This window comes from Paenibacillus sp. FSL L8-0470 (assembly GCF_038008625.1).
GTDB lineage: Bacteria > Bacillota > Bacilli > Paenibacillales > Paenibacillaceae > Paenibacillus_AQ.
This window is the reverse complement of sequence record NZ_JBBOZM010000001.1, coordinates 4710028-4767482: the sequence shown is the minus strand read 5'-3', so window position 1 is coordinate 4767482 and position 57455 is coordinate 4710028. Positions and strand designations below refer to the sequence as shown.

The following is a 57455-nucleotide window of genomic DNA, read 5'->3' as shown; positions in this document are numbered from 1 at the left end:
ACAAGGAAAATATCGACGAGAATGAAATTCTTGAAACGCTGGAGCCTATTCTTCATCGCTTTGCCAAAGAACGCGCGGCGGGCGAACACTTCGGAGATTTTGTCATCCGCAGCGGCTATGTGAAGGCCGTCACCTCGGGGCTTAATTTCCATGACTGATTAACAAAGGAACCTGTTCTCCAATGCAATACGGAGGATGGGTTCCTTTTGTTTTGTGGGGGAAATGAGGATTGTACTAGAGAATTTCTACCCGCGATTCGCGGTTAATCTCATAATCGAAGAATGAATTTGGATTTTCGGCGGTTTTCTTACATAATATAAAGAGTACCCATAACATATCCAAGAGCCATTATAGTGAGTAATGCGTTCTGTACAGAAGAGGCGAATGTGATGATCATCATGAAATCGATGGAAGAGATCGAAAAAATGCGTGCAGCAGGCAAGATTCTTGCTGAATGCCACCGGCAAATTGCCGGAATGCTGAAACCCGGAATTACGACCTGGGAAATTGACCAGTTTGCCGAGAAGTTCATTCTTTCCCAAGGGGCAACACCTGAGCAAAAAGGGTATCATGGATATCCTTACGCAACCTGCGCATCCGTGAACGATGTAATCTGCCATGGCTTTCCCAAACATGAGCCGCTTAAAGACGGTGACATTGTAACGATTGATATGGTCGTGAACCTTAACGGCTGGTTGGCCGACTCTGCCTGGTCCTACGGGATAGGCAACATCAGCGATCAGGCAGCGAAGCTGCTGGAAACGACCAAGGAGTCACTGTTCAAGGGCATAGAGCAGGCAGTTGCAGGCAACCGGATTGGCGATGTCGCCCATGCCATTCAGGTATATGCCGAGTCGAACGGTTTCTCAGTCGTCCGTGATTTTATCGGGCACGGCATCGGCTCTGAAATGCATGAAGCCCCGGAGGTGCCTCACTACGGACCTGCAGGCAAAGGGCCGCGTCTTAAGGAAGGCATGGTGTTCACCATTGAGCCGATGCTAAATACCGGAAGCTACCGGACAAAGGTAGATGCGGACGGGTGGACAGCCCGGACGATTGACGGCGGCTTGTCGGCGCAATATGAGCACACCCTGGCGATAACTCCGCAGGGAACAATTATTTTGACGGAGCTGTAATCTTAAGTATTTGAATCGTAGCTTGGTTGGAAATACTGCCGGTAAACCCGGTCAGCCGCTCATGTATGTCATGGCGCTGACCGGGTTTATTTTTTTTGGTTATTTGTCTTAATGTGTCGGAATTCACGGTTTTATGGGGAGGGAATGAATATAATGGTAACTCAAGGCTAAAGGGGAATAGAGGATCAGAAATGGCAACAGACAAACATTGCAAGAATCAGCATGGCGCACCCAGCCCTGAGCAGTGTATGGAGCACTATGGCTGTATTTATGAGAATAACCATTTAATAACCTTAATGGTTGATCCGGATGACGGAAGCATCGTTGATGCGAACAGGGCAGCCTGCGATTTCTATGGCTACCGCCTCCGTGATTTCAGAAAACTTCATATCTCGGACTTGAATGCAGAGGGTGAGGCGGGGGATCGGGACTTTGTGGATAAGGCGGTGCCCGGCGGAGAATATCTGGGAAACCAGGTATTTATGGATAGACATCAGTTAGCCGGAGGCCAGATCATAGTGGTGGAGATTCATACGGGGATCATGACGATGTTAGGAAAGACATGTGTCTACACCGTTATTCATGACATCAGCGAGCGGGTCCGCTCCGAACAAAGACTCCGGGAAAGCGAAGAACGTTACAGGGATCTGGTTGATCTCTGTCCTGAAGCCATTCTGGTTTACAGCGGGGGAACGATTCTGTTTGCAAATCAGCAGACCGAGAAGATGTTCGGCAGGAAAAAGAAGGAACTGATTGGTAGGGGCATCGATGATTTTTTTTACGAGGAGCCGCTTAGCAGCACGGAGTATAAAAAACTAAAAACCAAAGGTTCCATGAAGGACCGGTTTCGGATCGAGCAGCGTTTTATCCGGCATGACAAACATATTTTTGATCTGGAGATCTCGGGCGTACCGATTGTATATGAAGAAGAAGTAGCTCTGCAATTGGTATTAAGGGATATTACGGAGAACAAGAAGGAACTTGAACGGGCGGTCAAGCTTCAAGAGCACCGCCATGCTGTTGCTTTTCCTCTGGAGAATAGGGCAGTGCTGGACAAGATCTACGTTCCTGCTACAACACTCAGCGGCGACTTCTTCATCTTTCACAAAATTGATGATGAACAGGTCATCGGAATCATCGGTGACGTCACCGGCAAAGGCATTTCGGCCGCATTAAGCATCTCCGCGCTGCGTGTACTGTTCCTGGACAGTCTGCTCACTTCAATAGAGCCGGTTCAGGTTCTGAAGGATTTGAATCTGAAAGCGGGACAATATCTGGGAGAGGATTATATTGCCGGCTGCTGCTTTCATCTCGATTTCGCCGCCAGAGTGCTTAAGGCAGCAGGGGCCGGGATCAATGAATTCATCTATGTGCCGAAAGCGCAGCCCGGCCAGCAAATAACAGTCAAAGGAGCTCCGCTGGGCATGTTTAGCGACAGTGAATTTGAGCAGCAGGCTGTTGCATTTGGATCGGGTGACCGTTTCTGCTTCTATAGTGACGGTATGGAGCTTTTGTTTGAAGAAGCGGAGTTAGGCCGTGATTACGAATATTTGCACGATAAGGTTGCGGGCGTTTGTCTGCAGGACGACTGCACCTGGCTGAGCCTGAATATCCAGTGAGACAAGGGGTGAATTATGAACGCTGTACATAAGGAAGTGCTGCTTCACGGACTGGAACATACACAGGGAATTATTGACGGAATTATCGAAGAGCTTGATTTGGAAGCCTATGCTTTTGATATCCGTCTGATTCTGGTTGAGGCTATTACGAATGCGTATTATCACGGAAATCTCAGCGATTGCACGAAGCCGATCTATATCCGGTATTTGCTTAGAGATGAGCTGCTTAAGCTTCAGGTCGAAGACTCCGGAGACGGCGGCCGGGATCTCGTTATTCCGCAGGATATCAGTAGTGACGAGCTGCTGGATGACGGAGGAAGAGGGCTGTACTTAATCCGCTGCTTCTCGGATAGTGTGGAGATGATCCGAAATACGATGTACATCAGCAAGAATGTATGTCCTAATTGACAGGCTTTCTTCTGAGGACTGTTTTCTGAGAATAGAAAAGGGGAGAATTCGGTGAAGTTAAGTTTAAAGGTTAGAATCAGCATTTTTTTGTTCCTCATCATTAGCGTGCCGTTGTTTGTTTCCGGTATCATCTCTTACAAACTGGCGGCAAATGCACTGCAAACGACAATTGAAGAGGAATTAAGAACAACAACAAGTTCAGCCGCCAAGTCTGTTGAGAGCGAGCTTGAAGCGGTAGGCAATTATCTTGAAATCGCCAGCCAAAACAGCACATTGGCCGATTTCGCTGCAAGTCCAGCCTCGGAGGGAGAAAGAAAGGCGTCTTTCAGTTATCTTTCCGGTATCCAGCAAGACAACGCCAAGCTGCTTGAATCGCTGATCGTTGCCGATGTGAACGGCAAGGCGCTGCTTACCAGCAGTTCAGAAGCTCCGGAGCTGGATGTGCAGGACCGGGAGTATTTTCAGCAGGCGCTTCAGGGGAAAGAGGCGATAAGCGGTGTCCTTACCTCCAGGGAAACCAATCAGCATATTGTCGCGATTGCCCATCCGCTGCGTCAGAATGATGTTATTAAGGGCGTATTGATTGGGACAATCGTCTTTGACAGCATTTCCGCGCCCGTAGCCGAAGTGAAAATTGGCGAGAGCGGATACGGATATATGATCGACCTTACAGGCCTTGTGGTCTATCATCCTGATAAAGGCAAGATTCTTACAGAAAATCTGGACGGCAACAGCAATAAGGAATTAAATGCGCTTGTACAGATTATGAAAAGCGGCAAAGCTTCCCATGGCTTTTATACTTATGAAGGTGTCTATAAATATGTGTCCTTTCAGCCTGTAGGGAACTGGGTTGTGGCGACCACTGCGAATTACGGGGAATACATGGCGTCTGCAACAGAGATCCGAAATACGACACTGATTGTTGTGATTGCCTTTATTCTGGTAGCTCTTCTTGCAGGGTATTTCTTTACCACCCGGAATATCATCAGTCCAATCAAGAAGCTGGAGAAGGCTATGGCTCAGGCTGGTGATGGCGATTTGACAGTACATACGGCCATCAAATCAGGGGATGAGCTGCAGTCGCTCAGTGATTCCTTTAATACAATGATTGACAAGCAGGAAGCCATTATAGAGAAAGTAAGGGCGGGTTCGGAGGTTCTAACCTCCATGTCGGAAGAAATGGCGGCTTCTTCTGAGGAAATCAGCGCGTCGATTGAAGAAATCAGCTCCAGCACTCAGGAAATTGCCGCCGGTGCGGAGAATAACAACCATTCCGTAGTGAATGCCTCGCAGGTTCTGGTGCAGCTTTCCAGTCTGGTGCAGCTGGCTCAGAGCAAGGCGGCAGCGACCTCCCTGAATGCGGACAGCACCAACCGGGCTGCACAGGATGGCAGAATCAAGGTCATTAATACGGTTGAGGCGATGGATACGATCAACAGCAGTACCAAGGAGACAGAAGAGCAGCTGCAGACTGTGAGCGAGCTGTCCGGCAAAGTTTCCACTATTATCGGAACCATTAATGCCATCGCCAAGCAGACCAATTTATTGGCGCTGAATGCCGCCATCGAAGCTGCAAAAGCGGGAGAACACGGGCGCGGCTTCAACGTGGTGGCCGGAGAGGTGCGGAAGCTGTCGGATGAAACGCACAGGCAGGCAAACGAAATCTCATCGCTGGTACATGATATGGTCTCCCGGATTGCGCAAGCTGTGAACTCGATGCGGGGCGCCTCGGAAGCCGTGGAGGGCGGAGTGAGAATCGTTAATGAAACGGATCATGCATTTATCCATATCATTGAATCGGTGGAGATGATTAACGATAGTGTGCGGGAAATCCTGGAGATTACCAAAGACGAGGTTGCCACCTCCGATCAGATCATCAAGCTCATTGACTCAATGGGCACGATCTCTGAATTGGCGGCAATGAACAGCGAAAGTGTATCCAGTGCAACCGAGGAACAAGCGGCGACAGTCAACAATTTCGTCTCTTCCGCCCAGGAGGTCAGCGCCATGGCCAATGAGCTGGAATTCCTCGTTGAGAAATTTATAATTAGGGGGAAATGACATGAGCGAGATTATTATTGTAATGCCGGAGATGTTTTCCGTAGAAGAAGCAAGCAAGTTTAGAGAAGATATCCGCAGTTATATCAGCACTGGGTATTCAAGCTTTCTGCTTGACTTCGGCGGCTGCCGGTTCATCGACAGCACCGGGCTTGGGGTGATTGTCAGCTCTTATAAGAAATGCGTGGAGAATGGCGGCACGATCAGACTGCAATCCTTGAATTCAAATGTGTTGAAGATCTTTGAACTAACAAGACTTACCAATGTGTTTGAGATATTATAAGTAAAAATACAACCAAGGCCTCCCACCGCTTTCTGCGGGGGAGGCCTTGGTTGTATTCGCGAATTAATCAGTTATATTCCGGGTGTAATATTCAATGATATCCTTGCGGCGGATAATACCGAGGAAGACTCCGGCGCCATCGACGACAGGCACAAAGTTCTGGTCTGCGGCGAGTGTAAGCATATCCTCCATCTGGGCGTGAATTTCCACGCTTTCATTATGCACATGTCTCTGGATCTCGCTTACGGTAACCTCGCGCATATTCTCAAAGCCGAGATCCGCTGTGTTCTTCAGCTTCCATAGCAAGTCGCCCTCTGATAAGGTTCCAACATATTTGCCTTCATCGTCAATGATGGGTATCGCAGAATAATAATGCTGTTCCAGCTGCTCCATAGCTTCCAGCATGGATATGGAGGAAGCAATAAATGCGACCTGATCTTTGGGCAGCAAAAAAGAGGATATTTCCATAGGTTCGACTCCTTTACAGTGGAATAAATGCGTAGCGGTAGTTTAATTAAACCATAGTTTAGTATGTAAACGCATTAATAAAAAGATTTTTAACTTCTCTCGAACCTGTAACAACCGTCTCAGCTTGTTTTTTATTTCAAGAAATGAGATTTCTTGCCCACAAAAAAAGAATAGAGAACCCTGCGGAAAACGAGCGGGATTCTATATTCTCTGTTTTATATATCAAGATGCATTATTCTTACTTACCTGCTTCGCCATTCTCGTGGCTGATCTGCCATTCAATGCCGAATTTATCTTTCAGGCTGCCGTAACATTTGCTCCAGAAGGTCTCCTGCAGCTCCATGACTACCGTTCCGCCTTCTTTCAACTGATGGAACCAGGATTTGAGCTGCTCTTCATCGGGGGATACCAGAGCAAGGCTGATATTGTTCCCCACCGTAAAAGGCATGCCCGGAAACACATCAGAGAACATTACATTGCTGCCGTCAATGTTTAATCTGGAGTGCATGACCAAGGATTTGGCTTCTTCAGGAAGCGGATACTCGGGGTTTGGCGGCGAATCTCCAAAGGTCATGATCTGTGGAGCCTCTGTACCAAACACCGCAGCATAATATTCTACAGCTTCACGGCAGTTCCCATTGAAATTCAAATACACATCAACAGACACATGCTTCACTCCTCAAATGTTAAATTAAGCCAAGCGCATACTTCCATATTGTATCATGGCCTTGTCCATAGAAAAATATTCTTTCGGGTCTCTATTACAAGCTGCAATGAACAAATACAATGAAAACCTTAAAATTTATGTCAATTCAGGTAATATTGCGCATGGAGAGTTGACCATCAGAATGAAATGTTCCCGCTGTCCGGCTGCGCTGCTCCGTTCAGGATTCCGTCAACCCATAAATAACAGCGTTTCAATTGTTCCTCTGAAATAAGGTCGGAGCGGTGCTCGAACATGATTTTTACGTCACTGTTCTCCTCACGGATAATCCGCAAATAATCCTCGATTGGTGCCCAGCCGTCTTGCGGGCTTAATTCCGGAAGAACCGGATAGTGGCTGTTGTGCACGCTGTCATTCACCTGAACATTGGAGAGGTGGATCAGACCTGCATAGCGGGTAAACTTTCTCAGGATGGCTCTGGCGTCAAAATACGGGTCGAGCTGGTCCTGCAGAAATAACCTCGCAGTATCCAGGCAGAGCTTAATCCGGGGGTACCGGATCAATAATTGCTCGAAAAAATCGTGGTCGTAAATATATCTGTTTAATGTATCAAATTCCAATACGGGGACAAATTGATACTGAAGGCTCTGTGCATTCAGCCATTCAAAGAGTTGCTCGCTGCGCATTATCAGCTCTTCCAGCGTGATTTCAGATTCATAGATAAACTCCCGGGAATCTCCAAACCGCCATCCTGTCCAATTCACACGTTCATCCAGAATCACAGGTTTCGGATAATGAAATAGAATATATTCCGGCTGAAGGGCTGTCAGAACATCCAGCTCTTCCCGGACATGCTGATAGGCATCCTCACGCACCTGCCCGTCTGTGGAGAGGAATAGGGGATCGCGTAGCCTGGTGGTGTCAGCCCGGAACGGAAAATGTACGCCAACCTGAAATCCTTTGCTGCGGGATTCTTCGATTAAATGCTGCATATCTTCTGCGGTGGTGAATGAACAAGCCTCTATTCCATAGAATCCGTTTCTAAAGTCTTTATGGTATTTCTCGTAATCAAACCCTCCATATTGTCCAATCATAAACTGCTGCAGTGTAACCGCCTCGCTTTAAAGTCACTTTTTGGTATTAACTTCGCTGGACAACTTCCAATTTCCTGCCTGGGCCGTAGTATTTCGGATAGACAATTAACCGGCCCGTTCAATATACTAGGGGAGAGAAAGGGTTTCAAAAGGTTTTAGCAAAGGAGAATAGAAGTGACTAACAAGCGGATTGCCGGCCTTCGGCTCTTGAACCAGCACATCAGCAGTCCCGCGTTCCACCAGCCGGAACAGGTCGTAAGGGCACTAGGTGCGCTGCAGGCACAGGACTATATGCAGGCGGTCTGGGCTATCGGCTTGCGCACAGCATCGGCGGGATTGGCCGATGTGGAGCGGGCCGTCACGGAACGGGAAATTCTTCTGACCTGGTCACTTCGCGGGACCATTCATTGTGTACCACCTGAAGATGTGAAGTGGATGCTTCAGCTATGCGCTCCACGGCTGCTGCGGGCGGCAAAACGCAGGCTGGAACAATTGGAGCTGGACGATAAGACTTTGGAGCGCTCCAGAAGGATCATCTATCATGCCTTAAAAGGAGGGCGGTGTGTTACGCGCCCTGATCTGCTTCGGCTGCTGGAGGATGAGGGGATCAGCACTGCCAGCCAACGGGGCTACCATATCCTGTGGCACTGCGCGTATAACGCATTAATTTGTTTTGGGCCTCTGCACGGCAAGCAGCAAACCTTTGTCCTGCTGGATGAATGGGTGACCGGGTCCAGGGAGCTGTCCTTCGATGAGTCACTCGCTGAGCTTGCCCTGCGGTATTTTACGACCCACGGGCCTGCAACCGTACATGATTTTGCCTGGTGGACAGGCATGACGCTTACGGATGCCAGAGCAGGACTGGACGCGGTGAGCAACGAGCTTATAAGCGAAGTTATAGAATCCGGTGAGTACTGGATGCCGAATACACCGGTTGAAGGAACAGAGACCGGTAAATCTTCCGGTGTCTATCTGCTTCCGGGCTTCGATGAGTATATTCTGGGCTACAAGGACCGCAGTGCGGTCCTTGAGCCGGAGACCGCTCCGCTAATTGTTCCCGGCAACAACGGTGTATTTATGCCGACGATTGTATGGGATGGACAGGTCATCGGGATATGGAAACGTACCCTCAAGAAAAAAGGTGCCGAGCTGATAGTATACCCCTTTAGATCCTTGGACGGCGTCCTTAAAGAACAGTTGGAACAGGCTGCCGGACGTTATGCCGCTTTTCTGGGACTCCCGCTCACCAAGCTTGATATGAAAGAAATATAAGCCGAAAACCGCTGGAGTATGCCGCCGAAGGCGGATGTCTCCCTTTGCTGATCCGGGGCGTCGGTCCGATCGGAACGATTTCCGTCTCCGGCCTGTCTGGCGGAGAAGACCACGGGATGATTGACAGTGTACTGGAGCAATTTCTGAAATCCAATCAGTCATAACTAAACTACAGGAGCAGCTAATATGCCAAAATACGTCGAAATCGGTTATCCAATTTATGAAGGAATGCCTGTTTTTCCAGGATTGCCAGAAGTGAAATTAGAGCCTAGAGAGCGCTTAGACAAAGGGGATGACTGGAACGGAAGTGTGTTAAGTATTTATCTTCATGCCGGTACCCATGTCGATGCCCCGTGGCATCACATGAATAACGGTAAGGGAATAGATGCTATTCCGATAGAAGACTTCATCTACCGGAAGCCGCTACTAATTGATTGCCCGCTTGGCCCGAACGGCTTTATCACCGTCGAAAAACTAAAGGAATATGAAGAATTGAATGAAGCGGATCTTCTGATTTTCAACACGAGTCACTGGAAATACCGGGATACTGATTTCGGGAAATACGCCAATAATTTCCCCGCCGTCTCTACTGAAGCCGCTGAATACATCCGGACGAAGCTGCCAAACTGCAAAGCGGTGGCTATTGATACCTTGAGCATTGAAAATATGAGTGAAGCCAAAAGAAACGGTTATTTTGTCCACCATGCCTTCTTAGATCATGAAAAGTATAAAGAGAAGACTATGCTCATTTATGAAGACATTAATCCAGCGCCGTTGGTTGGCAAAAAGCTAATTTCTGCCTTCACAGCTCCACTTCGCATTAAAAACCACGATGCATCTATCGTTAACATTATCGTTGAAATTGAAGAATAAGTCCTACAACAAACCGCCCGTGGACAATCCACGGGCGGTTTGTTGTTTAACTCTCAGTACTCATTGAACATTGTGGCAATTTCATCGTACTGTACAGTTTGCGTCAGTGCCAGCGACAGCAGAATTCTCGCTTTCTGCGGCACTAGGCTGTTGCAGGGAATCGAATTGGCGGAAAGGTCAATGTAAGAGTCCTTCAGCGTAATTCCACTGGAGATCCGCGAGCAGCGGACGACTGGAATGTTGTTGTTCTTAAGTTTCCCGACTTTATCAATCCACGGTTTGCTGTATATTCCTCCGCCCGCTCCCGCAATTACAATTCCTTTGGAGATCGTAGCCAGGTAATCGAGTATGCCCGGATCGGCATCGACGTGGAAATAAGCGACTGACACTTCAGGCAATCCACTCAGAGCCGATACGTCGAACTGTGCTGCAGTGGTATGTCTTTTAAGGGATCTTGTATAGAAGAAAGCCTGACTGTCGCGCATGTAGCCCAGGCAGCCGAAATCCCGCTCGTCAAAGGCGTTGGCTTTAAAGGTATTCACCTTCTGCACATCTCTGCCGCTGTAGATCCCCTCTGCAAAAACAACCATAACCCCTTGACCGGAAGCGTCCGGATTCGCTGCCAACGCCACCGACTGGAACAGGTTCAGAGGGCCATCTGCGCTGATCGCAGTTGCAGGCCGCATTGATCCGGTAATAATCACCGGCTTGTCGGTTTTGATGACCAGGTTCAGGAAATAAGAGGTTTCATCAAGGGTATCGGTTCCGTGGGTAATGACGAATCCGTGAATATCCTCGCGGAGGGCAAGGGTGTTGATCAATGTAGCCAACGTCAGCCAATGGTCGCTGGTAATGTCGGCACTGCAAAGGTTGCTGACCTGTACTCCGGCGCAATTTGCGATCCGCTCCAGATGGGGGACACTGTCCAGCAGGTCTTGTATCGGCAGGGCGCCGGGTTCGTAATTCAATGTTTTGTGGGCTTCCCCACTTCCGGCAATGGTGCCGCCGGTAGCCAGAATGACCACATTTTTAAGCACGGGATTATAGTAAGGGGAAGTGTCAAAATTCACTTCAGGGATTGGAATAATCATCTCTTCGTTTCCTTTCAGGTCAATCTATTATGTGAGAAAGCTAATGTTATGCCATTAACAAGTCAATAGAATTGTATCAAACCTTTCCTATAATAAATAGCCATGTGCAGTATTTTATGATGAAAATAATGTGCTGGACCGTGATGTGAGGATATTCAAGAAACAAAGGAGAATTTTCTATTCCGGGAGGATACCACCAATGATAACATCATGTTGTAAACAACAGCACCAGCCAAATACAGGGAGGGGTTTTTTAGAATGAAAAAGTCTTTGAGAGCGATACCACTATTGCTTGTAGCCATGATGCTTGCAGTGCTGGTATCCGCTTGCGGTAACGGTGCAGGCGGTAAGGTGGATGTAGGCATCGTGCTGCCGACTAAAGATGAGCCAAGATGGGTGCAGGATGAGCAAAGATTTAAGGATGCATTAAAAGACACAAAATATACTTCAGAGATTTTGTTCAGCCAAGGTTCTTCTGCTAAAGAAAAAGAAAACGTAGAAGCCTTGATTGCCAAAGACATTAAAGTCCTGATCATTTGTCCGCAAGACGGTGATGCCGCCGCTGCAGCAGCTGAGGCCGCTCAAAAAGCAGGCATCAAGGTTATCGCCTATGACCGCCTGATTAACAACACGGATGCCGTTAACTACTATGTAACTTTTGACAGTATCGCAGTAGGTAAAGCACAAGCCCAATACCTGGTGGATCATGCCAAAGGCAAAGGCCAGCCATTGTATTTGTACGCGGGTGCAGCTTCGGATAACAACGCATTTTTGTTCTTTGAAGGCGCTTGGTCTGTGCTTCAGCCGAAGATTGCTGACGGCACATTCACCATCGCCAACTCCAGTGAAGCTGTTGCTCTGAAGGATAAAGCAGAGCTGACCCGTGAGGAACGCAGCAAAATCATCAGCCAGGTGACAACAAACTGGGATGCCAACGAAGCCAAGAACAAAGCGCAAACTCACTTGACCGCTGCAAGCGCTGATCAAAAGGGTGATGTGGCCATCCTTGCTCCAAATGACGGCACAGCCCGTTCCATTGCTGACGTATTCGCTTCGGATTCCGCAGTGACCAGCTTCATCATTTCCGGCCAGGATGCTGAGAAGGCTTCTATCCAATACGTCATTGACGGCAAACAATCAATGACTGTGTTCAAGGATGTGCGCAACCTCGTTAAAGATGCAATCAACATGGGGGTTTCCATTCTCGACGGCAAAACGCCTGAAACAACCGGCTCCTACGATAACGGCAAGATTGAAGTACAAGCGAAGCAAACCGATGTTCAAGTCGTTGACAAGGACAATGTCAAAGCAGCACTCATTGATTCAAAATATTACGAAGCAAGCGAGTTCACGGGACTGTAAACGCACCTGAATATAGTTTAGACGGAATAGTGATAGATACATCTATCACTATTCCTCTATTCTAAGACTTGTTTTGTGAAGGAGCACAAGCTAATTATGAATCCATATATTTTAGAAATGAATAATATTTCCAAGGAATTCACCGGTGTAAAGGCACTCTCGAATGTCAATTTCAAAGTTAGCAAAGGCGAGATTCACTGTCTGGTCGGCGAGAACGGTGCCGGCAAGTCCACACTCATGAAGGTGCTTAGCGGGGTGTATCCGCATGGAACATATTCAGGGGATATTGTCTATGAAGGCAACGTGCAGAGCTTTGGCAGAATTAGCGACAGCGTCAGAACCGGGATCGCAATTATTTATCAGGAGTTAGCCCTGTTTCCGGATCTGACCGTATATGAGAATATTTTTGCCGGGAACGAAGTGAAGAAAGGCGCAATCGTTGATTGGAATCAGACGATTGTCAAAGCGAAGGAAATGCTGAAGAAAGTGAATCTTAACGTCAATCCTGAAGTAATGATTAAGGATTTGGGTGTCGGCAAGCAGCAGCTGGTCGAAATCGCCAAGGCGCTCAGTAAGGATGTGAAGCTGCTTATTCTCGATGAACCAACAGCCGCACTTAATGAAGATGACAGTGAGAACTTGCTGGAACTGCTGAGAGAACTGAAGAAACAAGGAATTACCAGCATCATGATCTCCCATAAATTGAAGGAAGTTATTGCTATAGCCGATCATGTCACCGTGCTACGCGATGGACGGACGATATGCACGCTTGATGCTGCCAAGAATGAAATATCGGAAAGTGTAATTATCAAGAACATGGTCGGCCGTGACATCGATGATATCTATCCTAAACGGAATACTGAGCATTTCGGAAATGATGTGCTGGAGGTCAAGAACTGGACGGCATTTGACCCCAAGCTGGGCCGGGATGTGGTCAAGGATGTGAACATCCACGTGAAAAAGGGCGAGATCGTCGGTATCGCCGGGCTGATGGGCTCAGGCCGGACGGAATTGGCACAAAGCATCTTCGGCAATCCGAAATCCTATAAAATACATGGCGACTTATATATGAACGGCGCCAAAAAAATATTTAAGAACACCAAAGACGCAATCAATGCGGGAATCGCCTATGTGACGGAAGACCGGAAAGGCGACGGCTTATTTTTGATTCAGGATATCAAGCAAAATATTTCAGTCTCCAATCTTGAGGCCATTTCTTCGCAGGGGATGATCAATACCAATGAAGAGGTGAAGATTTCGAACGAATATAAAAAATCAATGAATATCAAAGCCCCGTCTGTTGAACAACTGGTCGGTAATTTAAGCGGCGGCAATCAGCAGAAAGTTTCCCTTGGCAAATGGCTGTTTGTAGGACCGACCCTGCTCATTCTGGACGAACCTACACGCGGTATTGACGTCGGAGCGAAATTCGAAATTTATACGATTATGAACAAGCTGATCAGCGAGGGTATGAGCATCATCATGATTTCCTCGGAGCTGCCTGAAGTGCTTGGAATGAGTGACCGCGTGTATGTCATGGCCGAGGGCAAAATCAAAGGCGAGCTGTCCGCCAAGGACGCAGATCAAGAAAAAATAATGAAACTTGCTACGCAATAGGAGGAAGACCCGTGAAATTATTTAACGAAGCGAAATCATTGATCAAGGTTAATATCCGGGATTATGGGATGTACATTGCTTTATTCGTCATTATGCTGACTTTTTCGATCATGACGGATGGACTGTTTATGTCTTCTCGGAATATAAGCAACCTGATTGATGCCACTGGCTACATTGCTGTTCTGGCTGTCGGAATGACACTGGTCATTGTGATCCGGCATATCGATTTATCCGTCGGTTTTGCAGCCGGGTTCCTGGGGGCAATTGCCGCCATCTTCTTAACGCAGGCAGGAGTTCCGGTCTATTTCACCATTCCGCTTATTTTGATCATGGGGATTATTGTTGGTCTCTTTAACGGTTTCCTGGTTGCACAGATGGGCATTCCTTCTTTTGTGGCTTCTCTGGCAGCGATGCTGATCTTCAGAGGTGCGCTGCTCCGCGTAACGGAGAAGACAGGAACCATTATCGTGAAGGATGAACATTTCAATGCAATTGGCAATGGCTTTATCCCGGCTATCGCCAAGGTTGGCAATTTGAATCTGCTGTCGCTGATTATCGGCGCACTCATTATCGTCCTGTTCATTTACTTTGAATTCTCCAAACGGAACAATAAGCTCAAATACAACTTCGAAGTATTGTCAAACGGCATGTTTACCGTTAAGCTGGTCTTCGTGTCCGCGATCATTGCTTACATCACTTGGATTCTCGCAGGTTACAACGGCTTCTCGTGGACAGTAGTCATCGTAATGATCGTCGTTGTCATCTATCACATTCTGACGACCTCCACTGTAATCGGGCGTCATATCTACGCAGTCGGAAGCAACCCGGAAGCCGCAAATCTAAGCGGGATCAGCGTTAAGAAAATTACGTACATTGTATTCTGCTCCATGGGACTCTTGTCTGCACTGTCGGGGATTCTGTTCACTTCCCGCCTGCAGTCGGCGACTACCACAGCAGGAACGCTGTTTGAACTGGATGCTATTGCGGCTGCTTATGTTGGCGGTGTATCCGCTGCCGGCGGGGTAGGTAAGGTTACCGGTTCCATTATCGGTGCGGTCGTTATGGCTTCACTTTCCAGCGGCATGAACCTGCTAGGCGTTGGTATTTCCTATCAGTACATGATCCGTGGCGGCGTGCTGGCCGCAGCTGTAATCTTTGATGTAATGACACGCAAGCAAAGAGCATAGTTCAAGACAGAACTCACTGGTTAAAAAAGCGGCGGAGTGCTAAGAGGCACTCCGCTGCTTTTTGTGCTAATAAATGATTACTCCAAGCTTCCCATAATATAGTATAATGTCTGATAAATCTGTGATCGCTCACTGAAGAAAGGCATGAGAGATTCGCACCATTATAGGTAGATATAGAGGAGGTCAAGCATACGAACCCTTATTTTACATTGCAGCAGGTGGCGGAAGGTGTCTGGGCCGCTATTGTTATTCCCGGAAGTGGAGCTTTGGGGAACGCGTCGATCATAGATCTGGGCGATGTAACAGTAGTTGTAGACACCTTCAGTCTTCCGCAGGCAGCCGAGTTCCTGCGTTCTGCGGCAGAGCTGCTTACGGGTAAGCCAGTAAAATACATAGTCAATACGCATTATCATGGAGATCATCATTATGGCAATCAGGTATTTGCCGGCAGCATCATTATCTCCACAGCACTCACCCGGGAGGTGCTGATTCAAGGCGGGGCTCCAGAACTGAATATTTGGCAGAGCGGTCTGCAAAATCAAATTGAAATGCTGGAACAAGGGAAAAAGGCTGCGGCAGATCCCCGGCTCCGCGGCGCACTCGGTTATGAAATTGCCGACAAGACTGCGCTGCTGGCGGCAACGCCTATGATCCATAGAGTGACAGCATCCGTTACTTTCTCGCAGCAACTGATCATTCACGGCTCGGCCCGTTCGATTACTCTGCTCACCTATGGCGGCGGGCATACGGAAAGCGATGCGATGGTGTATATCGAAGACGCCAAGGTGCTGATTGCCGGTGATCTTATCTTAAGCCACTCCCACCCGGCGATGTTGAGCGGCTTTCCGGTTGCCTGGATTGAGATCCTGGAACGGATTGATCGCGAGATTGATGTCAATCTGGTTATTCCCGGGCATGGCGGGGTCACCGGCAGGGAAAGCCTTGCAGAGATGATAAGTTACCTTACTGATATCCAGGCTTACGCGGAAAACGCTGCCCAGAGTGGAGAATCCGCAGATCGCTGGCTGGAGAAGGGGATACCGGCACCTTATGATCATTGGATGATGTCACATGTATATGAATGGAATTTCCGCTGGCTTTTCAATCGACTACTTACAGAAGGGAGAGGATAACATGTTACAACTTGAAAACAAGGATTATTTCAAGGGTTTGCCGCTGCTCGATCATGTGAATATTAACACAATGTTTGCACGGGCAGTGCTTGAGCAGCTTGTTCCCGGCAGCGTTTATGTAGATGCTGTGCACAATCCCCGTGCCTTCTATGTGGTGCATTCATATGGTATGTCTTTATTGTTTGGAGAGGCCGGCAACGAGGCGTTTACACGGGGACTTCATGATTATATGACTAATCTAGCAGGAATGAGACAGAGTGCGGAGTGGCTGCAAAGTGATCCGGCAGGAGAGTGGACTCCTATCCTTGATTCTATTTTATCTATTCATAACAGCTCTCTGATAAATAGCGGTATGTCATCCCTGGAGAATAATTCCCGGGCCATTGAGCGGAATACAAGAGTGAACTTCTGCTTCAACCGAGAAGCCTACTTGGATGCTAAGGCGCTGCTTCCGCGACCTGACGGCATTATCATGCGTACGACCAGAGAACAGTTCCTGGCTCAGAGCGGAGCGGTCGTTCCCCGTTTTTTTTGGCGGGATGAGGAGCATTTTGCTGCCCAAGGGATGGGCTACACTTTAGTTTCAGGCGGAGAAGCTGCCGCTACCTCTTTTGCGTCTTGCCGCACTGCGGGCCAGCTGGAGATCGGAATCGAAACGGCGGAGAATCACCGCGGAAAAGGCTGCGCACTTGCTGTATGCTCAGCACTGATCGATTATTGTCTGGAGCATAATCTGGAGCCGGTATGGGCTTGTCGTTTGGAAAATCAAGGTTCATATTATTTGGCGCAAAAGCTGGGCTTTAGGCCGACAGTTACTCTGCCATATTACCGGCTGGCTGTGTAATCCTGTAAGGGCAGGCGTATTAGACAAGCATTTCCTAAAGAGACACATTGTAGTGTCTCTTTTTGTTGAACGCATTTTGAATATCCGGCCGTAGCGATTGACCGGATGCTGGAAGAGCGGTTATTGATGCTTTTAGCACATTGTCCAAGCCCGAAGCAGGATAGAGTCCATGGATACCCGGGCGTGTATCCTTTATAATCTCCAATAATGAGAATGGTTATCATTAGGAGGAAGTGTAATGAGTAAAGAACTTGAACGGAGTTATCCGCACCGTGGTTGCGAAGAGCATGTTCTCTACGCAGGTGAGCGGAATCTGGAGTACCGGATCCTTATCTCCCATCCTTCCGGGGAAGCGCCGCCGGAGGGCTACCCGGTCATCTACGCACTCGACGGGAATGCCGTATTTCATACGCTGGCAGAGTCCGCGCGCTTGCAGACACGCAAACCGCATGGCTATGATCCTGTTGTGATTGTAGCCATCGGTTATCCCTCCAGCGAACCCTTTGACATGACCCGCCGTTGCTATGATTTCACGATGCCTGCGGAGTTAGAATCACTGCCGAAGCGGCCAGACGGCAGTGATTGGCCTGAACATGGAGGCGCGGACAGCTTCCTCGATTTGCTGCAGAACGAGATCATGCCGTTGATCTCCGGGCTGTTTCCTGTGGATAGCCTGCGCCAGTCACTGTTCGGACATTCGCTGGGCGGCCTGCTCGTCCTGCATGCCCTGTTCACACGGCCGCAACTGTTCACCCATTACGCTGCCGGCAGCCCTTCGGTCTGGTGGGGCGGTTATTCCCTGCTGGTTGAGCAGGAGCGGTTCTCCGCCATGTACCCTGGGCTGAAACTACAGCGGAAACTGCTGATCACCATTGGCGCAGAAGAGCTGGATCATATGGTTGAGGATGCCGAGAAGCTGCCGGTTCTGCTCGCCCCGCTTGCTGCAGAAGGCTTGCAGGTCAGCCTCGTCAAATTCCCGCAAGAGGGCCATGTTACGGTACTGCCCGCAGCGCTCAGCCGTCTGCTGAGATTCGCTCTGGAATTACAATAAGAAGCCCAATAAGTGCAAAGTCTGAATAGATCCAAACTATACCTATCTCTTGTGGATCACCCGTCCCTATAATAGAGAATAGGTATAAAATTGGAGGCGGATTAGAATGACATTGCGACCTGATATCCAGGCGATAGTTGATACACTTCAGGACCTGGGAGTGATTGAACAGAACAGTCAAGTCAACGAGGAAATGAAAGGAACGACCGAAGGTCTCGTATACATTCTGACCGTCAATAAGGAAAAGAAATATGTGCTGAAGGTAGACACGCCGCAGAGCAATTCCTGCGCCGAACTGCTGCTGGCAGCGTATCCCGGGAGTTCACTGCTGCCTAAACTGCTGTATACCGATCCGCATGGGAACTACATTCTGTATACCTATACTGCCGGTACAACTCATTATAACCGCGGTGCCAAGATAGATTGGCTGCCAGGCATCGTAATCGGTCTTCTGAACCATTATGAAACCTCATCTGCGCCACAATGGGGACGCCTGGAAATGCCGCGGGATTCATGGGCTGAGTTCAATAGAATCAGTTTAGAAGAGGCACGCTCCAATGTGGGGGATATATTGCCTGCGGAGGATTATGATAAAGTACAAGCCTTGTCCGGCAGAATCTCCGGCGCGGAGGACAAGTATCTTTTGCATGGCGATACAGGTGTTCATAATTTTGTATTTCAGGATCACAGCCTGGTGGGCGTCATAGACCCTTCGCCGATGGTTGGACCACTCATCTATGACTTCACTTATGCTTTCTGTTCCTCACCGGATGACTTGAATAGGGTCACCTTGTTTAAGGCGTTTGACCAGCTCAAGCAGAAGGCAATAGGACATTCCAGATTGATAGAAGAGGTAGTTTTCCAGCTGTATTGCCGGATTGGCATCTGTGCCAGAGTCCATCCGCAGGACTTGAAGGACTATTTGACCGCTTGGGAGCACTGGAGAACACATCTGGTGTAACAACAAATCCTATTAAAATATGGTAAACTGATCTCATTAACCATAGGGGTGAGAGATGAATGTCCGATGATCATGATGAGCTATTGGAACAAAGGCGCAAGCGGCTGAAACTCATTCAATTTAGTAAAGAGGATCAAACGCTTATCGAGTCAGAGAAACCTAAGGAAACCTTCGCCGATGTAGGCGGTCTGGAAGAAGTGAAGAAGAAGATCAGGATGAACTTTATTCTGCCGCTGAAGCAGCCGGAGCTGTTCAAAGCTTACGGCAAAGAAGCGGGCGGCAGCCTGCTTCTGTTCGGGCCTCCAGGCTGCGGCAAAACCTTTCTGGCACGGGCGGTAGCCGGTGAGATTGAAGCGAATTTTATGCATATCGAGCTGCAAGCCATCCTGGCGATGTATGTGGGCCAAAGTGAGAACAACCTGCATAATATTTTTGAGAAAGCCAGAGAGAACAAACCGTGCGTCATCTTCATCGACGAATTGGACGCGATGGGCGGCAGCCGCCATCAGATGCGCCAGCATCATGACCGGATGCTGGTGAATCAGCTGCTGCTGGAGCTGGATGGTCTGCAAGCCGAGAATGAGAATGTGTTTGTCATCGGTGCCACCAATACACCCTGGTATCTCGATTCCGCACTGCGGCGTCCGGGCCGCTTCAACCACCTGGTGTTTGTCCCGCCGCCGGAGGAGTCCGAACGTGAGACTATTCTGGGCCTGAAGATGGCCGGAAAACCTGCTCTAGCCTTGAATCTGCCCAAGATTGCAGCAGATACAAAGTTCTTCTCGGGTGCCGATCTGGAGCAGGTGGTGAGCGATGCCATAGAATCTGCGATGGAGCGCACCTTTGAGACTGGAGAGATCCAGCCGATTACAAATGATGACCTGAAGAAAGCAGCGAAGTCCCGGAAGGCTACGACACTGGAATGGTTCTCAACCGCGAAGAATTATGCGACCTTCAGCGATGTCAACCGGGACTACCAGATCGTATTGGACTATGCCAAGAAACACGGAATTAAATAGCGGGATGAGTGACGGAGGCGCTGACAGTGGAGAATCAATTTAAGCAAAATACCCTTCAAGCGGTACATCAGCTCATCGAGTGGAAACGTTACAAGGAAGCTCTGACAGAAGCAGAGCAGGCACTGCGGGAAGAGCCGGAGGATCCGGATGTTTTTGCACTGATTGCCCATATTTATAATCTCATGGATAATTATGAAAAGGCGCTGTATTGGGCGAACGAGGCACTGATCCGGGACCCGGAGCAGACGTTGGCCTGGTATGTGCGCGTCAGTGTCTACTACGAAACGGACAACGAGAAAGCGCTGAATGAGAATCTGCAGGAAGCGATGCGGATTGATCCTTATGAAGCTCATTACTTTTTTCTGAAGGCTAATCTTCTAAACAAGAAGCAGAAATACAAAGAGTCGAGGGAGCTTTTGCGGCTTGCATTGGAACTAAGACCGGAGAGTCCGCTGTATTTGGCTACATTAAGCTATACAGAGGCACTGCTGGGCAATATGAAAGAGTCAGCCGAGCTTGACCGTCAAGCGGTTCAATATGGAGCCGAAATGCCATATGTGATGTTATATTTGGGATGGGCTGCGGGCGACCGCGGGGATTACAAGCTTAAAGAAACATACATGAAAAATGCGGTACGCCTAAGCCCTGACGATAAGCAGATTCAGAGCGAATTCCTGGAGGCGCTCCAGCAGCAGCACAAGCTGCTACGGATTTTTTTATGGCCTACCCGGCTCGTGCGCAGAATGAAGCGTTGGCAGATTATTCTGGCCTGGTTCATCATTTGGATTTTGTTCAGGCCGTTCGTGCTTCTGTTTATTGTATTGTATGTACTGACGCATTGGGTGACCAAAGCCATTGTACATGTGCAAGTGTTTGGCTGGAGACGAAGGGGCATGTGATAGTCCTTAGCCCGAATGTAAAAAGACATCAACGCTTCGTTGGTGTCTTTTTACATTTATCGCACTGAACCCTCCTGACCTCAGATCCGTTTCGCATCCACGAAGCAATGCATGTGCAGCGGAGACAACACCTTCAGCCCTTCCCCCATTTCAAAATCTTTATCCCGGGCCAACTGCCGGCCTTTCTCTGCAAAGTAGAGCCGGTATAGGGCCAGAATTTCATCACTGAACTGGCTGCGGTGCCGGGACATTGCAGCAAATTTCTGCTCGAAAGTTCCGGTGATGTCAATGACCGTGTTCGGCTCTGACGAGAAATAAAACCCGATGGCCTGCGGCTGCCACGGTTTGGTTGAAGTGCCTTTGGGATAACGGGCAAGTCCTGCTAGGAGAAAGGCCTGTGCCGTTGCCTTACCAACAACGATATGATCGTGATGCGCTTCATAGGCCAGCCACGGATCGGGGCAGAAGAGGGCGTCGGGTTGTACGGTTCGAATGATTTCGGCGATTTCCCCGGCTAATGAAGGCACATGATCCAGTGTGCCATCTCCATGCTGCAGCTGATGAAACTCCGTAGCGCCCAGCATTCTCCCCGCTGCCTCCAGCTCAACTCGCCGGATCTTGGCAATCTCTTCATGCGACAGCTGCTCATCTTCTGCCCCGAGGTCACCATTCGTTACGGTCAGGTAGTTGATTTCACAGCCTTTTTCCGCGAAGCTGGCAATAATGCCGCCCATTCCGACTTCATTGTCGTCCGGATGGGGTTGAATACATAATATTTTGCGGCATCCCGTGAGTTCGGGAGGGGCCATAAGGGTATGCAATGCAGATGAATCCATATCCATTCACTCCTTATTCATATTGTATGAGATTCAGACGATTATAAAGCTCGGGAAAATTCCAAATCGGACAATATACGATCTCTTTGCTTGTCGCTAATATTATAGAACAGGATAGGGATAATGGCAGCGACAAAACAAAGCGCCGGCAGGATGAACATCACAAAGCTGAGCCCATGCTGGAGACCCGGGGTTACCGGCTGGTTCTCAACATAGTTCATGAAGCCAAGGCTTGTACCGATGATGATTCTGGAGACAGCTCCGCTAAATTTAGTGATGAATGTATTCGTTGAAAAAACAATACCCTCCCCCCGGAAGCCCAGCTTCCATTCGGAATAGTCAATCGTATCCAGCAGCATGGATGTGCTCACAATAATGGTCATCCCTGAAAAAAAGAAGCTGATCCCGAAGAAGACAAGTGCAAACATCCTATTCTCGTCCCCAAACAGATAGGGAATAACACAGGATAAGCTGCCCAGAAGGCAAGAGGCGATAAACATCTTTTTCTTGGAAAACAACCTCAGCAATTTCGGAGTGGCTATCATTCCCAGCAGCATCCCTACAACAAGACTGATCCCCACCTGAGTGACATACACCGCATCCCCCCAGACATAAATCACATAATACAATTGAATGCTCTGCCTGATGCCGTTAATCAAATTGATAATCAGCAGTGAGGCGAGCAGGGCCAGCAAAGGCTTATTTTTGTAAATCGTCTGCAGATTTGTCTTGAAGGAAATCTTGTCGGGCGAAGGGGCTACTCTTTCTTTGGAGGTTAATCCAGTGAGAAAAATAGAGACCGCCGCAACAGCAGCTACGAGGATTGCGGAATAAAGGTAAGCATTCGTGTTTCTCTCGCCGCCGAAAGCAAGCAGCAGCTGGATGCCACCAATGGTAACGGCTACGGCTCCGAGGGTACCGCCAATTTTCCCTAAGGTAACTACCAGCGTCCGTTCATCCGGGTTTTTGGAGATTACAGAGGATAATGCCCAAAGCGGCGTATCACATACGGTATACAACATACCCCATAACAGATAGGAGATGGAGGCGATTACTAACGTCAGTGTGGGGGAACCTCCGAAATCCCAGAAACATAGAATCGTAGCAGCCGCGATAAGGAACGGGGCGAACAGCAGATAGGGTCTGAATTTCCCCCATCTTGTGCGGGTCTTGTCTGTAATCATCCCCATTACCGGATCAAGACAGGCATCGACTATGCTGGCTACCACCAGAATTAGACTGGCTGTGGTAGCAGGTATGCCCAATAAATCGGTGTAAAAGAACAAAATGTACATCGACATAAAGCTGTATAGAATATTCTGGCCCAGCAATCCCCCGGAGAAAAAAATCTTTTCTTTGACGGGTACTTTATTTCCCATGAGAGCTCCCTCATTTCCGCTGAAGTTAAAGGTGATTATAGTGTATATCTGGTTGAATATGTATATTGTAATAATGTTTGCGCAAATAACGATTCCGTATATTTCGTAATTGAAGGGATTTTTTTTGGCAATGCAAAAATAAACTATTCAGAAATCGACGAAATTTGTCGAAATATATCTATGCTGTCCGGGAGGCGTGCTGGGAGATTGCGTAATTGCACAGCTAAATACCGGGCACACACAAAGATCGTATCCAGGGGGAGTACTCATGAAGTGGTTCAGTAACATGAAAACAGCAAAGAAAATCATCTCAGCTTTTCTGCTAGTCGCTGTGATTTTGGCGGGATTCGGTATCTATTCGATATCGACGCTGCGGGGGATGAATAAAAACACAAATGAAATGTACAACAACAATTTGATTTCCGTAAGGGATCTATCTGCAGCACAAATCAATTATATGAATTTACGTTTATATTTGCGGAATATGAGTACAGAGAGCGGAGCTGAAGCTAAGGCTAAGATCAAGACCGAAATTGCTGCAGCCCGTGAGAGTATCGAACAAAAAATCGATACTTTCCGTACGGTAGCCAATACCACGAAGGAGCAGGAACTGCTGCGGACGTTCGATATCGAATACCCATCCTATCTAAAGCTTTATGAGCAGGGCATGTCCATCGCAGAGAATGAGGGTATGACAGCATTTAACGAATTTAATAAAACAGTTCTGAGCCTGCAGTCAGAAAAGGTTGCAGTAACATTGACGGAGCTGGTTACTTTCAATGCAAGCTTGGCAGAAGCCACCAACCATCGTTCGGAACAAACCTATAACACCTCACTGGTTGTTACTATAGCCGTGGTAGTCGCTGCGGTCATTATCAGCATCATTATTGGTACTTTCATTGCACGCTCAATTTCTAGACCTTTACGGCAGATGCTTAGTCTCGCTTCCGCGGTGGCTGACGGAGATCTGACGCAACAAGCGGAGGTTTCCTCCAAGGATGAAGTGGGTCAATTAGCATCTGCACTCAACCGGATGGTGACTAGCTTAAAGGAATTAATCAATAGTATCGTGATGAATTCGCAAAGTGTTGCCGCTTCCTCCGAGGAGATTTCAGCAAGCACACAGGAAATTTCCAGCACCAGCACCAGCCAGTCGGCTGCGGCAGCCAACATCACTGAACTCTTCAGAGAACTGTCGCTTGCCATTAACTCTGTGGCTGTTAGTGCAGAAGAAGCAGCAGAGCTCTCTAATGATACGGTCAGAACTGCCCGTGAAGGCGGACATGTGGTTGAGACATCCCTTCAGGGAATGCAGGCTGTGAATCATAAGATGACTCAGCTGGAAGATGACTCCAGTAAGATTGGCGATATTATTGAGGTCATTGACGATATCGCCGAGCAAACGAACCTGCTTGCGTTGAACGCAGCCATTGAAGCAGCCCGTGCCGGAGAACAGGGCCGCGGCTTTGCCGTTGTAGCCGATGAGGTCCGTAAGCTGGCGGAACGAAGCAGCGAGGCGACCAAGGAAATTACGAAGATTATTAAAGCGATGCAGGAAAATACGAAGCAAAGTGTCCGGGCCGTGTCCGAAAGTGTGGAGCAATCTTCGATGACCAGCCAGGCTTTTGAGCAAATTATCGCGATGGTGAATAACTCCGCGCTTAAAGTGAATGAAATTGCTGCGGCTTGCGAAGAAGAGTCTGCACAGGCTGCAGAGGTTATGAGTTCGGTAGAAGCAATCTCGGCTTCTAGTGAGGAGTCCGCCGCTGCTTCTGAAGAGACTGCAGCTACCTGCCAGTCTTTGGCTCAGCTCTCTGAAGAATTGGCCATTTCTGCTGCCGCATTCAAAACCCACTAATTTTACAGACTGAAGGTGACAATATGTCCACGCTGCAGAAGGAACAATATATTGAACTCGCCGTGGGTGCCGAGACCTGTGCGATCCGTATCGAAGAGATTCATGAAATCATTAAGATGCTGAGCATCACGGATATACCGTTCACCAGGAATGAAGTTAAGGGCGTGGTGAACCTCCGGGGCAAAGTAGTCTGTGTCATGAGCCTGCGCAATCTGCTTGGTATGTCGGATGAGCCCTATACAAGAGAAACCCGGATTATCGTAGTCCGTTGCCGGGATGAATTCGTAGGCTTGATCGTAGATAAAGTGAACAAAGTGACTACCTACGGAGAAATTCATCCGCCTACTGGAGGGCATAGCCGAAGTAGAGAAGGTGTTTTTCATGGCATTGGACAACAGGGAGACCAGCTTATTGGAATCTTGAAGCTCGAGGAAATATTGGGCGGATAGAAAGGAGAATATAAATAATGATGGAGCTGTCTGCCTACCGAGATATTTTCATAGAAGAGCTGAACGACCAGTTGGAGCGGATGGACCAGTCCCTGTTGACCCTTGAACAATCTCCTTCGTCCGAGCTGATCCAAGTTCTGTTCCGGGCCGCACATACGATCAAAGGCTCTTCTTCAACGATGGCCTTCCGGGAAATGAGTGATTTGACCCATGAAGTGGAGTATGCACTGGAATGGGTACGTGAGAAAAAACCGGAAATCACCGCAATTCTGATTGATACACTCTTTAGCGCACTGGATGCCATGAAGAAGCTGCGCAGCCAATATATCAGCGGGGAAGCTTATGATGACTGCAGTTCTGTGGTTTCGGAGATTAAAGCGCTGATTAATAAACCTGCAGAGCAAGAGCCGGTGCGCCCGCCTGTGTTAAGTGCCGCTGAGAGTCTTAAAGTAGAGGAAGCCACTGCCGCCGGGGAACAGATACTGATGATCGGCGTTTCGCTGAAAGAGGATTGCCAGATGAAGGCAGCACGCCATTTCATCCTGTTGCAGCGGATCGAAGATGTCTGCGGATCGGTTATTGCTGCTTCACTATCACCAGGTGAAGTTGTAAATAAAGATGAAGACAGCCGTTACGGCAGATTCGCTGTAGTGGTTGCAACATCGAAAGAGCCGCAGCTGATCCAGTCACAGCTGGAGGGGGATTCAGATGTGCAAACTCTGGCGATTACTCCATTCGAATCGGGAGAAGCTGCTGGCGGAGAGATAATAACTAAAGAAGTGCCGGCAAATATGCCACAGTCCGGGCCTCCGGCAGAAGAACGGGTCAAAGGTAATCAGCCGACGGTCCGGGTCAGTGTGGAACGGCTCGATCATCTGATGAATCTGGTCGGTGAATTGCTGATAGACCAGACCTCACTAGCGGATCTGAAGACGGCCGGCATCCGCAATGACCCTGCTAAAGCGCTGCAGAGCATCAGTGGCGTATCCGATCATATGGGCAGTGTCATTAAGGAATTGCAGGAAGGCGTGATGAAGACACGCATGCTGCCTATAGACCAGCTGTTCAGCCGGTTCCCGCGTATGGTCAGAGACCTGGCGCAAAAGCTCGGAAAGGATATAGAGCTGGTGGTACAGGGCGGCGAAACTGAGCTGGACCGGATGATTATCGAGGAATTGAGCGATCCCTTGATCCACTTAATCCGCAACAGTGCAGACCACGGAATCGAAAGCCACGAAGTGCGTGCGTCAAAAGGCAAACCGGCGAAGGGGCGCATTACCTTGTCCTCCTTCCATGAAGAGAATAATGTAGTGATTTCCCTGGCAGACGACGGTCAGGGCATTGATGCCGGGAATATCAAGGCTTCCGCGCTTCGCAAAGGCATCATTACAGAGGATCAGGCTGCACATTTGACGCCGCTTCAAGCGCTTCATCTCATTTTCGAGCCTGGCTTCTCGACGGCATCCGAGGTGAGTGATGTATCCGGACGTGGGGTGGGAATGGATATTGTCCGCAGCCAAATTGGAAGGTTGAACGGAATCATTGATATTGATACAGAGCCGGGTCAAGGGACGACATTCACAATCAGGCTTCCGCTCACCTTGGCGATCATCAAGGGGTTGCTGGTCAAGGTGTCAGGCCGGGTATTGATTCTCCCCATGTACAACATTGCTGAAATTGTTCGTATTCACCCGGAAGAGATTCAGACGATCCAAGGGGAGCAGGCGATAATTAACCATGGACGGATTGTGCCGTTCTCCTGGCTGCGGGACAAGCTGCATTATCCGCGTGTTGAGCGCAGTTCCAAAACGATCTCGATTGTCATTGTCAGGTCAGTCGACAAAATTTCTGCCTTTGCGGTGGATGAAATCTTGGGCAATCAGGAAGTGGTCATCAAAACGCTCGGCACCATGCTCGGGACCTTGAACCATCTATCCGGAGCGACCATTCTGGGGAACGGACGGGTGGCTATCATCTTGGATGCTTCCTACCTCGTAAGCCATTAATTTATGATGTAAGAGTGCTTTATCAGCCGGGAGAATGGCTGATGGAGCACTCTTTTTCAATAGAGATCTGTATAGAACTTTACAGGATGGAGAAAAATATGGAAGAAGACTTAAGGAAAAGGAGTGGCGATGTGGTTATTACACTGGGATCTGATGAAGTTATCAACCGGATCAAGCAGCTTCAATCCAACGGAACAATCAACAAAAAGCAGGTAAAACAGCAGGATCCGGAGCTGATGCGGAGCGCATTGTATTATTTTCCAAGCTGGGAGCATGCCCTGAAAAACGCAGAGCTGGTATAGAACAATACGACAAAGAGCCGAAGATGCGACTACTGCGCACCTGCGGCTCTTTAACTTTGTGAGGAAATCCACTTCTCATTTATTCCGTTGAACCCTCTATTATAGGTAAGAATTTTTGTTGTTCGATTGCTTTTTGGTTTAACTGCAATTCATCTCTGAAGGCATTGATTTTCAACTGCAGTTTGTGCAGGATTTCCAACTGCATCTCGTTAACCCTGTCTTCAATGCAAAAAGCGGAGCAGGAGAGAAAACCATCGGCATAAGACTTTGTTTCATCGGTAATGGTATTAAGCTTCTCTTTATAGATTCTCTTTACAGGTCCAAGCTCAGGTTTGATCTCGTAATAACGGTTGGTCTCAAGCAGCAATCGCCAAGGACTCACCTTAATATCAAATTCATCCTTTTCAATCTCTGCAGATACTTTGACTATTTTAATCTGATTGTTCATGATGATAGTGATCCTCCTGCAAACCCATACTTTCAATGGGGATAAATTCTCGATGATGGACTAAGAGATTATATCATGCAAAGGGATCATTTCCTACTGAAATTTATAAAAAAGAATAGTTCATTGGAACTATGTGTAAATACCTTTTGCAGGAGGATGTCATGAAAAAGTTAATTGTTGTCAACGGCCCAATGGGTGTCGGGAAATCCGCCGTATGCAAAAGTCTGAACGGGGTGCTAAATCATTCCGTATGGCTGGACGGCGATTGGTGCTGGATGATGAATCCCTGGATCGTAAACGATGAAAACAGAGCCATGGTGGAGAATAACATTACATATCAGCTAAGAAGCTTCTTGACGAACTCTACATTTGAATATGTCATTTTCAGTTGGGTACTTCATCGCGTAGAGATCTTGCAAGGTCTTCTGAAACGGCTAGATGATCTGGAATTTGATCTACAAACGATTACCTTGATCTCTTCGGAGACTGCACTAAGGCAGCGGATGGAGCAAGCCCATAGACCGGAAGAGCAAATTCTCAGCAGTATCGAACGTTTAAGCTTATACCGGAACATGGGGACTACTAAAATAGATACAAGCAGCCACGATGTGGACGGAGTTGTTGAACAAATGAAATTAATCATCAGTCAATAAGGAGTTCAAAGACCGTGACGGACGATGGGGGAAACCGGACCCGCAATCAAAGTGCTTGTTCCTTTTATAAAAGATTGATTCTGTTCTGAAAAAAGCTGTCGTTGATCATATACGTCCATGTCGCTGAGGGGACTCTCAAAGCTTCCAATTGGAAATCCATCTTCAGTGAGCTAAAGTCCGTTGTCAGAAAAAGTTCCACCACAGCGGTTTCGATCCTCTCTTCCAGTGTTGCATAGGCATTTATGATCAGCCGGTGATACTCATGCAGCGGATTTTTGTGGCTTAGGCTTTCCAAATGAATGCCTTCCCTCACAGAAGAAACGTAAGCCAGGTAATTAGCCCAGCCGTTATCAATTTGAACCAGTGTGATGAATCTTTCGGTGTCCTCAACCCTTTTTTTCCCGAACCTGCGGCATAATTGTTCGTAAATTGCAGGTACTCTTGTCATTAAGAGGGTTGGTCTCAAAAACTCACCAAGCAGGGCCTCCCGTTTCTTGAAAAGAATACGCCGCTGCTGTTCGATCAAATCTGCATATTTATTTAAGGTTTTTCTGATTTCAATATGCTGGCCATCCATGACTAGCTGAATATGGTTGATCAGGTTGCAGATTCTGGAACCCTTAAGCGGAGAATCCTGTTGCAGGTCCTGATATTCCTTTGGAAGCGACTCTCTTAAGCCGAACCTTACGAGCAAATCATCTTCCAGGCTGATCATATAGCGGGAGGAGCCGGGATCTCCCTGCCGGCCTGCACGGCCACGCAATTGTTGGTCTACACGTACACTTTCATGCAGATTTGTACCGATGACATACAATCCGCCTAGTTTTTTTTACTGCCCAGTATTCTTCTGCATCGCCTCCGCCCAGAATAATATCGACACCCCGGCCTGCCATATGAGTTGAAACGGTGACCATATTCAGCCGGCCTGCTCTGGCGATCAGCTCCGCTTCCCATTGATCATTTTGCGCGTTCAGGAGGTTACATGGAATGCCAGCATTCTGCAAGTCGGCTGCCATTTGACAGGATGCCTGCACACTGGCTGTACCAATCAGGATGGGCTGCTTCGTCTTATGAATGGCAGAAATTTCACTAAGAATAGCCTGCCGCTGGGCTTCACGGTGCGTGAATATTACATGAGGATAATCAATTCTTCTGCAGGGATGATGCGGTGGAATCACCATCACATCCAGGGCATAATAGGCTCTAAACTCATCCGCGGAGGATAACGCCGTTGCTGTCATCCCGCAGAGCCGGGCATAGAGGCTTAAAAAATGCTGCAGCGTCATGGTTCCAAGAATTTTGCCGCCGGACTGAATGCTCAGCCCTTCTTTGGCTTCCACTGCTGTCTGCAGACCGTCTGGCCAATGCCGGTTCTCGGCAATTCGCCCGGTGAATTCATCAATAAGCAGCACGGCGCCGTCTCTTACAATATAATCGACATCTTTCTTTAATAAAGCTTCTGCATGCAGCGCACAGTGAAGCTCTGCGAGCGTATCCGAGTTGCGGGACTCATATAAATTTCCGCATTTCAGCATGACCTCAACCTTAAGCGCTCCGGCTTCCGTCAGGTGTACATTCCGCCCATGCTCGTCCGTATCATAATCCGGCCCCTGAATGAGCTGCTTCACGATCAACGGCATTTCACGGTTACCTGCACGTTTCTTGTCCGTTTCTCCTGCGATGACAAGCGGAATCCGGGCTTCATCAATGAGTATGGAATCCGCCTCGTCAACCAGTACGCAGTGAAGGGGGCGCTGCACTTTGTGGGCCGGAGTATATACCAGCGAATCCTTCAAGTAATCAAAGCAAGCCTGCTTCGAAGACAAATAAGTGATATCGGCAGCATATGCTGCTTTTCTTTCCTCGACATGCTGCCCCTCTGCAACATAACCGACGGAGAGACCCAGCCCCCTGTAGACGGGGCCCATCCATTCGGCATCCCGCCGAGCCAGATAATCGTTAAAGGTAAAGATATGAGCGCCTTTTCTCTGCAGCGCCTGTAAGTAAGCGGGGAGGATGGCAGCCAGCGTTTTCCCTTCCCCGGTTTGCATTTCCACCAGATAACCATCACACAGAGCCAGTCCTGCTGCGAGCTGTACGTCAAAGAGACGGATCTGCAAGAATCGCCACACGGCTTCAGCTACAAGTGCTGCCCCTTGGATCATTAAATCCTCAAGCGGTGCACCACTTTGGGCTTTCAGCTTCATTTCCCTGGCACAACGCCTGATTTGGATGTCGCTCCAGTTCTTCATTGGAAGCTGGCGGATGAGTTTAATTTTTTCATAATAAGGCTTGAGCTTACGCTCCTGGAACTTCGCCTCTATGCGGCTATACAGATTGTTACCCATAGCAAATAATCCTCCTTTAATAGAAATAACGGCGGGCGTTATCTATTAGTAAGCAGGATGAGGCCAGGCTCCTTGAAGGTATGGAACCGGATAAGAATTCGTTCACTTGCTATACATACCAGATCATAACCCTGTACGAGATGATTGGAGAGCAGCAGGATCATTTCAAAGTGCAATATTGTTTTTAGAGAGATGAAACCGCAGAATATGTGGTTGTCGAAGAGAACGGTAAACAGCGGCGTCCGGTCGAGGCTCAGTATATTAAGGATGACTTTATAGCAAACCAAATAGAAGTTAAGCAGCAAACGTCCGCATCCCTCCAACATAAATATCCTGCCTCCTCATCCGCAGCTGCAACTTTTTGGAAAACCATGAGTCTTATAATTATCTGTGAATTTGAAAATAAAGTAAAGTGAAGAAAGGGTATGGATAGGTAATGAGAAAGATATGGATGTTTACTCCAATACTGCTTTTGCTGTTTCTGTTCCCGGCAATATCGTCAGCGGCTACCCATGCTTCGTTCATTTATTACGTGGCGAATGGCGGCAAGGGTACTGTTCCGGCACTGGTTAAGAGCGGCACTACGTTTGTCCCGGCAAGTCTGCTGGAAGAGGCGGGTCTGCAGGTTGCCTGGGATAAGGCAGATCTACGGGCCAAATACGTTGGATGGGAAAAAACAGTGGTTGTCACGGTTGGCAGCAAGACTGCTGTGCTTGATGGGAAAACAGTTCAATTAGGAGGAGCGCCGTTCCGGTATAAAGAGCAATTATATCTTCCTGCCCGCTTTGTGGTGCAGGCACTGGAAGGGCAGACAGTAAGCTGGGATGCGGCTCATGCTGTCTATACCGCCAAAGGGCTTGGGACCTTTCTGAGTGTCAATGCCACCTTTGAAGGCTGTACAAGGAGCTGTTGAATCAGGAACAGCAGCAATATGCGGAAACGAACGACGTGCCTTATTACGGAGACGAATTGAAGTTAATCAAACGTGAAGGCAATACTTTGCAGTTTAAGCTGGGCAGAGAAGATCAAATATACAACTATCGAATGAATGAACATTAAGGAGTGGCAGATTTGAACAAATGCTTTTTTGCGGTCATTTTACTGTCTTCACTGCTCTTTGCGAACGGTTGCACCACCTCAAAGCATGTAGAAACAGGGTATGCGGAGTCCGCTATCCATGATGACTTTCCAATTCCAGAGGCTGCAAAACAAGGGGAAATAACGACAAACTCCGCCAACCCCAATATAAAAATAGGCGTCAGCTACGAGTTGGATAATATCGGGGGAGAGCAGGGACTATACCCGCCCGAAAGTTATTTTCAGAAATTAGATGATGCGGGATGGGCAGAACTGGAAGACCGCCGAATGGGACATGTGCAGTTTTTTGAGAAAGAAGATACAGTGATCGCCATTGAAATTCATGAGGATACCTTTCAACTGTATGAAATGAAGCCGGGAGCCTCCTTCTGATCCTATTCATTATAGAAAGGCAAGGTGTAAGTATGGAGAGCTCCGCTGACTATTTATATCATTATTATGAGCAGTCCAGAGGTCCATTTGCCAATTTATCCGATTTGAGCGAAGCGCAGGCAGACGAAGTTCTGGAATCAATCCGCAAACAAAACGATGTGATGGCCTCCCGCCGAGATCAGGGGTATTTAGTGCGCAGACGGGAGTTAGAGGGATTAGCCAGAGAACTGTTCATCTCAAAAGGCGGGAAGCCTGTAAGAAAAGCCCCGCATTATATGGTAGTTGGCCCATGCGACTGGCTTAGTGACTGGTATAAGGAAAGTGCTTTTGTACAAATACCTATTTCACAGTTTAAACTGGACACCCTCTCATTCTCCTATGGCGATTTGTTTCCCACCTTTAGCCCGCGGGTGAATGACGGCAAGGAATATCGCAGGCAGGTTTACACCTACCAAGAAATCTTAGCGCTCATTCAGAAATATGGCTTGCCTCAGGAATGGAACAGAGATGGCACATATGGGCCGGAGAGATATATTGAAGTGCAGGTCTGGGATGATGGACCACTGGGGAGAACAGTTAAAGCTTAAAAAAAGGAATCATAGAGGAATTATGTAGATAAATATGGCGCAAGTCACAGAAAAGGATTACAATAAATCCATTATTGCCCTTGTATGGCGATGAACACTAGATTGTATAACAGAGGAGACGAGTAATGGTAAAAAACACTGCAAAAGGGCATCCGATTTTATTTTCACTCATGCTGGGGGTTCTGCTGATTGTATTGATCTCAGTTGCATCCGCAGCCGGAACCATCATGGAACTGGACGATACGGGGCTGAAGATTGCCCAAGCCGTAGCATTTTTGGTCATGGCTGTTATTGTAACGCTGTATATGACAAAAGGAGAGCGCTCATTAGCCCAATTCGGCTTCAGAAGCACTGGCGTGTCCAGGGCAAAAGAAGCTCTCTATTATGTACCGCTGCTTATTATCGCACTTGTACAACCTATTATGAGCGGCATCAACTTTGAGATTTCTGCGGTCGACATTCTGGTTATTGTAATTTTCACCATGCTGGTGGGCTTTACGGAAGAATCCGTTTTCCGGGGGATCATCAGGGATAAACTGAAATTCAAGGGGCCGGTGTTTTACATCGTGTTCTCCTCCGTCTTTTTTGGCGTCCTACATATGGCTAATGCATTAAACGGAAGTAATATAATACATATTCTTTTGCAGGTTATTAATGCGCTGCTGCTCGGTTTCATATTTGCACTGCTTATTGAAACTACAAACCACATTATTCCATTGATCGTGTTTCATTTTGCCTATGATGCACTTGCGCTGGTCAGCTATGAGAATCTGGACCGGGAAGTTCTGCTGGTTTCCATCTTGAATATCTTATACCTGATCTATGGAATCTATCTGGCCTACAACCTGATGCGCAGAAACAAGGTCAACCATCCAGCCGGCAAAACGGTCGGGAATCACAGGTAGGTCAGGCTGCATAGAGCAAGCAACCTCTGATTCTGCAAAAAGTGGTTTGAGTGCTGCGACTAATGAATAGCTTCACCACTTATCAAAGGCGACTTCAGTTTAATGCTGAAGGCGCCTTTTGACGTTAGGAGCCAGCGGATTCTAGACGCTGGCTTCGGCAGACGCACCGATCCTGCGGAAATCCGAGGGAGAGAACCCGGTTTCTTTTTTGAAGATGCGGTTGAAGGAGCGGTAGTTCTCGAACCCGATTGCTTCGGCGATTTCGAAGGTTTTCTGATCGGAGGTCAAGAGCAGCAGCTTGGCCCTTTCTATCCGCAATCGGGTCAAATACTGGATAAAACTCTCGCCTACGGTTTTCTTGAACATACTGCTGAAATAAGGAACGCTGTAATTGATCGAGGCGGCCAGCTCTTCAAGCTTATAGGGATAAGCCAAATCCTCGTGCATCCGCCGGATAATTCTCGACATCGAGGCATCGAGCTTCGTGCCCTCACCCTGCAGCTGCTGCAGCTTGCGGAAGGAACTGCAGATGGCGTCATGAACAGAATGGAAGGTTTGGCATTCCTCCAGCTTCTTCCGGCAGGAAGCTTTCAGGTCGGCTGCCCCCTCCGCGTCGACAATAAATTGACTGAGCTCCAAAAATACTCTCAGGTACAGGGATTTAATCTGCTCGGGTTCCCAGTGTTGCTCTGCAGCCTGGTGGTAAAAGGCGCTGCGCTGCTGGTCCAGCGCGGATGAACTCAAGTGGGACTCCAGCAGGGCAGTCTTCAGCACCTTGATCCAGAAGCGGCTGTTAGGCTCCGGAATGCGCTGGAATTTCAGGGATTGCTGCCACTCTTCACCGGTTAAGGTCTGATTGGCTTGGTAGAAGAAGGGATAAGCAGTGGAAGCCAGCTTTTTGAGCGTGCCGGCATCACTGCCTGTCCCTGCTTCGAAGACATATTCCAGTGCTATGGCTCCTATCTTCAAATTAGAGGCAAAGCTCTCCAGGATCTGCTCCATCAGCCCGGATGCTTCCAGCCGGCGCTCGTCCGTATAGATTGCAAAGAAACGCCCTTGGTCCAGCGTGACTACCTTGCCCACGCCTTGGTTGTCCAGCAGCTCTTTCAGAACGTTGACGCCGGCGAACTGCCAGAGCTTAAGTTCTTCAAGCTGGTCCATGGAGAAACGCAGGGAGCTTCTGTCCAGCTCCAGCACCAAGGCTCTAAATCGGCCCCGGCCAACCGGAATACCGGCCTGCTCAAGGCTCTGCAGCCAGCTCGATTCGTTGGCGGGATTGCGGAGCATCTCCAGAAACAAACCCTGCTCAATCTCAATTTCACTTGAGCGGACCCTCTGCTCCAGCAGCATTTGTTTTTCCCGTGTCTCTTCAAGCGAAACAGCCTTGCGGGTCAGCTCCTCCAGAGTGCGGGTCAGCAGCTCCGGGTCGGAGAGACAATCATCCTTTATCAGGTAGGAATCCGCCTTCAGATGAATGGCCTGCTGGGCATAATGGAAATCCTGATGGCAGGTCAGAATAACAATCTGCGGCCGGGGCAGGCCGCTGCTCTCGATTTCCCGCAGCATATCGAGTCCGTTCATCCCCGGCATCGTGATGTCTGTAACTATCAGCTGGGGTTTATTTTGCAGAAATAGTTTCAGGCCTTCCTGGCCGTCTTCTGCCTCCCCGCTAAAAGTAAACAGGTCGCTGCGCTGCTCGATCATATGCCGGAAGACCGTTCTGGCCGGGTATTCATCTTCAACAAGGATGACCTTGTAGTTACTCATGCTGTTCCCCCTTTACTCTTACCGAGTCCTGTTCAAGTATGAAAGTGATCGCCAGGCCTTCCCCGGGTTTGCTGGCAAGCATAATCTGGGTGTCCCGGCCGAACATCAGCCGCATTCTCATCCAGACATTCTGCAGCCCGATATTGTCGCTGATTTCTTCACGGGGAAGATGAAGCTTCAGCTTCTCCAGCTCCTGAGCCTCCATACCGATGCCATCATCCCTGATCTCGATCATGATTGCGGACGATTCGGGAATAGAGAAGACTTTAATAGTAATATGGCCTTCGCTTACCTTGGCGGGAAGAATACCGTGAAAGACAGAGTTTTCGATCAGCGGCTGCAGGCTCAGCTTAGGAATCTGCAGCCGCTGCAGCGGTTCTTCAATCTCCAGCGCAAGTAAGATCCGGCATTTATAACGCATATTGAGCAGACCTACGTAGTCCTCAAGATAGTCAAGCTCCTGCTGCAGCATAACGGTCTGCTCGTAATTCTCCATCGAATAGCGGAGCAGTGCGACCAAACGGCCCATCAGCGAATTTATCCCGTCATAGTCCTTCATGATCGCGAACATCCGGATGGTGTTCAGCGTGTTATACATGAAGTGGGGGTTAATCTGAGACTGCAGCGCCCTGATTTCCAGTCTGCGCTTCAAATCCTCCGATTCATGCAGATCTGCCAGCAGATCTTGAATGCGGACAGCCATCGTATTCAGCATCCGGCCGAGATCCCCGATTTCATTGTTGGCAAAATGCGTAACCCGCGCATCGAAACGTCCTTTCTTGATGGCGTCGACCTGTCGCCGTACGGCTTGCAAGGGGCGGTACAGATGATAACCGAAGCCGACAACAGAAAGTGCGCCAAGCCCAACGAGCAGGATCAGGAAATACATCACGGTTCTGCGGATAATCACTGTACTCTCCCCGAGCTGCTTGGATGGAATCTCTGAAATGACAACCCATTTATCATAGGTTGACGTCTGCTTGACGGAAATAATTGAAGAGTCCATGCGGAACTGACCTGGCTGCTGGAGATTCTTCCAATGGCTTAATATGCTGTGGATACGTTCTTCCTCTGCATTTCCACCCAGCTTGCTTGTAGTAGCGATGGATTTGCCGTCATCGGTTACCAGAGCGATAGAGCCTGTGGAGCCTAGCTGGATATTCTGGATCTGGCGCAGATATTCGTCATTTTTCATCGAAATCAGCAAAATGCCTTGCAAATCCTCGTATTGGTAAAACGGGATACGGGAGATATAATAAGTCGAACTATTCAATATATCGAGCTCAGGCAATGAATGCTTATCCAAGAAAAGCCCCGGCTTACCGGACTCCAGATAATGCTCAATCAGAGGTTTGTAAGGTGATGCTGCCATCGGCGAAGGGGCTTCGGTGGAAGACAGGATCTCGCCGGTCACAGCGGAATACACCTGCAGACCTTCAACATTGCCGATAATCGCCGAAGCGGTGCTGAGTACGGAGATCAGATCTTTTTTGCGGACAACCTCTTCAAAATATTGATCGGAAGGCGAAACCAGTGCTCCTTGAATCGAGGACATCCGCGAATACTGTTCGCTGAGCTCACGGAATCTGGACATGGTCAGCTCAATCCGGTCCACAACTTGATTTACGAGCTGGGCATTCAGCCGGTTCACCTGCTCCTCAACCGTCCTGCTGGAGACGCTTACAGAAATATACGACAATACAATCAGCGGAATGATGGAGATGGCAAGCATGACCAGAATCATTTTGATATAGAAGCTTCGCGTCAAAAATGAAAAAAAAGGAGATAACATGTCTTCACTTCCGTCTCTTGAGATGTCTAAATAAATTATAGTACTAGGCTGCGGTGAAGGATACCCTGATTTGCGCAAATCTGAAAAACGGATACACTTTGGCTCGAAATCGGCATGTTCACATGTAAGCGGATTCTCTATAATCCAAATTGTAAGCAGGGACTCACTGGATTACATCAAACAAAACGGGGGATGACAATGAAATTCAAACACAAGCTTGTACCTGTTCTGGCATCTACGGTATTAATGGCTTCCGCGCTGGCCGGCTGCGGCGGCAATAACAATGCGGCAGAGAATAACGGGGGAGAGGCTTCGGGGCAGCCGGCAGGAACAGCACAGACTGCGGGCAGCACCAAGGCGGCGAAGATCAAGGCGATGACGATTCTGTTCGGCAATCCGCCGGTCACGGAAAATAATAAAGCGCTTGAGAATCTGGAAAAACGCGGAAATGTCGATCTGGATATCACCTTTGTTCCTTCCGAAGCGTACGCGGATAAACTGTCCGTTGCAGTATCTGCCGGAGATTCTTACGACCTGCTGTTAATGGACGGCGGGAAGGATGACAAATTCAGCAATCTGGTCAAGATGGGGGCCTTCCATGATTTGACGCCTTATCTGGAAAAGACCGAGAATATCAATCTGATTGATGAAGCGGTCTGGAAGAATGTAAGAGTAGACGGCAAGGTATACGGCGTTCCGCGTCCCCGTGGCCTATATGGCGGAGGCGAAGCCAGCATGCTGATCCGCAAGGACTGGCTGGACAAATACAACCTTGAAGTTCCGAAAACTTTAGATGAGCTGACAAATGCAATGAAAGTGTTCAAGGAAAAAGATCCGGCAGGCGGCGGAAAAACAATTCCGTTCTCGATCTTTGGGGTAGATGGTATCAATGCCCCGGGACCTTTTGCCGGAGTCATGCCGATCCAGTTTGCACTTGGCATTCCGTTCACCTGGAAGGTGGACAACGGCACTCCGGTCCGGGATTTCCAGACTCCTGAATACAAGACTTATCTGGATTGGCTGAAGGACTCCTGGAGCCAGGGACTAATCGACAAAGATGCTCCGGTGCTCAAAAATCAGCAGCAGGCACGCGGTAAATTTCTCGCTGGCGTAGCCGGTGTATTTGCGGGTAACGTAAGTGATCTCGGGGAAGCCAATCTGTCCAAGCTGAAACAGGTGGACCCGAACGCGGAAATTGCCATTATAGATGTGCTTGAAGGTCCTGCCGGAGATAAAGGCGTTGCTGTAATGACCGGGTATTACGGACTATGGACGATTCCAAGCTCTGTTCCGGAAGACAAAATTCAGCAGATTGTGGATTTCCTTGATTTTACTGCTTCTGAAGAAAACGTAGCCTTCTACAAAGGTGGGGTAACCGGTGTTCATTCTAGCGGTTTGAAGGACGGGATTGTTACCCAGACGGAAGAACAGCTGAAGCAGGCGGATCTGGACAAGCCCAATAGCTTTATATTGGAAAACCGGATAGATCCATATGTGTATGCTACATCCAAGGAAGCGGACATTCTCGCCGTACAGAAGGCATCGCTGGATACCATCAGTAAGTTTGGCATCGAAAATCCGTTCCTGGCTTACAATTCCGAAACCGCAAGCAAAAATCCGGACAGCTATAAGAAAATGAATGCTGTCATGACGAAATATGTGCTGGGTGAAGGCGCCTGGGATGATGTGCAGAAGGAAATTGACGCTTGGACCAAGGGAACAGGTGCGCAAATCACCAAGGACCTGATGGATCAATATAACGCCGATAATCAATAGTTGAAAATACAAATAGACATGAACGGGACTGCGCCTCAGGGTCCCGTTCATGAATAATGGATGGGAGGGCAAAAAATGCAGAGATCGCTGCGTGGTTCAAGGTTTAAGCAGCTGTGGCCCTTTTACTTGCTGGCTGCACCGGGAATACTTTATTTTCTGACGTTTCATTATGTGCCTATGTCGGGACTAATACTGTCCTTTAAGGACTACAGTCCATTCAAAGGAATCATGGACAGTCCTTGGGTAGGGCTGGCTAATTTCAGACAATTTTTCGGAACTCCGAATTTTTATATTCTGCTCAAAAACACACTGGTTATCAGCTTGCTGAATATTGTAATTTATTTTCCTTTTACGATACTGCTCGCTATTATGCTGAATGAACTGCGGATGCAGCTGTTCAAACGGGTGTCACAAACCATTGTATATCTACCCCACTTTTTGTCTTGGGTGGTCATTTACGGAATTACCATCTCATTTTTCGGGCCATCTGGAGTGATCAATCACTATCTGGAACAGTGGTTCAATACCGATGCGATGTTCCTTACCAGCAATGAATGGTTCAGGCCGCTCGTCATCTTCCAGTCCATTTGGAAGGATGCAGGCTGGGGTACCATCATTTTCCTGGCGGCTTTAGCGGGAATTAATCCTGAATTATATGAGGCGGCCAAGGTCGACGGAGCGAACCGTTTTCAGAACATCTGGAACATTACGCTCCCGGGGATCAAAAGTACGATTGTCGTGCTGCTGCTGCTGCGGCTCGGCTCCTCACTGGATTCAAACTTTATGCAGATATTCCTGATGTCCAACGGTCTTAACCTGGATGTCTCCAATGTATTCGACCTGTTTGTCTACCATGTCGGACTGGAGCAGTTCAATTACAGCTATGCGATCACGGTAGGCATGTTCAAATCAATTGTCAGTCTGATTCTGGTGGTGGGGGCCAATTATGCGGCCAGGCTGCTGGGCGAAGAAGGCATTTTCTAGACGGGAGTGGAGACAAGATGAAAGCACGGATAACCTGGTTTGACGGAATTATTGCAGCGATCATTATTCTGATCAGTCTTACAGTCATTTTGCCTTTTCTATACATCATTGCGGTGTCCTTCAGTCCGCCAGCAGATTCGATGGCCGGCAATTTCTTTCTCTGGCCGAAGCACTGGACGCTTGATGCCTATAAATACCTGCTGAATGCCGATACCTTTCTGACCTCAATCAAAAATTCGGTCATTATCACAGTGATCGGCACCTGCCTAAGCCTGGTTGTCTCGATCATGCTGGCCTATACGTTGTCCAAAAAAGGAATACCGGGGCGACGTCTGATTCTGCTGCTGATCTTCTTCACAATGATTTTCCATGGCGGCATGATCCCGAACTATCTGGTGGTCAAAAATCTCGGTCTGATCGACAGCTATGCGGCTGTTATCCTTCCGGCGGTATCCAGCGCCTACAACGTGATGGTGATCCGCTCGTTCTTCCAGAGCCTGCCGCCAAGTCTGGATGAAGCGGCAAGAATCGACGGGGCGGGAGAATTCCGCATCCTGTTCTCGGTAGTAATACCGCTCTCGAAGCCGATCATTGCCACGTTTGCGCTGTTCTTTATGGTTCAGTACTGGAATGAGTTCTTCTCGGCAGTCATTTATCTGAACGATACGACACGCTGGCCGATCCAGCCGCTGCTGCGGCAGATGGTGGCGATCAGCGCCTCGAATATATCCGCCGAAGCGGCACTAGATGCACAGCTTGCCGCAAATTTGGGGCCAAATGTACAGAATGCGGCGATCCTGCTGGCAATGCTGCCTATCGTTATCGTATATCCGTTCCTGCAGAAATATTTTGCCAAGGGAGCCATGCTCGGCTCGGTCAAAGAATAAGGCGTTATTCGCCGCTTTGTTAAGAAGGGGAGAGCTATGAAGCAAAAAGGGTACAAGGAATTACGCAAGGATCCAGAATATACGGAACCGCTGCCGACAGATGTAGAGTTTATCGGCACTATGCTGAATCTGGAGCTGCCCGGCATGGAGGCTGTCCGCTGTTTCATGGAACAGGGCGATATAGCCGGAGCAAGGGATGCCTTCCTGCACCGGATTGAAGCGGCTGAGCTCACCCGGTATTACTTCGGCGTTGGCGAGGTGCCGCAACTGATGAAGGAGGCAAGGAGCCGGTATGGAGATTTCCCGGAAGCGCTGCAGGATATCGCGGAAGCAGAACGGATCGCGGAAGGCGATATTCCACTGTTCAAAGAGAAACGGGCAGTTTTTCCTGGCGGCGCATATGACTGGAACAGCTGGCTGTATGACAGCTCGCAATATCAGCTTCACCTGACGCGCTTCGCCTATCTGAAGCGGCTGTCCCGGGGATACTGCCTGACCGGCAACGAGAAATTTGCCGAATGCTTCAGCAACATGATGGAGGATTTCATTGATGACAACCCTGTGCCGCGCGGAGGTGTCTTTCGGGGCGAGCACTGCACCTGGGACCCATTGTCGGTAGGGGTCCGGCTGTTCATGCTGCCGGAAGCGTTCATTGTTTTCTACCGTTCAAAGGCTTTCACTCCGGAGATCAAAATGAAGCTGATCAAATCCTTCTATCAGCATGGGGAGTATGTCCGTAAATACCATGCCCGGAGCGGAAACCATGTGTGCATGCAGCTGCGCGGTCTAATCCAGGTCTCTCTGCTATTGCCGGAGCTGAAGCCGGCGCAGCAATGGCTGGAATACGCGCGGCGTGAGCTTCCGGGCCACATCCGGGACAACGTCTATGAGGACGGGGTACAATTCGAAGGCAGCCCGAACTATCACCAGGTAGTGATGCGCGACTTGTATGAACTGGTGCCGCTGTTTCAAAAACTGAATATTGAGGCTTTGGAGTATAGTGAAATCTTGGAGAAAATGCTGGAAGTGCAGAGTCATCTGATGACGCCTGACATGCAGCTTGCCAGATTTGGAGATACCGATGCACAGGCGGAAAACGAGCTGCGCAACACGATGAGCCTGGGCGCCTATTTGTTTGGAAGAGGGGATTTTAAATTCCTGGGGCATCCCCAGCTGCCGTTTGCCTTGCTCTGGCGGCTGGGACCGGAAGCGGCCGGGCGTTATGAGGCCATCCCAGCCGGACCGGCACCCGAACCCTTCGCCTGCTTCCCCGTTGGCGGATACCTCTTCTCCCGGCAGAGCTGGGAGAAGGAGGCTATGTATCTGGCGATGCGGGCAGGGGTGGGCATTGGGGGACATGCCCATTCCGATGCGCTTAGCCTGATTCTTTATGCCGGAGGACGGGAACTGCTGGCCGATTCCGGCATGGGACTGTTCGAATGGAATAAGGAACGCAAATATGCCGTATCGACAAGAGCGCATAACACGGTTGTCGTTGACGGGCAGGATCAGCATGTGCGCAGCCTGCATTGGAATACGCCGCAAACCGCAACCTGTAAAATATGGGATGCGCGTCATGGCAAAGATTATGATTATTGGTTCGCGAGCCATTATGGCTATACCCGCTATGATGATCCTGTTATCCACTCCCGTAAGGTAGTTTTTGTGAAGAACCGTTACTGGCTGATTGTGGATCTGTTTGAGGCGCAAGAGCAGCATACCTACGAGCAATATTTCCACCTGCCAATAGGCGATGCGGTAGTCCAGTGGGACCGCCGGCAGGTGCATACGAACCATAATGACAGCAATGTGCTGCTTCTATTCCCGGAACAGGAGCAGGCTGAGGATCAGCTTACACTGGAGAGCGGTCTTGATTTCAGGCAGGGTCAATATTACGTGAATCCGGTTGCGAAGCGGTCCATGTCCACTGCGGGAAGAGCAGTTTATGAAACGCTTGTTGTTCCCTATGGGACGGTCCAGCCGCAGATCCGGATCAGCAGAATGCCGGTCACGCTGGAGGGCCGGGAGTTGTCTGCGCTGGAAGCTACGGCGCTGCGGATATCCGGGGACAATTGGAGTGATGAGATTTGCCTGTATCACAGCTCTGTAGACGTGGAATCGTATCTGGACCACACCGGGAATATTGTTTCCCAGGAGCTTCTGCCAGGCAAGTCCGCGCTGGACGGAATTGAATTCGCCGGGGGCAGACATTCGGATGATGTGGTCGTGAATCATAGCGTCCAGCAGCACTAAACAGGCAGACATAATAGTTTCAGGAAGACTCTGGCAAACGCCGGAGTCTTTTTGTCTTTATTTGGGTAATACATACAGTTACATAATCAACAGAAGGCGACGCTTCCAGAACTGATATTGTTAGAAACAGAAGCCTTCTATTAACCTTTAAAGGACTGGGGGAGACTTCATGGACAAAGAAGCCAAAAAAATATTGTTAAGTACCTTCTGGACATCCGGCGGCTGGAAGAGCAGTCCGTCTCCTTACAGCGGAGCGGATTTTGAATATGCCAAAGAGAAGGGCCTTATGTTCGATCCGGTGAACATCACACATGATGCGGTGATTAAGAGGTTATGTGAGCTGCACCAGAAGATTATCAGCAAAGAGTGGGCGGCCACAGCATTCTTGCACAGCTTGTCAACCCGAAAGGTCCATCTGCGGAGCGCGTTGTCGAGCTGGGCGTTAACCTCGGAGCTGACTGTGCACACCTATGGGGAGCTTCTTGCACAACCGTCCATGTTCAGTTCATGCGGCCACTGCAATAACGCACAGCTGATCTCAGACAAGGCCTACGTGAATCAGGACTGGAATGTGCTGAATTTTGAACGGATCAAATGGGGAGGAGTCCGCCTGAACTGGCTTCTCTATTGCTGGCTTGATCTGGAGATGCTTGCCCGGGAGGAGAACCTGCATGTCAGCAGGGAGGATCTGGACATCCTCACCGCAATGACGGATGCAGTTATGGACTGCGGCGCGAAGGATGCTGCCCGGCAGCTGGAGAAACGCTGGAAAGATGTTTTCCCTTCCAGCAAACAGGAACGCGATGTCGTGATGGAGGTTTGGGGATACGCCGGTATCCTGCCGCCATCGAACGAGCCGCGCCCGGGACGGGGCGGCAACGGCGATTTTATCTCGGTTGCCAATTGGCGGGGTGAAGATGGCTATTCCCAGGAGGCGTTTAAGTATTTTTTTGGTGCTTTTTTGTAAGGGGAGAATGTTCAGCATGAATTAGAATGGTCTTCCTAACCAAATTCCGAAACTAAAAGTGAAAGCTTGATCACGGGACAAGCAGTGCAGGTGCGATGATTTCACGGAACACATCAACAGGAGGTTTCTTTTTCCGCCGCGGATCTTCGGTCAGAACCACAACCGTCGAAAGCTCCGGCAAAATATAAACAAACTGTCCCCCATACCCGCGGGCATAAAAGTATGCCTGGGAAGCTGCAGGTGACTCCTGAGCAGAAGAGGTGTAGACATCAGTCCACCAGTGCCAGCCATATCCGCCGCGGTAGGGGGCTTCTACAGGAAGTGCGGTTTCCGTAGATCGGTTGACCCGTTCAGGGGAAATGAGCCTTGAGTTCTCCCACATGCCCTCCTGTAGATAGAGCAGTCCCAGCTTCAGCAGGTCGGAAGGCCGCAGCTTCAGCCCGAACCCGCCCGTATGAACGCCTTGAAGATCAACCTCCCACTCATAATCTTTAATGCCCAAAGGGCCAAACAAATAGTGCTCGGCAAACTTGGCGGTGGACATGCCAGCCGCTTGCCTCAGAATGGCTGACAACAGCTGGGAAACGCCGGAGTTGTATTCCATTCGGGTTCCGGGTGTGTCCGACATCGGCTGTTCCAGCACAAACCGGACCCAATCCGGAGAACGGGTCATCCTGGGGAATGAGTTCTGCCCGCCAAATTCAGTCCAGTTGAAACCGGCAGACATCGTGAGCAGATGCTCCAGTGTGATTTCTGTTTTACGATGATCCGGGTCAAGGCTAAGCTGCGGATAAAATAACGTCAGCGGAGCATCCGGCTGCGGCAGCAGCCCCTTGTCCATCGCGATGCAGATCAGTGCGGAGAGCACACTTTTGGTGCAGGAATTGATTTTGGCCAGTTCAGTGGCTATATTTGGTGCTCTATAGTGTTCAAGCACAAGCCTGTTGTCCCGGCTGATCAGACAGCTGCGCAAATCGAGCGTTGTTAGCGCTGCAGAAATTGAGGATAGGTTCATTGGGTTGATCCTTTCATTATCATATCGGGAGAGCACTTGGGTGAAACCCGGCTTTTTCGCGATAGTTTGCCTTTCAACCAATAATATTAACATACAAATAAAGAATTTTATGATTCAATTCAAATGGGACTGCTGAGGGAGGAATGGCTGTCCCATCCAGTATTCAAGTGAAATCAGGAACAGCTCACAATATAACAGAATGGTTGCGGGGGGAGAACAATGTCAATCTATTTGGTCAGACACGGTAAAGATGATGAGGGATTCCGCGGTGGATGGAGCCAGCGTGGGTTAATTGCAGAAGGAATTGAACAGTCGCAGAAGCTGGGGCAGTACCTTAAAGCGCACCACAATCTTTACAACATTCACCGGGTGGTTAGCAGTGATTTAACCCGTGCGGTTGAAACCGCAACCGAGATTGCCAGTGAACTCCGCTTACCACTCGAAAGCAGCAACAACTGGAGAGAAATGAACAATGGCCTCATCGCCGGGATGGCTCATGAACTTGTAGAGGAGCAGTATCCGGGTCTCTATTTCTCGACTTTGCGGATGGATGAGGAATTCCCGGGCGGGGAGAGTCCGATTGATTTTTTTAACCGTATACAGGCAACCTTTAAGAAGTTATGCGAGGAGCAGCTCCTCAACAAGGGGGAGGAGAATATTTTAATTGTAACCCATGGCGGAGTTATTAATATTATTTATCATATTTTAAATGGGGTAGAGTGGTCGAATAAAGGCAAAGCTTACCCTAGTACATATACCAGTCTCCATCACATCAAATATGATGCCGGAGAATGGGAGATTGCAATGGAAACGCTGAGTGTCTAATCAAAGGATGTAAATATCACATGAATACAAAAACTCCTGCAGCTAAGTTTGCGGGAGCTTCTTTGCGTGCGATTGTTTTCTTAATCCAGTGATTGACAATAGAGGGGGGACTCACTATAATCATTATAGACCGACGGTCGGTCGATGAAATGGAGGATTACAATTATGCGGATTTCCAAGGAACCTGAAGAACGCAGAAACGAAATTTTAGATACGGCAGAGCTGCTTTTTTTCACCCAGGGGTATAGCAGAACTACAATCAACGATATTTTGCAGAGGATCGGAATCGCCAAGGGAACCTTCTATTATTACTTCAAATCGAAGGAGGAGGTAATGGATGCGGTGGTTATGCGGTTCATTGATGCCGGGGTAGAAGCTGCGAAAGAGATTGCTTCCGATCACAGGCTATCTGTTCACGAGAAGCTGCTGAGGATCATTATGGCACAGAAGCCGGACTCGGAAGGGAAGGAGCAACTGATTGAGCAGTTCCATCAGGCGGAGAATGCCCAGCTTCATCAAAAGAGCCTGACGGAAACCATTCTCCGCCTGACACCTGTATTAACAGAAGTTATTGAGCAGGGCATCGAGGAGCAGTTGTTCCATACCGCTTATCCCCGGGAAACGGTTGAGTTTCTGCTGGTGGCCTCGCAGTTTCTGCTGGATGAAGGTATCTTCCAGTGGCAGCCGGAGGAAATTCTCCGCAAGATCGAGGCTTTCATTCATATTATGGAAACCTCTCTGGGTGCCAAACAGGGCAGCTTCGCCTATGTCACACAAATGTTCGGGCAGCCGCCTGCAGCTGATGGAAAGGATGGAAAGGCGGGGATAAAGGATGGGGAAACAGAACAATAAATCCTTCAGCAAGTTTCTGGTGTTATGGACAGGAGAATGGATATCCAGTATGGGCAGTGGGCTGACCGCTTTTGCGCTGGGTGTTTATGTCTACCAGATGACAGGGACTGCAGCCAGTGTAGCGCTAGTAACGCTTTGCGCTTTTTTGCCTTCCATTATGCTCAGTCCAATCGGCGGCGTGCTGGCTGACCGCTTTGACCGGCGGCTTATGATGATCACGGGTGATCTATGCTCCGCATTTGGACTTGTCTTCCTACTGTTTATCATGCTGCTGGGCGATCCGCCCGTTTGGCAAATCTGTCTCGGAGTGGCCTTCAGCTCCATATTCGTATCCTTGCTCGAACCGGCTTACAAGGCGACCATTACCGAATTATTGACCGAAGAGCAGTTTGCCAAGGCCAGCGGGCTGGTCCAGCTTGCAGCCTCCTCCAAATATCTTCTCTCTCCGCTGATTGCCGGGGTGTTGCTTGGCTACATGGATATAAAGGCTGTGCTGATTATAGATATCTCTACTTTTGTGGTGACCGTGCTTGCGGTGCTGGCTGTGAAAAAGAACCTGCAGGCTGAGTTTCCAGCGAAAACACGGCAGTCCTTTGCAAGAGACCTGAAGGAGGGTTGGGATACGCTCATTTCCGTGAAAGGTGTTCTACAGCTTACGGTTATTTTATCGGTGGTTACATTCTATGTGGGTTTTCTCCAGACCTTGTTTACCCCGCTCTTACTGCCGTTTACAGATACGCAAACCCTGGGCACAGTGGAATCCGTTAGTGCAATTGGCATGCTGATCGGCAGTCTGTTCATCGGGATGTTCAGCATTAAGGGCCAATATGCCAAGGTGCTGGCTGTAAGTCTGGGATTCGCCGGAGGTTTCTTTGCACTGGTCGGTCTGACTACAAATCTATATTTTATCGCTGCAGCCGGATTGTTGTTCTTCGCGGCACTCCCCTTCATTAACACCTGTGCTGACGTGCTGATCCGAAAAAATATCGCCGCCGAAGCACAAGGCCGTGCTTGGGGGATCATTGGCATTCTTTCACAACTCGGGTATGTGGCCGCTTATGCTGTTGCCGGAGTGCTGGCAGATCATGTTTTTAATCCGCTGCTGCGCAGCGGGGGAAGTCTTGCTTCCTCAGTGGGCAAGGTGCTGGGTACAGGAGAAGGCCGGGGTATCGGACTCCTGTTCATCGTCTGCGGTTTGCTGATAGTAATTGTGGCGGTGATTGTTCCAAGAATCAAATCTATTAGGGCTCTTGAACAACAACATTCATGAGTTTCTATATCAGAGAAGGAGGCAAGACAGCCAGATGCTGCTGCAAATCGTAAAAAGAGATGTTTTACGCAATAAAATCATCACCGGCGGATTGTTCATTTTTATTATGCTGTCTTCGCTGCTGGTTGCTTCTGCTTCGCACATCATTATGGAACTGACCGGCTCGCTGAATCAGCTGCTGGCCGCATCCAAGACTCCCCATTTTGTGCAAATGCATTCCGGAACCTTAGATGATTCCGCCCTTAAACGGTTTGTTTCGGAAAATCCGCTTGTACAGGATCAGCAGACGGTTGAGATGCTTACGGTCGACGGCTCAAATGTGTACTTGGGCAATCTGCAAAAGTCGGAAGCCGCCAGCGTCATGGATATCGGTTTTGTGAAGCAGAATCAGAAATTCGATCTGCTGCTGAATCTGGATAATCAGGTGATCACGGTTTCACGCGGCGAAATTGCCGTTCCTATCTACTATAAGGGACAGAAGCAGCTGAATATCGGGGATAAGGTCAATGTTACCTCCGGGTCCTTTACCAGAGAGTTCGTGATCGTTGATTTTGTCCGGGATGTCCAAATGAATCCGGCGATTGTCAGCTCCAAACGTTTTGTCGTAAATGAGGCGGATTACACAGCGCTGCGGGGGAAGCTTGGCGAAGTGGAATATCTGATTGAATTTCAGCTCAAGGATAGCAGCAAGCTTACTGAGTTCCGTAATAGCTATCAATTTGCCGGCCTGCCGGATAAAGGACCGACCATTGATTACCCTTTATTTAAGACGCTGAATGCTCTAACCGACGGAATTATAGCCCTTGTCATTATACTGGTGAGCCTCCTGCTTATGGTGATTGCTATCCTGTGCCTCAGATTTACGATGATCGCCTCCATGGAGGAGGATTACAGGGAGATCGGAGTCATGAAAGCAATCGGGCTGCCGCGGCAGGATATCAGAAGAATCTATATGGCCAAATACATCATACTGGCCGCATTGGCTTCATGCTGCGGCTATGGATTGTCACTTTTTACTGCACGGTTGTTTACAGCCAACATTAGCCTGTACCTGGGCGCGGCTCCGAAGGGGCTGCTTCAGCATATCGTTCCTTTACTCGCTGTCAGTCTGAGCTTCGGGATTGTTGTGCTCTTTTGCAGGCTGATTCTTAGAAGGTTCAACCGGATCACGGCCATTGAAGCCTTGCGGTCAAGTACTGCCGGGGTGGGGAGAACACATACGTCATCGTTTACACTCAGCAACCGTAAATGGCTGCCTGTGAATGGTTTTCTAGGGTTAAAAGATGTGTACAGCCGCTTCAGCATGTTCGGAGTGTTACTGCTGGTTGTGGTGATCTGTCTGTTTATGATCATCATGCCGGTGAATTTGTTGAATACGCTGCGCTCCCCGCACTTTATATCCTATATGGGCGTAGGACAGAGCACCATCCGGATTGATCTTCAGCAGTCAGGCGATACCGCCCGGCGGTTTGAACAAATGCTCACAACACTTAAGAAGGATCCGGACATCAAAAAATTATCGCCGCTCATTACCTCCCGCTTTAAGGTATTGGGAAGTGATGACGTCTGGGAGAATATCAATGTGGAAACAGGAGATTTCTCCATCTTTCCTTTGTCATACATAGAAGGCGGCGCCCCGGAAGGCGGAAGTGCAATCGCCCTGTCTGATCTGAACGCCAAGGAGCTGAAAAAACGGGTCGGGGATAGTCTTCTTCTCAAGGCTGGAGGGAAAGAACGGAAGTTGACGGTAAGCGGAATCTATCAGGATATCACCAATGGAGGGCGGACGGCTAAAGCGCAGCTGCCCTATGATCCAAAGACTGTAATGTGGTATGTGGTAGCGGTGGATGTACAGCCTGAAATTCCGGTCGCCGGGAAAATAGAAGAGCTGGCCGAGGCATTCTATCCGGCTAAAATCACTTATCTGGACAGCTATTTAGCTCAGACCCTGGGGAATACAGTTAAGCAGCTGCGGATGGTCACTATACTCGCGATCGCCATTTCCATCTCAATAGCGGTACTGATTACGTCCTTGTTTCTAAAAATGCTGCTGGCGAAGGATTCCACACAAATTACAATCTTGCGAAGCATCGGGTTCACGGTCGCTGATATCCGCCGGCAATATCTGGCCAGAACGCTGCTGATCGCCGGTCTTGGCAGCCTGCTTGGGATCTTGACGGCCGGAACGATCGGTCAAAGTCTGGTGCATGTTCTCGGATCATTCCTGGGTGCTTCCCGAATTCAGCTTGAGGTTGATCCGGTGCTGGCCTATCTGATTCTTCCGGTTAGCCTCATGCTGGCCGTGGCGGTTACTACTATAGGAAGTATAGGACCCATTCACAAGTCCGGGTTCACGAATAAGATAGCCGATTGAGGGGGCGACAACTGGATGCATATATTAGAAACTAAGGGATTAAACAAAACTTTTTCAAACGGGCAAGGAACGCAGCAGCCTGTATTAAAAGAGATCAACCTGCAGATTCCACAGGGGGAGTTCACAGCAGTGATGGGACCTTCAGGCTCCGGCAAATCAACATTGTTGTATACATTAAGCGGTATGGATACAATGACAGCGGGCAGTGTTCTTTTTAAGGGGCAGGAGCTCAGCGCCCTTTCCGAAACCGAACTGGCGGCGCTGCGCCTGCATAGTATGGGCTTCATTTTTCAGCAGATGCATCTGTTAAAAAATCTGAACATCCGCGACAATATCATCCTGTCCGCTTACCGGGCCAAAAAGACCAGCCGCAGAACCATCAATGCAAGAGCTGCCGATCTTATGAAAAGAACAGGCATTTCCGCATTGGCTGACCGGGGAATTACAGAGGTGTCCGGCGGACAATCACAGAGAGTGGCGATCTGCAGGGCGCTGATCAATCAGCCGGATATTCTGTTTGGCGATGAGCCTACGGGAGCACTGAACTCCAAGGCTGCCGGTGAGATCATGGAAATCCTGGGGGAGATTAACCGTTCGGGAACCACAATTCTTCTGGTTACCCATGATGCCAAGGTCGCTGCCGGGGCAGAGCGGGTGCTCTACATGCTGGATGGCCGAATGGCTTCCGAACACTGGCTAGGCAAATATCACAAAGAAAAAGGCGATCTTAAGCAGAGGGAAGAGAAGTTGTCCTCCTGGCTGCGGACCCTGGAATTCTGAGCGATAGGTTAAGGAATGAAATTTGCATTACAAAACTAGCCGGGAGTTTGGCTTCAAGTCACTAGGGGCTGTCCAATAAGTGGATTATTCTACGAGTGAGACAGTCCTTTGTTCTTCCTTGCCCAACATATCTTAAGAATCTTAATTTTCACTTTCTAGTCGTTTCTTCTTCTCACTTATCAACTGTTGTACAGTGAACATTTCTATGTCATCCATACCTTTTTCCTCTAGGTATTTTTGGATGTTCTTGTTGCCATCTAAGATAATAATTTTGCCGTTATCAACACTCAACACACCAGTTTGAGTCTCTGAAGTGTCTTTTCCAGGTTCAGAACGTATAAATACAATGTATTTCTTATTCCATCCAATTTCAGAAATTATGGGTTCAACCACTACCGGGTCTTTATCCATCTTCCCCTTTATGAAGTTGACTTCTTCACTACTTTGAAACAACCGATACTTCCCGGGCAATATAAGAATATTCGGTTCTCTATAATCTCTATTGTCCTCTACGGCAGTAGAGCAAGAAGTTATTAAAGTCAGCATACAAATTAAAAAAATATATAGACTCAACTTCTTGAACATAATTAGCCTCCAAACAAGTGAAATAATAATTAACTTACTATACTATACCAGTTTTGAAAAGAAATTATTCAGCATACAGAGTGGGAACCAAGAATGTACCTGGCTCCCACTTCCCTAGTTTTTAACGGGTGTTAATGTAGAAGAAAATGTCATAAGGAACGATTACTCCTAGTCTCTGGTTATCGGCTGCATAGTTATTTACCAGTGATACAAAGTTTGCTGGTATGCCCATTCCGCTTCCATAATTCCAGTATTCAAAATTATATAAATCATGAACGGTCGCGATGATAAACCAGCCACTTGAAAGTTTTTGTGCAGCAAAGGTTGCATTTGCTCTATGCAGTGCAAGAAAATGATCTCTGTTTGCAGAGAACTCAATTGATGTGTTTTTTGAGTAATATGTAGCACCATTCTTCGGTAATTGAGCTCTAAAGATTGTTAACTCTTTTTGAAATTCTGATGAATACTGAATCGAACTTGCTTGATTTGATCCATGATAGTATTTCAATGTACTGGGATAGTCCTGCAAGGAATGCTGTAGAAAAGTCCCTGATAAATAATATCCGCTCGCTATTAAAAGGTTGGAGCCAAAATTCCATTGACTCCTAAGAAAGGATTTAGTAACTGATTGGGTGCTCATCTCGGAATTTGGCTCTATCTCCGTCAGGGTTGAGGAGAAGGAAGCTTTGTCTTGTGCTACATCCTCAGATTCAAAGTTTAAGGCAGCTTCTTCGTCTTCTTTTTGTATTTGGTCAAAAATCAGTTTATGTTGTAAATCTTCTTCTGTTAGCTCATTTTCTACTGTGTGGGGTTCTTTTAAAACTTGCTGGTCTAAAGTTACAGTTTCTTGAGTTATACCTTCGGAAGCAAATACAGACGGAGAGAATGAGATCGCTAGTGCACAAGTTAGGCATGATGATAGCAAAATCTGTTTAGTATTTTTCATGGTTCGTCTCCTTAGTTTGTAGTTTAATATTTCATAATTATTATCTTGGAATTATCGCTTCCCTCATGGAACGGATTTGTCATATATTTGATATATAACAGTGTTCTTTTCCAATATATACTTATTAAGGTGAATATGTTTTTCAAAGACGGCTTAAAGGAATATATTGGAATATTTGAAGTTTACTCTTTCTTGTTCGTGACTTCAAATATATATGGTAAAATAAGTAATAAGAACTATTTTTCACAAACTCCCAAAAATAGAATTGCATAAAGAAGAATACAAATCGCTACTCTTCGGGTAGCAGATAACAGAGTGGCGATCTGCAGGGCGCTGATCAATCAGCCGGGATTCATTGGGCCTTGCGAAAGGGTGATGCAACGTGCTTAGATCAAATGTCATAGGATATCCACAGAATTTTATAAAATTTTCCAGTATAATGTAAGCGATATCATTATGGAATCGGCCTGCATCTTCAGGATCATCCGTGCCATATGACAGCAGTCCGATTACTCTGTTTAAGGGAGTCGATTTAATGCTGATCTTTAAGAAGATTTCGTTTAACAACTGGTTATTTACTGTTTTGGCTCTGCAGTATGCTCTCATGCATCTTTTCAAGCTCCACATTCCGGATTCGATTAAGTTATCTGAGATCATTGTTTTTATCGTTTATACCGTTTCGGAGATTACATTGTTTATCTACCGGGGCAGCCGGGCAGCCGTTGGAGCTGTTTCCGGAATGATCCCGCTTTTTTTTGCGGTGCTTTGGACTGTCGCCTTCTTTTCTCATTTTCAAAGCGAGAATTATGTGGCAGAACTTACGGTGATTAACTCGGTAGGAATGTTCACCGCCTTTTTTATTTTGCTGTTTGAATACATATTTCTGATTAGGGATTAATATTTTTGGCTTCAGATCACCAGCCGTCTTGGAATCTCAAGGCGGTTTTTGCGTATTTACGCACAATAGTCCAAAATTCAAAGAAATACTTAGGTCTGGGCGGTTCATTGCAAGAGATCAGGATTTTCCAGGAATTGCGACAGAATACATAATATTATGAAGGTTTAAGTTTTAGGTGTAATGCGTTAAGATATAGACATCACCAGATGGTAACCAAAAAGAACAGCAGCAAGCGGTTACAGGTGATGGACTCATTCCTAAATTTAGAAATGAATGTAGGAAAGGAGAGGCCCCGATGTACTACCGTTAGCGATGCATGCCGGAATCGGCTGCTGCTGGAGAAGGTGTAAGTGACAACATCTTTTCGCAGACCGTGGGTATGCGGGAATCCAGAGGTAACCAGGACCAAGGAACAGCTATTCAAGCAGGATTCATCTTGCGGAAGAAGGAGCGTGATTCCATTGAAAAAGGTTAGCGAAGCGTACTAAACACGATGGCTCACAGTAGGGAAAACGTCCGTGAAAACGTTTTTCGTGACATCGAGTACGCGGGAACTCATCCCATATGCAGGACATGGAGCAACACTCCGAAAGGGAGCGCACGGGGACTACCGAAATATGAATAACAATCACCATGTCAGGGATATGGATTGTTGCTGGAGGAAATGATTGAATTGAAGAACGGATTGAACACATAAATCCCCGTTTACCTTAGGCTGAAGGTAAGCGGGGATTTATGCGTTCCTACGGCAAACCGGGGAGGTCTATCATGTCTTGTCGAAATATGAAAAAACACAGTAGTGTGAAATAATTCACGTGACTATTATAAAATTTTAATATATAATAAATTTATAAAAAAAATTAGGGGGATTTGAGATGAAACTATTTAAAAGTTTGCTAGTCGCAGGGGTATCGGTAGCATTATTGTCGGGTTGTGGTGCGAACAATGATAAGGCGGCGAATGAGGCAGCAACTGCTTCTCCAGCGGCAAATGAGGCTGCTACGGCTTCTCCGGCGGCAGCTCAGACAGATGCTACATCGGCGGCTTCCATCGTTAATGAAGCGGCTGCATTTACTAAGGCTGTAAGTGCAGAAGGAACTTGGATTGTTGCTATTCTGAATGATGTTACTGTTGATCAGGACGTTGTTGTAGCCGGTGAGTTCCATGATAAAGGTGTTGCTGAGAACGCAGTTTACCGTAAGCTTGCTCTTTATGCACAGGATGCGGATCACAAAATCACTGCAAATTACACACTTACCGCACCTAAGGTTACCGTACAAAGTGAAAACTTCAGAGTGCAAGGCGGGACGATCAAAGGTGATGTATATGTTGAAGCAAAAGGTTTTAACCTGCATGAATCCGCTACAATTGATGGTAACCTCTACTTTGCCAGCGAAGATGTGAAAGCATCCGCAGCAGTGGATGGTAAAGTAACTGGAGCAACAGAAGTTAAATAAGTTCATTTAGTGCAATCATACTTTTTTTCGAGAAACCTGCAGACAGTGCCACGATGGCACAGCGTCTGCAGGTTTTTTTATATAAATTATCCTTCTATTTCTCGCTGAAACGGATACCGTCCTTTTGAGGACGGCGAAGCCGTTTCCACTTATGACAATCCAGTCCATTCTGATAAACCCTATATGGTACAATATGGATGGACTGCGATCCTTACACATAGGAGGTTTAGTGTGAAAAAAAGAACGATTGTATTAATTCTGCTACTAATCATCATTTTAGGTTTAGTGGGCTATAGAAGATATTTCTATCAATTTAAGGATCTTGGGAAAGCTACCCTATTTAGTGGTCCCATTGAGTCACCCGAAGGTGAGTATAATGCACGCGCGTATTATATCCCATATGGTGGCGCTGCAGGCGGTGTAATGTATCTTGTCGAAGTCGAGCAAAGCAAGACAGGCGTGAAGAAAATCATATATTCCAGCGAGCACAAAGACGAATTTTTCATGGACTGGCAAGCTTCGGATATTCTCTCGATCACCAATGAAAGTCCAGAATATAATGAATACCGGAATATTGAACTGAAAGTGAAAACCGAGATCTATGAGGAGTCAGGTTCTGCTTGCCGAAGCCTCCTGCTAAAGGACCAATATGAAACCTGCTATCAAGACGTGAAGGAGTAGACCCGTTATGTTGAAGAAGATAGGATTAACCCTTCTGGTCATTCCTTTGGTTATTATAGTGTTATTCGTTTCCCTGTTCCTGATCATGCCATTGGTTAACAATGTGAACTTATCCAAGTTCGAGAAACAATTTAGCAAACATCAGCTCCCGCCTGAAACCACGATTGTAGAAAGGGAGTCTATACTTGGCAAACTGAATGGAAACGGCAACGGGTTGGACTTTTTGGCTGCAATTCTAGTGGATTCTTCATTATCTGTTGACGAGCTGACAAGCTTTTACAGTAAGGAAACTTTCAAAAATGCCAAGCGGAGCAGAGAATACCCGGTCATCACTGAAGTCCTGCCTGTTACAGGAGCTTCTGTGGATTCGGTACATTTAGAACACGGCTCTTTGACTTTTGATACATTAAAAGACATCGCAGATTACTCCGGTTATTACTTTATCATTTTGTATGATGGAGGATATGATGCCTCGTTTGATATTCGGGGACATTAATTTACATGAATGGGGAGGAATAAGTAATGCTTGTGTCCAAAAAAATAATGATCGTATGGATCTTGTCAGCAGTCACGCTTGGCGGATGCTCCAGCTCACCCCCTACAGCGTTAGAACAGCAGGATACCTCCGCAGCCGTTCCTGCGGTTCAACAGTCCTATGATTTGTCTACACTCCATATGGACTTGCCGGCAAACTGGGGATTGGATACTTCTGATCCGAAGGTTTATGTAATTAAAGATGAGCAAGGTGAGGCCAGGGGCGAAGTATCGGCCAGTGAATTTGTGGAGAACTTTGATTTCAAGAAAATGGCAATGCCCAATCACAGCTCGCTGACTTCTGAGGAGGAGCTTGATATTCCCATGGGAACAAGCAGATTATTTACTTTGGATGCCGACAACGGCTCTGCAGCGTCCGGTCTTACAGGGACTCATGATACCTATTATGCGGTGATTCCGCATAAAGAAGAAATTTTATATATTTTGAATTTTTCCAACAATGATAAAGCTGCGGAAACCAAACAGGAATTTATCGGGATCTTGACAAGCCTCCGAATAAAGGACACCAGGA

The 57455-nt window shown here is 48.1% G+C and carries 59 protein-coding genes (2 of these 59 only partly in view); 44 read left to right on the top strand and 15 right to left on the bottom strand.

Annotated elements, in window-relative coordinates:
• The 6 genes from cysI to NST99_RS21820 all read left to right on the top strand — a co-directional run.
• A protein-coding gene (gene cysI / locus NST99_RS21845) for an assimilatory sulfite reductase (NADPH) hemoprotein subunit (protein ID WP_341094326.1) crosses the window boundary here: on the top strand, positions 1-158 show its final stretch. Its footprint begins 1567 nt before the window's first position; 158 of the gene's 1725 nt are visible here — the last part of the coding sequence; its start codon lies beyond the left edge, outside the window; it ends in the stop codon at positions 156-158.
• 231 nt (positions 159-389) lie between these two features.
• On the top strand, positions 390-1136 hold the full coding sequence (gene map / locus NST99_RS21840) for a type I methionyl aminopeptidase (protein ID WP_038594183.1): 747 nt from the start codon (positions 390-392) through the stop codon (positions 1134-1136).
• Positions 1137-1327: 191 nt separating this feature from the next.
• Complete coding sequence (locus NST99_RS21835; protein WP_341094323.1) at positions 1328-2755, top strand: SpoIIE family protein phosphatase; 1428 nt, start codon at positions 1328-1330, stop codon at positions 2753-2755.
• A gap of 15 nt (positions 2756-2770) precedes the next feature.
• Entirely contained in the window at positions 2771-3163 is a 393-nt protein-coding gene (locus tag NST99_RS21830) for an ATP-binding protein (RefSeq protein ID WP_341094322.1), read from the top strand.
• A gap of 51 nt (positions 3164-3214) precedes the next feature.
• Entirely contained in the window at positions 3215-5224 is a 2010-nt protein-coding gene (locus NST99_RS21825; protein WP_341094321.1) for a methyl-accepting chemotaxis protein, read from the top strand.
• A gap of 1 nt (position 5225) precedes the next feature.
• A complete protein-coding gene (locus NST99_RS21820) occupies positions 5226-5504 on the top strand; it encodes an STAS domain-containing protein (RefSeq protein WP_341094319.1) in 279 nt (92 codons plus the stop codon).
• A 63-nt stretch (positions 5505-5567) separates the two neighbouring features.
• Here the strand turns inward: NST99_RS21820 and NST99_RS21815 are convergent, their stop codons facing one another.
• The 3 genes from NST99_RS21815 to NST99_RS21805 form a co-directional block, all read right to left on the bottom strand.
• Complete coding sequence (locus NST99_RS21815) at positions 5568-5972, bottom strand: CBS domain-containing protein (protein WP_038594172.1); 405 nt, start codon at positions 5970-5972, stop codon at positions 5568-5570.
• 238 nt (positions 5973-6210) lie between these two features.
• Complete coding sequence (locus NST99_RS21810; protein WP_341094317.1) at positions 6211-6639, bottom strand: VOC family protein; 429 nt, start codon at positions 6637-6639, stop codon at positions 6211-6213.
• Positions 6640-6815: 176 nt separating this feature from the next.
• Complete coding sequence (locus NST99_RS21805; protein WP_341094315.1) at positions 6816-7730, bottom strand: TIM barrel protein; 915 nt, start codon at positions 7728-7730, stop codon at positions 6816-6818.
• A 174-nt stretch (positions 7731-7904) separates the two neighbouring features.
• On the opposite strand from NST99_RS21805, the gene NST99_RS21800 reads away from it, so the two are divergent.
• The 3 genes from NST99_RS21800 to NST99_RS21790 are packed head-to-tail and all read left to right on the top strand — an operon-like array spanning position 7905 to position 9875.
• Positions 7905-9002, top strand: coding sequence for a winged helix DNA-binding domain-containing protein (locus NST99_RS21800; RefSeq protein WP_341094313.1), 1098 nt, complete (start codon positions 7905-7907; stop codon positions 9000-9002).
• Positions 8999-9166, top strand: a complete 168-nt coding sequence (locus NST99_RS21795; protein ID WP_341097719.1) for a heme-binding protein — start codon at positions 8999-9001, stop codon at positions 9164-9166. Before NST99_RS21800 ends, NST99_RS21795 begins: the two co-directional genes overlap by 4 nt.
• A 22-nt stretch (positions 9167-9188) precedes the next feature.
• Positions 9189-9875: a cyclase family protein gene (locus NST99_RS21790; protein WP_341094311.1), complete on the top strand. Its 687-nt coding sequence runs from the start codon at positions 9189-9191 to the stop codon at positions 9873-9875.
• A 53-nt stretch (positions 9876-9928) separates the two neighbouring features.
• Here NST99_RS21790 and NST99_RS21785 read toward each other — a convergent pair whose 3' ends face one another.
• Complete coding sequence (locus NST99_RS21785) at positions 9929-10966, bottom strand: asparaginase (RefSeq protein WP_341094310.1); 1038 nt, start codon at positions 10964-10966, stop codon at positions 9929-9931.
• Between the two features lie 258 nt (positions 10967-11224).
• Here NST99_RS21785 and NST99_RS21780 point away from each other — a divergent pair, with 258 nt between their 5' ends.
• The 9 genes from NST99_RS21780 (at position 11225) to NST99_RS21740 (ending at position 21039) form a co-directional block, all read left to right on the top strand.
• Entirely contained in the window at positions 11225-12328 is a 1104-nt protein-coding gene (locus tag NST99_RS21780) for a sugar ABC transporter substrate-binding protein (RefSeq protein WP_341094308.1), read from the top strand.
• Positions 12329-12424: 96 nt separating this feature from the next.
• Positions 12425-13945, top strand: coding sequence for a sugar ABC transporter ATP-binding protein (locus NST99_RS21775; protein ID WP_341094307.1), 1521 nt, complete (start codon positions 12425-12427; stop codon positions 13943-13945).
• Positions 13946-13956: 11 nt separating this feature from the next.
• Positions 13957-15132, top strand: coding sequence for a sugar ABC transporter permease (locus NST99_RS21770; RefSeq protein ID WP_038594145.1), 1176 nt, complete (start codon positions 13957-13959; stop codon positions 15130-15132).
• Between the two features lie 218 nt (positions 15133-15350).
• A complete protein-coding gene (locus tag NST99_RS21765) occupies positions 15351-16265 on the top strand; it encodes an MBL fold metallo-hydrolase (protein WP_341097718.1) in 915 nt (304 codons plus the stop codon).
• A gap of 1 nt (position 16266) precedes the next feature.
• Complete coding sequence (locus NST99_RS21760) at positions 16267-17109, top strand: GNAT family N-acetyltransferase (RefSeq protein ID WP_341094305.1); 843 nt, start codon at positions 16267-16269, stop codon at positions 17107-17109.
• A gap of 238 nt (positions 17110-17347) precedes the next feature.
• Entirely contained in the window at positions 17348-18160 is an 813-nt protein-coding gene (locus NST99_RS21755; RefSeq protein WP_341094304.1) for an alpha/beta hydrolase, read from the top strand.
• A gap of 106 nt (positions 18161-18266) precedes the next feature.
• Positions 18267-19121 carry a phosphotransferase gene (locus tag NST99_RS21750; protein WP_341094302.1) on the top strand — a complete coding sequence of 285 codons (855 nt, stop codon included), beginning with the start codon at positions 18267-18269 and terminating at the stop codon, positions 19119-19121.
• A gap of 59 nt (positions 19122-19180) precedes the next feature.
• On the top strand, positions 19181-20140 hold the full coding sequence (locus NST99_RS21745; protein ID WP_341094300.1) for an ATP-binding protein: 960 nt from the start codon (positions 19181-19183) through the stop codon (positions 20138-20140).
• A gap of 26 nt (positions 20141-20166) precedes the next feature.
• Positions 20167-21039, top strand: a complete 873-nt coding sequence (locus NST99_RS21740; RefSeq protein ID WP_341094299.1) for a tetratricopeptide repeat protein — start codon at positions 20167-20169, stop codon at positions 21037-21039.
• Positions 21040-21119: 80 nt separating this feature from the next.
• On the opposite strand, the gene NST99_RS21735 is transcribed toward NST99_RS21740, so the two are convergent.
• Positions 21120-21875, bottom strand: a complete 756-nt coding sequence (locus tag NST99_RS21735; protein ID WP_341094298.1) for a PIG-L deacetylase family protein — start codon at positions 21873-21875, stop codon at positions 21120-21122.
• A gap of 41 nt (positions 21876-21916) precedes the next feature.
• Positions 21917-23254: an MFS transporter gene (locus tag NST99_RS21730; protein WP_341094297.1), complete on the bottom strand. Its 1338-nt coding sequence runs from the start codon at positions 23252-23254 to the stop codon at positions 21917-21919.
• Between the two features lie 268 nt (positions 23255-23522).
• Between NST99_RS21730 and NST99_RS21725 the strand changes: the two genes are divergently transcribed.
• From NST99_RS21725 to NST99_RS21710, 4 genes are all read left to right on the top strand, one after another.
• Positions 23523-25112: a methyl-accepting chemotaxis protein gene (locus NST99_RS21725; protein ID WP_341094296.1), complete on the top strand. Its 1590-nt coding sequence runs from the start codon at positions 23523-23525 to the stop codon at positions 25110-25112.
• 23 nt (positions 25113-25135) lie between these two features.
• Positions 25136-25561: a chemotaxis protein CheW gene (locus tag NST99_RS21720; RefSeq protein ID WP_341094294.1), complete on the top strand. Its 426-nt coding sequence runs from the start codon at positions 25136-25138 to the stop codon at positions 25559-25561.
• A 17-nt stretch (positions 25562-25578) separates the two neighbouring features.
• Positions 25579-27567 carry a chemotaxis protein CheA gene (locus NST99_RS21715; RefSeq protein WP_341094292.1) on the top strand — a complete coding sequence of 663 codons (1989 nt, stop codon included), beginning with the start codon at positions 25579-25581 and terminating at the stop codon, positions 27565-27567.
• Between the two features lie 98 nt (positions 27568-27665).
• On the top strand, positions 27666-27869 hold the full coding sequence (locus NST99_RS21710) for a hypothetical protein (RefSeq protein WP_341094290.1): 204 nt from the start codon (positions 27666-27668) through the stop codon (positions 27867-27869).
• A 79-nt stretch (positions 27870-27948) separates the two neighbouring features.
• On the opposite strand, the gene NST99_RS21705 is transcribed toward NST99_RS21710, so the two are convergent.
• Entirely contained in the window at positions 27949-28317 is a 369-nt protein-coding gene (locus NST99_RS21705) for a hypothetical protein (protein ID WP_341094288.1), read from the bottom strand.
• A gap of 161 nt (positions 28318-28478) precedes the next feature.
• Between NST99_RS21705 and NST99_RS21700 the strand changes: the two genes are divergently transcribed.
• Positions 28479-28970, top strand: coding sequence for an AAA family ATPase (locus tag NST99_RS21700; protein ID WP_341094287.1), 492 nt, complete (start codon positions 28479-28481; stop codon positions 28968-28970).
• Between the two features lie 64 nt (positions 28971-29034).
• Here NST99_RS21700 and NST99_RS21695 read toward each other — a convergent pair whose 3' ends face one another.
• Genes NST99_RS21695 through NST99_RS21685 form a run of 3 tightly spaced genes read right to left on the bottom strand, consistent with a single transcriptional unit; the run spans position 29035 to position 31644 of the window.
• Positions 29035-29784: a preprotein translocase subunit SecA gene (locus NST99_RS21695; RefSeq protein WP_341094286.1), complete on the bottom strand. Its 750-nt coding sequence runs from the start codon at positions 29782-29784 to the stop codon at positions 29035-29037.
• Positions 29756-31318 (bottom strand): preprotein translocase subunit SecA, encoded by a 1563-nt coding sequence (locus NST99_RS21690; RefSeq protein ID WP_341094285.1) that lies wholly within the window; start codon positions 31316-31318, stop codon positions 29756-29758. Before NST99_RS21690 ends, NST99_RS21695 begins: the two co-directional genes overlap by 29 nt.
• A 38-nt stretch (positions 31319-31356) precedes the next feature.
• Positions 31357-31644, bottom strand: coding sequence for a hypothetical protein (locus tag NST99_RS21685; RefSeq protein WP_341094284.1), 288 nt, complete (start codon positions 31642-31644; stop codon positions 31357-31359).
• Positions 31645-31754: 110 nt separating this feature from the next.
• On the opposite strand from NST99_RS21685, the gene NST99_RS21680 reads away from it, so the two are divergent.
• The 5 genes from NST99_RS21680 (at position 31755) to NST99_RS21660 (ending at position 34280) form a co-directional block, all read left to right on the top strand.
• A complete protein-coding gene (locus NST99_RS21680; protein WP_341094283.1) occupies positions 31755-32231 on the top strand; it encodes a copper amine oxidase N-terminal domain-containing protein in 477 nt (158 codons plus the stop codon).
• Entirely contained in the window at positions 32228-32377 is a 150-nt protein-coding gene (locus tag NST99_RS21675) for a hypothetical protein (RefSeq protein ID WP_341094281.1), read from the top strand. The genes NST99_RS21680 and NST99_RS21675 overlap by 4 nt, the downstream gene beginning before the upstream one ends.
• 12 nt (positions 32378-32389) lie before the next feature.
• Positions 32390-32788, top strand: a complete 399-nt coding sequence (locus NST99_RS21670) for a hypothetical protein (RefSeq protein ID WP_341094280.1) — start codon at positions 32390-32392, stop codon at positions 32786-32788.
• A gap of 32 nt (positions 32789-32820) precedes the next feature.
• Complete coding sequence (locus NST99_RS21665; protein WP_341094279.1) at positions 32821-33375, top strand: hypothetical protein; 555 nt, start codon at positions 32821-32823, stop codon at positions 33373-33375.
• A gap of 125 nt (positions 33376-33500) precedes the next feature.
• Complete coding sequence (locus NST99_RS21660; RefSeq protein WP_341094278.1) at positions 33501-34280, top strand: CPBP family intramembrane glutamic endopeptidase; 780 nt, start codon at positions 33501-33503, stop codon at positions 34278-34280.
• Positions 34281-34421: 141 nt separating this feature from the next.
• On the opposite strand, the gene NST99_RS21655 is transcribed toward NST99_RS21660, so the two are convergent.
• Complete coding sequence (locus NST99_RS21655; RefSeq protein WP_341094277.1) at positions 34422-36047, bottom strand: response regulator transcription factor; 1626 nt, start codon at positions 36045-36047, stop codon at positions 34422-34424.
• Entirely contained in the window at positions 36040-37815 is a 1776-nt protein-coding gene (locus tag NST99_RS21650) for a cache domain-containing sensor histidine kinase (RefSeq protein WP_341094276.1), read from the bottom strand. Before NST99_RS21650 ends, NST99_RS21655 begins: the two co-directional genes overlap by 8 nt.
• 222 nt (positions 37816-38037) lie before the next feature.
• Between NST99_RS21650 and NST99_RS21645 the strand changes: the two genes are divergently transcribed.
• The 5 genes from NST99_RS21645 (at position 38038) to NST99_RS21625 (ending at position 44706) form a co-directional block, all read left to right on the top strand.
• A complete protein-coding gene (locus NST99_RS21645) occupies positions 38038-39615 on the top strand; it encodes an extracellular solute-binding protein (protein WP_341094275.1) in 1578 nt (525 codons plus the stop codon).
• Between the two features lie 75 nt (positions 39616-39690).
• On the top strand, positions 39691-40599 hold the full coding sequence (locus NST99_RS21640) for an ABC transporter permease (protein WP_341094274.1): 909 nt from the start codon (positions 39691-39693) through the stop codon (positions 40597-40599).
• A 17-nt stretch (positions 40600-40616) separates the two neighbouring features.
• Positions 40617-41486, top strand: a complete 870-nt coding sequence (locus NST99_RS21635) for a carbohydrate ABC transporter permease (protein ID WP_341094273.1) — start codon at positions 40617-40619, stop codon at positions 41484-41486.
• A 36-nt stretch (positions 41487-41522) separates the two neighbouring features.
• Positions 41523-43739 carry an alginate lyase family protein gene (locus NST99_RS21630; RefSeq protein ID WP_341094272.1) on the top strand — a complete coding sequence of 739 codons (2217 nt, stop codon included), beginning with the start codon at positions 41523-41525 and terminating at the stop codon, positions 43737-43739.
• Positions 43740-43908: 169 nt separating this feature from the next.
• Entirely contained in the window at positions 43909-44706 is a 798-nt protein-coding gene (locus tag NST99_RS21625) for a hypothetical protein (protein WP_341094271.1), read from the top strand.
• Between the two features lie 70 nt (positions 44707-44776).
• Here NST99_RS21625 and NST99_RS21620 read toward each other — a convergent pair whose 3' ends face one another.
• A complete protein-coding gene (locus NST99_RS21620) occupies positions 44777-45721 on the bottom strand; it encodes a serine hydrolase domain-containing protein (protein WP_341094270.1) in 945 nt (314 codons plus the stop codon).
• A 219-nt stretch (positions 45722-45940) separates the two neighbouring features.
• Here NST99_RS21620 and NST99_RS21615 point away from each other — a divergent pair, with 219 nt between their 5' ends.
• From NST99_RS21615 to NST99_RS21595, 5 genes are all read left to right on the top strand, one after another.
• Entirely contained in the window at positions 45941-46546 is a 606-nt protein-coding gene (locus tag NST99_RS21615; RefSeq protein ID WP_341094268.1) for a histidine phosphatase family protein, read from the top strand.
• Positions 46547-46711: 165 nt separating this feature from the next.
• Positions 46712-47398, top strand: a complete 687-nt coding sequence (locus NST99_RS21610) for a TetR/AcrR family transcriptional regulator (RefSeq protein WP_341094267.1) — start codon at positions 46712-46714, stop codon at positions 47396-47398.
• Positions 47379-48668: an MFS transporter gene (locus tag NST99_RS21605; protein WP_341094266.1), complete on the top strand. Its 1290-nt coding sequence runs from the start codon at positions 47379-47381 to the stop codon at positions 48666-48668. Before NST99_RS21610 ends, NST99_RS21605 begins: the two co-directional genes overlap by 20 nt.
• Before the next feature lie 34 nt (positions 48669-48702).
• Positions 48703-51042: an ABC transporter permease gene (locus tag NST99_RS21600; protein WP_341094265.1), complete on the top strand. Its 2340-nt coding sequence runs from the start codon at positions 48703-48705 to the stop codon at positions 51040-51042.
• A gap of 15 nt (positions 51043-51057) precedes the next feature.
• The gene (locus NST99_RS21595) at positions 51058-51822 is read left to right on the top strand and encodes an ABC transporter ATP-binding protein (protein WP_341094264.1); all 765 of its coding nucleotides are present in this window, start codon (positions 51058-51060) and stop codon (positions 51820-51822) included.
• A 141-nt stretch (positions 51823-51963) separates the two neighbouring features.
• On the opposite strand, the gene NST99_RS21590 is transcribed toward NST99_RS21595, so the two are convergent.
• Both NST99_RS21590 and NST99_RS21585 read right to left on the bottom strand, forming a co-directional pair.
• Positions 51964-52407: a hypothetical protein gene (locus NST99_RS21590; protein WP_341094263.1), complete on the bottom strand. Its 444-nt coding sequence runs from the start codon at positions 52405-52407 to the stop codon at positions 51964-51966.
• Between the two features lie 121 nt (positions 52408-52528).
• Positions 52529-53353, bottom strand: coding sequence for a hypothetical protein (locus NST99_RS21585; RefSeq protein ID WP_341094261.1), 825 nt, complete (start codon positions 53351-53353; stop codon positions 52529-52531).
• Between the two features lie 535 nt (positions 53354-53888).
• On the opposite strand from NST99_RS21585, the gene NST99_RS21580 reads away from it, so the two are divergent.
• The 6 genes from NST99_RS21580 to NST99_RS21555 all read left to right on the top strand — a co-directional run.
• Positions 53889-54251, top strand: a complete 363-nt coding sequence (locus NST99_RS21580) for a hypothetical protein (protein WP_341094260.1) — start codon at positions 53889-53891, stop codon at positions 54249-54251.
• Between the two features lie 316 nt (positions 54252-54567).
• A complete protein-coding gene (locus NST99_RS21575) occupies positions 54568-54726 on the top strand; it encodes a hypothetical protein (RefSeq protein WP_341094259.1) in 159 nt (52 codons plus the stop codon).
• A gap of 400 nt (positions 54727-55126) precedes the next feature.
• Positions 55127-55708 (top strand): hypothetical protein, encoded by a 582-nt coding sequence (locus NST99_RS21570; RefSeq protein ID WP_341094258.1) that lies wholly within the window; start codon positions 55127-55129, stop codon positions 55706-55708.
• Between the two features lie 231 nt (positions 55709-55939).
• Complete coding sequence (locus tag NST99_RS21565) at positions 55940-56389, top strand: DUF5412 family protein (protein ID WP_341094257.1); 450 nt, start codon at positions 55940-55942, stop codon at positions 56387-56389.
• A gap of 7 nt (positions 56390-56396) precedes the next feature.
• Entirely contained in the window at positions 56397-56885 is a 489-nt protein-coding gene (locus NST99_RS21560) for a hypothetical protein (protein WP_341094256.1), read from the top strand.
• A gap of 179 nt (positions 56886-57064) precedes the next feature.
• Positions 57065-57455, top strand: the 5' portion of a protein-coding gene (locus NST99_RS21555; protein ID WP_341094255.1) for a hypothetical protein. Its footprint extends 335 nt past the window's final position; the window shows 391 of its 726 coding nt (coding positions 1-391); it begins with the start codon at positions 57065-57067; its stop codon lies off the right edge, out of view.

Excerpts from the sequence above, each read along its gene's own strand:
- NST99_RS21705 (WP_341094288.1), bottom strand. The coding sequence starts at position 28,317 with ATGAACAATCAGATTAAAATAGTCAAAGTATCTGCAGAGATTGAAAAG.
- NST99_RS21585 (WP_341094261.1), bottom strand. The coding sequence starts at position 53,353 with ATGAAAAATACTAAACAGATTTTGCTATCATCATGCCTAACTTGTGCA.
- NST99_RS21820 (WP_341094319.1), top strand. The coding sequence starts at position 5,226 with ATGAGCGAGATTATTATTGTAATGCCGGAGATGTTTTCCGTAGAAGAA.
- NST99_RS21620 (WP_341094270.1), bottom strand. The coding sequence starts at position 45,721 with ATGAACCTATCCTCAATTTCTGCAGCGCTAACAACGCTCGATTTGCGC.
- NST99_RS21595 (WP_341094264.1), top strand. The coding sequence starts at position 51,058 with ATGCATATATTAGAAACTAAGGGATTAAACAAAACTTTTTCAAACGGG.
- NST99_RS21835 (WP_341094323.1), top strand. The coding sequence starts at position 1,328 with ATGGCAACAGACAAACATTGCAAGAATCAGCATGGCGCACCCAGCCCT.
- NST99_RS21715 (WP_341094292.1), top strand. The coding sequence starts at position 25,579 with ATGATGGAGCTGTCTGCCTACCGAGATATTTTCATAGAAGAGCTGAAC.
- NST99_RS21575 (WP_341094259.1), top strand. The coding sequence starts at position 54,568 with ATGCCGGAATCGGCTGCTGCTGGAGAAGGTGTAAGTGACAACATCTTT.
- NST99_RS21720 (WP_341094294.1), top strand. The coding sequence starts at position 25,136 with ATGTCCACGCTGCAGAAGGAACAATATATTGAACTCGCCGTGGGTGCC.
- NST99_RS21615 (WP_341094268.1), top strand. The coding sequence starts at position 45,941 with ATGTCAATCTATTTGGTCAGACACGGTAAAGATGATGAGGGATTCCGC.
- NST99_RS21590 (WP_341094263.1), bottom strand. The coding sequence starts at position 52,407 with ATGTTCAAGAAGTTGAGTCTATATATTTTTTTAATTTGTATGCTGACT.
- map (WP_038594183.1), top strand. The coding sequence starts at position 390 with ATGATCATCATGAAATCGATGGAAGAGATCGAAAAAATGCGTGCAGCA.
- NST99_RS21725 (WP_341094296.1), top strand. The coding sequence starts at position 23,523 with ATGAAGTGGTTCAGTAACATGAAAACAGCAAAGAAAATCATCTCAGCT.
- NST99_RS21680 (WP_341094283.1), top strand. The coding sequence starts at position 31,755 with ATGAGAAAGATATGGATGTTTACTCCAATACTGCTTTTGCTGTTTCTG.
- NST99_RS21785 (WP_341094310.1), bottom strand. The coding sequence starts at position 10,966 with ATGATTATTCCAATCCCTGAAGTGAATTTTGACACTTCCCCTTACTAT.
- NST99_RS21830 (WP_341094322.1), top strand. The coding sequence starts at position 2,771 with ATGAACGCTGTACATAAGGAAGTGCTGCTTCACGGACTGGAACATACA.
- NST99_RS21700 (WP_341094287.1), top strand. The coding sequence starts at position 28,479 with ATGAAAAAGTTAATTGTTGTCAACGGCCCAATGGGTGTCGGGAAATCC.
- NST99_RS21655 (WP_341094277.1), bottom strand. The coding sequence starts at position 36,047 with ATGAGTAACTACAAGGTCATCCTTGTTGAAGATGAATACCCGGCCAGA.
- NST99_RS21600 (WP_341094265.1), top strand. The coding sequence starts at position 48,703 with ATGCTGCTGCAAATCGTAAAAAGAGATGTTTTACGCAATAAAATCATC.
- NST99_RS21745 (WP_341094300.1), top strand. The coding sequence starts at position 19,181 with ATGTCCGATGATCATGATGAGCTATTGGAACAAAGGCGCAAGCGGCTG.
- NST99_RS21755 (WP_341094304.1), top strand. The coding sequence starts at position 17,348 with ATGAGTAAAGAACTTGAACGGAGTTATCCGCACCGTGGTTGCGAAGAG.
- NST99_RS21735 (WP_341094298.1), bottom strand. The coding sequence starts at position 21,875 with ATGGATTCATCTGCATTGCATACCCTTATGGCCCCTCCCGAACTCACG.
- NST99_RS21780 (WP_341094308.1), top strand. The coding sequence starts at position 11,225 with ATGAAAAAGTCTTTGAGAGCGATACCACTATTGCTTGTAGCCATGATG.
- NST99_RS21750 (WP_341094302.1), top strand. The coding sequence starts at position 18,267 with ATGACATTGCGACCTGATATCCAGGCGATAGTTGATACACTTCAGGAC.
- NST99_RS21665 (WP_341094279.1), top strand. The coding sequence starts at position 32,821 with ATGGAGAGCTCCGCTGACTATTTATATCATTATTATGAGCAGTCCAGA.
- NST99_RS21805 (WP_341094315.1), bottom strand. The coding sequence starts at position 7,730 with ATGATTGGACAATATGGAGGGTTTGATTACGAGAAATACCATAAAGAC.
- NST99_RS21685 (WP_341094284.1), bottom strand. The coding sequence starts at position 31,644 with ATGTTGGAGGGATGCGGACGTTTGCTGCTTAACTTCTATTTGGTTTGC.
- NST99_RS21775 (WP_341094307.1), top strand. The coding sequence starts at position 12,425 with ATGAATCCATATATTTTAGAAATGAATAATATTTCCAAGGAATTCACC.
- NST99_RS21690 (WP_341094285.1), bottom strand. The coding sequence starts at position 31,318 with ATGGGTAACAATCTGTATAGCCGCATAGAGGCGAAGTTCCAGGAGCGT.
- NST99_RS21610 (WP_341094267.1), top strand. The coding sequence starts at position 46,712 with ATGCGGATTTCCAAGGAACCTGAAGAACGCAGAAACGAAATTTTAGAT.
- NST99_RS21625 (WP_341094271.1), top strand. The coding sequence starts at position 43,909 with ATGGACAAAGAAGCCAAAAAAATATTGTTAAGTACCTTCTGGACATCC.
- NST99_RS21645 (WP_341094275.1), top strand. The coding sequence starts at position 38,038 with ATGAAATTCAAACACAAGCTTGTACCTGTTCTGGCATCTACGGTATTA.
- NST99_RS21630 (WP_341094272.1), top strand. The coding sequence starts at position 41,523 with ATGAAGCAAAAAGGGTACAAGGAATTACGCAAGGATCCAGAATATACG.
- NST99_RS21605 (WP_341094266.1), top strand. The coding sequence starts at position 47,379 with ATGGGGAAACAGAACAATAAATCCTTCAGCAAGTTTCTGGTGTTATGG.
- NST99_RS21815 (WP_038594172.1), bottom strand. The coding sequence starts at position 5,972 with ATGGAAATATCCTCTTTTTTGCTGCCCAAAGATCAGGTCGCATTTATT.
- NST99_RS21580 (WP_341094260.1), top strand. The coding sequence starts at position 53,889 with ATGCTGATCTTTAAGAAGATTTCGTTTAACAACTGGTTATTTACTGTT.
- NST99_RS21730 (WP_341094297.1), bottom strand. The coding sequence starts at position 23,254 with ATGGGAAATAAAGTACCCGTCAAAGAAAAGATTTTTTTCTCCGGGGGA.
- NST99_RS21560 (WP_341094256.1), top strand. The coding sequence starts at position 56,397 with ATGTTGAAGAAGATAGGATTAACCCTTCTGGTCATTCCTTTGGTTATT.
- NST99_RS21635 (WP_341094273.1), top strand. The coding sequence starts at position 40,617 with ATGAAAGCACGGATAACCTGGTTTGACGGAATTATTGCAGCGATCATT.
- NST99_RS21710 (WP_341094290.1), top strand. The coding sequence starts at position 27,666 with ATGGAAGAAGACTTAAGGAAAAGGAGTGGCGATGTGGTTATTACACTG.
- NST99_RS21790 (WP_341094311.1), top strand. The coding sequence starts at position 9,189 with ATGCCAAAATACGTCGAAATCGGTTATCCAATTTATGAAGGAATGCCT.
- NST99_RS21640 (WP_341094274.1), top strand. The coding sequence starts at position 39,691 with ATGCAGAGATCGCTGCGTGGTTCAAGGTTTAAGCAGCTGTGGCCCTTT.
- NST99_RS21660 (WP_341094278.1), top strand. The coding sequence starts at position 33,501 with ATGGTAAAAAACACTGCAAAAGGGCATCCGATTTTATTTTCACTCATG.
- NST99_RS21570 (WP_341094258.1), top strand. The coding sequence starts at position 55,127 with ATGAAACTATTTAAAAGTTTGCTAGTCGCAGGGGTATCGGTAGCATTA.
- NST99_RS21760 (WP_341094305.1), top strand. The coding sequence starts at position 16,267 with ATGTTACAACTTGAAAACAAGGATTATTTCAAGGGTTTGCCGCTGCTC.